Annotated in this window: 46 protein-coding genes, 1 tRNA gene and 1 pseudogene; 25 read left to right on the forward strand and 23 right to left on the reverse strand. The window is 63.0% G+C overall.

The genetic code is table 11. From position 1 onward, the window contains the following. Positions 1-68 precede the first annotated feature (68 nt). Complete coding sequence (locus tag NKH37_RS32045) at positions 69-452, reverse strand: four helix bundle protein (RefSeq protein WP_353006856.1); 384 nt, start codon at positions 450-452, stop codon at positions 69-71. Between the two features lie 59 nt (positions 453-511). Next, the gene (locus NKH37_RS32050) at positions 512-1,945 is read right to left on the reverse strand and encodes a glutamine synthetase family protein (protein WP_023719406.1); all 1,434 of its coding nucleotides are present in this window, start codon (positions 1,943-1,945) and stop codon (positions 512-514) included. 168 nt (positions 1,946-2,113) lie between these two features. Between NKH37_RS32050 and NKH37_RS32055 the strand changes: the two genes are divergently transcribed. Continuing rightward, a complete protein-coding gene (locus tag NKH37_RS32055; RefSeq protein ID WP_352493833.1) occupies positions 2,114-2,830 on the forward strand; it encodes an HAD family hydrolase in 717 nt (238 codons plus the stop codon). A 32-nt stretch (positions 2,831-2,862) separates the two neighbouring features. Here the strand turns inward: NKH37_RS32055 and NKH37_RS32060 are convergent, their stop codons facing one another. Then, positions 2,863-3,252: an ANTAR domain-containing protein gene (locus NKH37_RS32060; protein ID WP_156948085.1), complete on the reverse strand. Its 390-nt coding sequence runs from the start codon at positions 3,250-3,252 to the stop codon at positions 2,863-2,865. Positions 3,253-3,683: 431 nt separating this feature from the next. On the opposite strand from NKH37_RS32060, the gene NKH37_RS32065 reads away from it, so the two are divergent. After that, complete coding sequence (locus NKH37_RS32065; RefSeq protein ID WP_023719403.1) at positions 3,684-4,145, forward strand: RidA family protein; 462 nt, start codon at positions 3,684-3,686, stop codon at positions 4,143-4,145. Between the two features lie 64 nt (positions 4,146-4,209). Here the strand turns inward: NKH37_RS32065 and NKH37_RS32070 are convergent, their stop codons facing one another. Next, the gene (locus NKH37_RS32070) at positions 4,210-4,452 is read right to left on the reverse strand and encodes an SMc00767 family acetate metabolism repressor (protein WP_023719402.1); all 243 of its coding nucleotides are present in this window, start codon (positions 4,450-4,452) and stop codon (positions 4,210-4,212) included. A gap of 60 nt (positions 4,453-4,512) precedes the next feature. Then, the gene (aceA, locus tag NKH37_RS32075) at positions 4,513-5,802 is read right to left on the reverse strand and encodes an isocitrate lyase (RefSeq protein ID WP_353006858.1); all 1,290 of its coding nucleotides are present in this window, start codon (positions 5,800-5,802) and stop codon (positions 4,513-4,515) included. Between the two features lie 238 nt (positions 5,803-6,040). On the opposite strand from aceA, the gene NKH37_RS32080 reads away from it, so the two are divergent. Continuing rightward, the gene (locus NKH37_RS32080) at positions 6,041-7,492 is read left to right on the forward strand and encodes a helix-turn-helix domain-containing protein (protein ID WP_353006860.1); all 1,452 of its coding nucleotides are present in this window, start codon (positions 6,041-6,043) and stop codon (positions 7,490-7,492) included. 43 nt (positions 7,493-7,535) lie between these two features. Here the strand turns inward: NKH37_RS32080 and NKH37_RS32085 are convergent, their stop codons facing one another. Further along, positions 7,536-8,327, reverse strand: coding sequence for a class I SAM-dependent methyltransferase (locus NKH37_RS32085; protein WP_352547848.1), 792 nt, complete (start codon positions 8,325-8,327; stop codon positions 7,536-7,538). Positions 8,328-8,528: 201 nt separating this feature from the next. Here NKH37_RS32085 and NKH37_RS32090 point away from each other — a divergent pair, with 201 nt between their 5' ends. The 5 genes from NKH37_RS32090 (at position 8,529) to NKH37_RS32110 (ending at position 13,934) form a co-directional block, all read left to right on the forward strand. Further along, a complete protein-coding gene (locus NKH37_RS32090) occupies positions 8,529-9,476 on the forward strand; it encodes a DMT family transporter (protein WP_352885458.1) in 948 nt (315 codons plus the stop codon). Positions 9,477-9,828: 352 nt separating this feature from the next. Beyond that, positions 9,829-10,929: a polyamine ABC transporter substrate-binding protein gene (locus NKH37_RS32095; RefSeq protein WP_353006862.1), complete on the forward strand. Its 1,101-nt coding sequence runs from the start codon at positions 9,829-9,831 to the stop codon at positions 10,927-10,929. Between the two features lie 72 nt (positions 10,930-11,001). Beyond that, the gene (locus NKH37_RS32100; RefSeq protein ID WP_353006864.1) at positions 11,002-12,141 is read left to right on the forward strand and encodes an ABC transporter ATP-binding protein; all 1,140 of its coding nucleotides are present in this window, start codon (positions 11,002-11,004) and stop codon (positions 12,139-12,141) included. 9 nt (positions 12,142-12,150) lie between these two features. Then, positions 12,151-13,119: an ABC transporter permease subunit gene (locus tag NKH37_RS32105; RefSeq protein WP_353006866.1), complete on the forward strand. Its 969-nt coding sequence runs from the start codon at positions 12,151-12,153 to the stop codon at positions 13,117-13,119. Then, positions 13,116-13,934 carry an ABC transporter permease gene (locus tag NKH37_RS32110; RefSeq protein WP_352791192.1) on the forward strand — a complete coding sequence of 273 codons (819 nt, stop codon included), beginning with the start codon at positions 13,116-13,118 and terminating at the stop codon, positions 13,932-13,934. The genes NKH37_RS32105 and NKH37_RS32110 overlap by 4 nt, the downstream gene beginning before the upstream one ends. A gap of 11 nt (positions 13,935-13,945) precedes the next feature. On the opposite strand, the gene NKH37_RS32115 is transcribed toward NKH37_RS32110, so the two are convergent. Further along, positions 13,946-15,796: an AsmA family protein gene (locus tag NKH37_RS32115; protein WP_352856301.1), complete on the reverse strand. Its 1,851-nt coding sequence runs from the start codon at positions 15,794-15,796 to the stop codon at positions 13,946-13,948. A 182-nt stretch (positions 15,797-15,978) separates the two neighbouring features. On the opposite strand from NKH37_RS32115, the gene NKH37_RS32120 reads away from it, so the two are divergent. Then, the gene (locus NKH37_RS32120) at positions 15,979-17,937 is read left to right on the forward strand and encodes an acetoacetate--CoA ligase (protein WP_353006868.1); all 1,959 of its coding nucleotides are present in this window, start codon (positions 15,979-15,981) and stop codon (positions 17,935-17,937) included. A 272-nt stretch (positions 17,938-18,209) separates the two neighbouring features. On the opposite strand, the gene NKH37_RS32125 is transcribed toward NKH37_RS32120, so the two are convergent. Next, positions 18,210-22,010, reverse strand: coding sequence for a PAS domain S-box protein (locus NKH37_RS32125; protein WP_353006870.1), 3,801 nt, complete (start codon positions 22,008-22,010; stop codon positions 18,210-18,212). A 253-nt stretch (positions 22,011-22,263) separates the two neighbouring features. On the opposite strand from NKH37_RS32125, the gene NKH37_RS32130 reads away from it, so the two are divergent. Further along, complete coding sequence (locus tag NKH37_RS32130; protein ID WP_023719389.1) at positions 22,264-22,722, forward strand: phasin; 459 nt, start codon at positions 22,264-22,266, stop codon at positions 22,720-22,722. Positions 22,723-23,067: 345 nt separating this feature from the next. Further along, positions 23,068-23,144, forward strand: a tRNA-His gene (locus tag NKH37_RS32135). 44 nt (positions 23,145-23,188) lie between these two features. Here the strand turns inward: NKH37_RS32135 and NKH37_RS32140 are convergent. Next, positions 23,189-24,112, reverse strand: a complete 924-nt coding sequence (locus tag NKH37_RS32140) for a LysR family transcriptional regulator (RefSeq protein WP_352547841.1) — start codon at positions 24,110-24,112, stop codon at positions 23,189-23,191. Positions 24,113-24,249: 137 nt separating this feature from the next. Between NKH37_RS32140 and NKH37_RS32145 the strand changes: the two genes are divergently transcribed. The 4 genes from NKH37_RS32145 (at position 24,250) to NKH37_RS32160 (ending at position 26,929) form a co-directional block, all read left to right on the forward strand. After that, on the forward strand, positions 24,250-25,002 hold the full coding sequence (locus NKH37_RS32145) for an SDR family NAD(P)-dependent oxidoreductase (RefSeq protein WP_352919773.1): 753 nt from the start codon (positions 24,250-24,252) through the stop codon (positions 25,000-25,002). Between the two features lie 90 nt (positions 25,003-25,092). Further along, positions 25,093-25,821: an SDR family oxidoreductase gene (locus NKH37_RS32150; protein ID WP_352919776.1), complete on the forward strand. Its 729-nt coding sequence runs from the start codon at positions 25,093-25,095 to the stop codon at positions 25,819-25,821. Then, positions 25,821-26,165, forward strand: a complete 345-nt coding sequence (locus tag NKH37_RS32155; RefSeq protein ID WP_502895967.1) for an Atu4866 domain-containing protein — start codon at positions 25,821-25,823, stop codon at positions 26,163-26,165. The genes NKH37_RS32150 and NKH37_RS32155 overlap by 1 nt, the downstream gene beginning before the upstream one ends. Before the next feature lie 509 nt (positions 26,166-26,674). Next, the gene (locus NKH37_RS32160) at positions 26,675-26,929 is read left to right on the forward strand and encodes a DUF768 domain-containing protein (protein ID WP_023719384.1); all 255 of its coding nucleotides are present in this window, start codon (positions 26,675-26,677) and stop codon (positions 26,927-26,929) included. A gap of 61 nt (positions 26,930-26,990) precedes the next feature. Here the strand turns inward: NKH37_RS32160 and NKH37_RS32165 are convergent, their stop codons facing one another. The 3 genes from NKH37_RS32165 to NKH37_RS32175 form a co-directional block, all read right to left on the reverse strand. Continuing rightward, complete coding sequence (locus NKH37_RS32165) at positions 26,991-28,118, reverse strand: DmpA family aminopeptidase (RefSeq protein ID WP_352919779.1); 1,128 nt, start codon at positions 28,116-28,118, stop codon at positions 26,991-26,993. A 7-nt stretch (positions 28,119-28,125) separates the two neighbouring features. Beyond that, positions 28,126-29,691 (reverse strand): exodeoxyribonuclease VII large subunit, encoded by a 1,566-nt coding sequence (xseA, locus tag NKH37_RS32170; protein ID WP_352919782.1) that lies wholly within the window; start codon positions 29,689-29,691, stop codon positions 28,126-28,128. 73 nt (positions 29,692-29,764) lie between these two features. Beyond that, positions 29,765-30,658: a LysR substrate-binding domain-containing protein gene (locus NKH37_RS32175; protein ID WP_353042328.1), complete on the reverse strand. Its 894-nt coding sequence runs from the start codon at positions 30,656-30,658 to the stop codon at positions 29,765-29,767. A 142-nt stretch (positions 30,659-30,800) separates the two neighbouring features. On the opposite strand from NKH37_RS32175, the gene NKH37_RS32180 reads away from it, so the two are divergent. After that, entirely contained in the window at positions 30,801-32,228 is a 1,428-nt protein-coding gene (locus tag NKH37_RS32180; protein ID WP_198030444.1) for an MFS transporter, read from the forward strand. A 59-nt stretch (positions 32,229-32,287) separates the two neighbouring features. Here the strand turns inward: NKH37_RS32180 and NKH37_RS32185 are convergent, their stop codons facing one another. Next, entirely contained in the window at positions 32,288-33,244 is a 957-nt protein-coding gene (locus NKH37_RS32185) for a LysR substrate-binding domain-containing protein (RefSeq protein WP_023716458.1), read from the reverse strand. A 178-nt stretch (positions 33,245-33,422) separates the two neighbouring features. Between NKH37_RS32185 and NKH37_RS32190 the strand changes: the two genes are divergently transcribed. Further along, positions 33,423-33,713 (forward strand): DUF1127 domain-containing protein, encoded by a 291-nt coding sequence (locus NKH37_RS32190; protein WP_023716459.1) that lies wholly within the window; start codon positions 33,423-33,425, stop codon positions 33,711-33,713. A 176-nt stretch (positions 33,714-33,889) separates the two neighbouring features. Here the strand turns inward: NKH37_RS32190 and NKH37_RS32195 are convergent, their stop codons facing one another. The 4 genes from NKH37_RS32195 to NKH37_RS32210 all read right to left on the reverse strand — a co-directional run bounded on the left by NKH37_RS32195 (position 33,890) and on the right by NKH37_RS32210 (position 38,076). Beyond that, entirely contained in the window at positions 33,890-34,966 is a 1,077-nt protein-coding gene (locus tag NKH37_RS32195) for a DUF937 domain-containing protein (RefSeq protein ID WP_352493846.1), read from the reverse strand. Positions 34,967-35,068: 102 nt separating this feature from the next. Beyond that, complete coding sequence (locus NKH37_RS32200; RefSeq protein ID WP_352641499.1) at positions 35,069-36,442, reverse strand: glutamate--cysteine ligase; 1,374 nt, start codon at positions 36,440-36,442, stop codon at positions 35,069-35,071. A gap of 204 nt (positions 36,443-36,646) precedes the next feature. After that, positions 36,647-37,381 (reverse strand): 16S rRNA (uracil(1498)-N(3))-methyltransferase, encoded by a 735-nt coding sequence (locus tag NKH37_RS32205; protein WP_352641552.1) that lies wholly within the window; start codon positions 37,379-37,381, stop codon positions 36,647-36,649. A 32-nt stretch (positions 37,382-37,413) separates the two neighbouring features. Next, positions 37,414-38,076, reverse strand: a complete 663-nt coding sequence (locus NKH37_RS32210; protein WP_352482363.1) for a hypothetical protein — start codon at positions 38,074-38,076, stop codon at positions 37,414-37,416. Between the two features lie 74 nt (positions 38,077-38,150). Between NKH37_RS32210 and NKH37_RS32215 the strand changes: the two genes are divergently transcribed. Together NKH37_RS32215 and NKH37_RS32220 are read left to right on the forward strand one after the other, a co-directional pair. After that, positions 38,151-38,849, forward strand: coding sequence for a type 1 glutamine amidotransferase (locus NKH37_RS32215; protein ID WP_023716464.1), 699 nt, complete (start codon positions 38,151-38,153; stop codon positions 38,847-38,849). Between the two features lie 291 nt (positions 38,850-39,140). Then, complete coding sequence (locus NKH37_RS32220; RefSeq protein WP_023716466.1) at positions 39,141-39,281, forward strand: hypothetical protein; 141 nt, start codon at positions 39,141-39,143, stop codon at positions 39,279-39,281. A 28-nt stretch (positions 39,282-39,309) separates the two neighbouring features. On the opposite strand, the gene NKH37_RS32225 is transcribed toward NKH37_RS32220, so the two are convergent. The 3 genes from NKH37_RS32225 to NKH37_RS32235 are packed head-to-tail and all read right to left on the reverse strand — an operon-like array spanning position 39,310 to position 42,114. After that, a complete protein-coding gene (locus NKH37_RS32225; protein ID WP_023716467.1) occupies positions 39,310-40,080 on the reverse strand; it encodes a metallophosphoesterase family protein in 771 nt (256 codons plus the stop codon). Positions 40,081-40,118: 38 nt separating this feature from the next. Beyond that, entirely contained in the window at positions 40,119-41,255 is a 1,137-nt protein-coding gene (locus tag NKH37_RS32230; protein ID WP_023716468.1) for an alpha-hydroxy acid oxidase, read from the reverse strand. Between the two features lie 55 nt (positions 41,256-41,310). Beyond that, positions 41,311-42,114 carry a FadR/GntR family transcriptional regulator gene (locus NKH37_RS32235; protein ID WP_353006876.1) on the reverse strand — a complete coding sequence of 268 codons (804 nt, stop codon included), beginning with the start codon at positions 42,112-42,114 and terminating at the stop codon, positions 41,311-41,313. Between the two features lie 364 nt (positions 42,115-42,478). On the opposite strand from NKH37_RS32235, the gene NKH37_RS32240 reads away from it, so the two are divergent. The 5 genes from NKH37_RS32240 (at position 42,479) to glcF (ending at position 48,657) form a co-directional block, all read left to right on the forward strand. After that, the gene (locus NKH37_RS32240; RefSeq protein ID WP_023716470.1) at positions 42,479-43,762 is read left to right on the forward strand and encodes a DUF3422 family protein; all 1,284 of its coding nucleotides are present in this window, start codon (positions 42,479-42,481) and stop codon (positions 43,760-43,762) included. A gap of 138 nt (positions 43,763-43,900) precedes the next feature. Next, entirely contained in the window at positions 43,901-45,397 is a 1,497-nt protein-coding gene (locus tag NKH37_RS32245) for an FAD-linked oxidase C-terminal domain-containing protein (protein ID WP_352493848.1), read from the forward strand. 223 nt (positions 45,398-45,620) lie between these two features. Continuing rightward, positions 45,621-46,877: an FAD-binding protein gene (locus NKH37_RS32250; protein ID WP_353006879.1), complete on the forward strand. Its 1,257-nt coding sequence runs from the start codon at positions 45,621-45,623 to the stop codon at positions 46,875-46,877. Beyond that, a complete protein-coding gene (locus NKH37_RS32255) occupies positions 46,874-47,257 on the forward strand; it encodes a DUF4870 family protein (RefSeq protein ID WP_023716473.1) in 384 nt (127 codons plus the stop codon). Before NKH37_RS32250 ends, NKH37_RS32255 begins: the two co-directional genes overlap by 4 nt. Positions 47,258-47,325: 68 nt before the next feature. Next, on the forward strand, positions 47,326-48,657 hold the full coding sequence (gene glcF, locus NKH37_RS32260; RefSeq protein ID WP_353006881.1) for a glycolate oxidase subunit GlcF: 1,332 nt from the start codon (positions 47,326-47,328) through the stop codon (positions 48,655-48,657). Positions 48,658-48,669: 12 nt separating this feature from the next. Here the strand turns inward: glcF and NKH37_RS32265 are convergent. Then, positions 48,670-49,589: pseudogene (locus NKH37_RS32265) on the reverse strand (bifunctional 5,10-methylenetetrahydrofolate dehydrogenase/5,10-methenyltetrahydrofolate cyclohydrolase). A 274-nt stretch (positions 49,590-49,863) separates the two neighbouring features. After that, positions 49,864-50,598: a L,D-transpeptidase gene (locus NKH37_RS32270; protein WP_352885469.1), complete on the reverse strand. Its 735-nt coding sequence runs from the start codon at positions 50,596-50,598 to the stop codon at positions 49,864-49,866. A 222-nt stretch (positions 50,599-50,820) separates the two neighbouring features. Here NKH37_RS32270 and NKH37_RS32275 point away from each other — a divergent pair, with 222 nt between their 5' ends. Beyond that, positions 50,821-51,456, forward strand: a complete 636-nt coding sequence (locus NKH37_RS32275; protein WP_353006883.1) for a DNA-3-methyladenine glycosylase I — start codon at positions 50,821-50,823, stop codon at positions 51,454-51,456. Between the two features lie 4 nt (positions 51,457-51,460). Here the strand turns inward: NKH37_RS32275 and NKH37_RS32280 are convergent, their stop codons facing one another. After that, positions 51,461-51,715 carry a hypothetical protein gene (locus tag NKH37_RS32280; RefSeq protein WP_352482352.1) on the reverse strand — a complete coding sequence of 85 codons (255 nt, stop codon included), beginning with the start codon at positions 51,713-51,715 and terminating at the stop codon, positions 51,461-51,463. Positions 51,716-51,919 lie beyond the last annotated feature (204 nt).

The following is a 51,919-nucleotide window of genomic DNA, read 5'->3' on the forward strand; positions in this document are numbered from 1 at the left end:
CGGCCGGCAAGCAGTTGGTCCAGAAGTTCCTTCTCAATAGCCATGCGATGATTCTCTCCTTTCCATCATCATGGCCTCGCGCACAGAATTCCCGACAGTCCCCGGATGAGAAGCCGCAAGAGCTTTCCTACGCTCTCGCTGTGAGGCATTAATGATTCGACTGCCTCGCGAGAGGTAATTCCAACCCGTTGCGCGATTAGAAGGTGTGTCTCCAGTTCCTTGAGTGATCCCTGGGCGATCCTGAGAAACTGCTGGTAGGAAGCTCGGCTTTCTCGGCCGTAACCCTCGGCGATGTTGGCTGGCACAGACGTTGCTGCCCGACGCACCTGACCCGTCAGCCCGTAGAGCTCGTCCTTCGGCCAGGTCCTTGTGACTTGGGAGATTGCAACCGTTAGGTCCATGGCTTGCTGCCAGACGATCAGATCCCTGTACGATGCGATCTTGTCCGTCATCCTTGCCCTACTGCCCTACTGCCCTAACTGCCCTACTGCCATATTGCCCTACTCTCCTACTACACATTCAGCAGCAAATACTCCCGCTCCCATGGGCTGATCACTTCCATGAAGGTCTCGAATTCCGCCCGCTTGATCGCCGCATAAGTCGCTGCGAAGGATTTGCCGAGTAGGGCGCAGAGTTCCTCGTCGGCCTCGAACAGGTCGACGGCTTCGAGCAGGCCGCGCGGCAGGTCGATCTCATCCTCATTGGCGGTCGTCAGTACCGGCGGATCGGCCTTGATCTTATTGGTCATGCCGATCAGCCCGCAGGCGAGCGATGCGGCCAGCGCCAGATAGGGATTGGCGTCGGAGGAAGGAATGCGGTTTTCGACGCGCCGCGCTGCCGGGTCGGAGCGTGGCACGCGAAAGGCCGTGGTGCGGTTGTCGTAGCCCCATTTGTTGTTGACCGGCGCCGAGGCCGCCTGCGTCAGCCGCCGGTAGGAATTGACGTAGGGCGCAAACATCACCAGCGCGTTCGGCACATGTTTCTGCATGCCGCCGATGAAGTGGAAGAAGGCCTCGGTCTCCGAGCCGTCCTCCGCGGAAAAGACGTTCTTGCCGGTCTTCTTGTCGATGATCGACTGATGGATATGCATGGCCGAACCGGGCTGCCCCTGGATCGGCTTGGCCATGAACGTGGCATAGATCTCGTGCTTCAGCGCCGCCTCGCGGATGGTTCGCTTGAACATGAACACCTGGTCGGCGAGCTCGATCGGATCGCCGTGACGCAGATTGATTTCGAGTTGGCCGGCGCCCTCTTCGTGGATCAGCGTGTCGATCTCCAGGCCCTGGCTTTCGGAGAAATGATAGATGTCGTCGATCAGTTCGTCGAATTCGTTGACCCCGGCGATCGAATAGCCGGCGCCGCCGCCGATCGGCCGTCCGGAGCGCCCGACTGGCGGGGTCAGCGGGTAGTCCGGATCGGGGTTCTTGCGCACCAGGTAGAACTCGATCTCGGGCGCCACCACAGGTCTCAGCCCGCGTCTGTCATAGGCGGCAAGCACGCGCTTCAGAACGTTGCGCGGTGTGAACTCGACCGAGCGGCCGTCCTGGTGGACGAGGTCGCAGATGACCGCCGCCGTCGGGTCCTCCTCCCACGGCACCACCGTCAGCGTCGAGAGGTCAGGCATCAGCTTGAGGTCGCCATCGTCCTCCGGATAGTGGAAGCCGTTGCCGTCCTCCGGATAACCACCCGAGATCGTCGTCATGAACACCGCCGAAGGCAGGGCAAGCGAGGTGTTGGAGGTGAACTTCTTCGACGGCATCATTTTGCCGCGCGCAACCCCGGCCTGGTCGGGCGTGATGCATTCGATGTCTTCGATGCCGCGCCATTCCAGCCAGGCGCTGACTTCCTTCCAGTTCTTGACGCCACGTTGGTTTTTCACGAAGGCAGGCGTGCGGGCGCGTCCTCCGCGGCTCGACGGACGGACTTCCTTTTTTGCAGGCGGCATCAATCACCAGATTTGTTGCAGATTGTGGAGTATAGCCGTTGCCGGCGACCAAAGGGAAGGGGAGCCGGCTAGCGTGCGCCTCGATTACCGGGGGAACACAACGACTTCCGGATAAAAACATCCTGGTCTAGGGTCGGCGTCCCGCAACGCCGCAATTGAAGACGCCGAATGCAACACAGCCGCAAACTGACGACGATCGGCTTCGACGCCGACGACACGCTGTGGCAGAACGAACAGTTCTTCCGCATGACCGAGAAGCGCTTTGCCGCGCTGCTCGCCGACCACGCCGAGGAGGACTGGATTTCGGCAAGATTGCTGGAGGTCGAGAAGCGCAACCTCGCGGTCTACGGCTTCGGCATCAAGGGATTTACGCTGTCAATGATCGAGACGGCGATCGAGGTCACCGAAGGCCACGTGCCTGCCTCAACCATTGCCGAAATTCTCGCCGCGGGCCGCGAGATGCTCAGCCATCCGATCGAGCCGCTTCCCTATGCGCGCGAGACCGTGGAAAAGCTGGCCGGCGCCTACCGCCTGGTGCTGATCACCAAGGGCGACCTCTTCGACCAGGAACGCAAGCTCGCGCAATCCGGACTGGGCGAGCTGTTCCATGCGGTCGAAATCGTCAGCGACAAGAGCGCTGCCACCTATAGCCGGATCTTCAGCCGCTACGGCGATGGCCCGGAAAAGGGCATGATGGTCGGCAACTCGCTCAAATCGGACGTCGTGCCGGCAATCGAAGCCGGCAGTTGGGGCATCCACGTGCCGCATGAACTGACCTGGGTGCTGGAGCATGTCGAGCCGCCGGTCTCAGCACCGCGCTTTCGCCAGATAGCCAATCTCGGTGAACTGCCGGGCCTGATCGAGCGTATCGGCGAGATTGATTGATCAGGTCTGCAGTCGACGCGTCGCGATAGAGGTCAGTTGCGGCCGAGCCCGACCAGCCGGTCGATCACCGGCTGCAGCCGTTCGGTGGTGATCGGCTTGACGACCACCGCATCGATGACGCTCGACAGGCCCAGGGTCTCCGGAGTGCCGGTCTTGACTGAGAGCAGGATCACCAACGGAAGCGATTTGCCTGACGCCCTTCGCAGCGCATCGATGCCCGACAGCAAGGCGTCGCAGTCACCGTTCTCCGCTCCGCCGTCGAGAACGACAGTGCCGGGAATCAGCGCGTGCAAGGCCTTTGCCGCGGTTTCGGGAGTTTCCGAGATCGGTTTGAGGCCGGACCGCTCAACGATCTTTGAAACCACGACCCGGTTGATCGGTGATTTTCCGACCACCAGCACCCGCGAGAAATCTGGGAGCATCCGCGTCTCCACGCCCCGGCTAACGAACGCCGCCTGCTTTGCAGTCTCGATTTCGCGATTCGCTGGGCACATGGCGGGGCAGGCCGTTGTTCAGTGTTTCAATGCAGGGTTGAAACTTGAGAGGTAATTGGCGTGAGATCGCTGCTCATGTCAAGCTGAAATGGCATATCAGGAGAATATCGCAAGAAACATTAAAATTAAAATTAAGTGCTTTTCTTTGCCGCCGCTCGAAAGGAGAAGTCGTCATTACAACTGGGCAGGCTTCAGCGAAGTTTGGCTGTGCAGCGCGAACGCATCAACTCGCAGCCGTAGCCGGATTGAAGCAGGTTGGATGAAGGCGAGGCAAGTCTGTCGCGAGCTTGTCGCATCGCCTCGCTGGACTATCCTTCCTCGTTGGCTAAGCACGTCTCTTTGAGCGACGGGAGATGACAATGGAACTCGTGACTCATAAGAAATTTAAAAACGGCCGGTTGATGCCATGGGGAAAGGGTACGGTCGTTACCGGCGCAAAGGGGTTTGTCTACCTTTCCGGAAATACCGCGACGGCCGAGGACTACGATCCGATCGGCAAAAGCGGCGGCGGCGCCATTGGCGACGCGGCAGCACAGTGGCGCGCAGTTCTCACCAACATCAAATCAGATCTGGAGGAGCTTGGCAGCGCGCTCGAGCATCTCATCCGGCTGACCTTCTTTGTTAAGGGGCCATTTCCCGATGGCGGCGTTCTGAGCTCCCCCAATTTCCGCTTGGACGTCTTGGACGAATTCTTTGCGGTGCACTGCCCGAAGCACTGCAGCTACAACAACCCGCCGCCCTCGGAAGTTATTGGAGTTGCAGCGCTTGCTCAGTCTGATCTTGTCATTGAAATCGTTGCATTAGCAGCTCTGCCGGACTAGGCAGAGCCGCAGCCTGCGAGGTGCGATAGCATGCGTTCAAAAAGGCGCGGTGCGGTAGAATTCATTAGTCGTGGCTCCGCTGTGTGACGATGACCGGGATCAGCAGATCGCCCCAGTTGCCATCGCCGCCATGGTGACGTGCCGAGCGCACCAGTTCGACCGAGACGCCGGCCTCGACCGCCTTCATCACCGACTGATTGAGCCTGTGCAGATCGTTCGCCAACATGCGAATGGTCGCCTGCTGGTCGACATTCATGCTGGTGGCTTGCTCTTCGGCCCGTTCCTTGACGCGGCTTATCGATGCCATTGGTCTTCTCCTTGTGTTGTCATGCCCGTTTGGGCGTTCCCTCTGTTTGTCTGCTATTCGCTATTCCGCTGCCGGCCTGAATTGGGCGTGCTCGGTCGATCCATGCATGGCCGTGGTCGAAGACTGGCCACCGGTGATCGCCATCGAGACAGCGTCGAAATAGCCGGTGCCGACCTCGCGTTGGTGCTTGGTGGCGGTGTAGCCATTGGCTTCCGCGGCGAATTCCGCCTGCTGCAGTTCCGAATAGGCCGCCATCTGCCGCTCCTTGTAGCCGCGGGCGAGCTCGAACATGCCGAAGTTGAGCTGGTGGAAACCGGCCAGCGTAATGAACTGGAACTTGTAACCCATGGCGCCGAGTTCCTTCTGGAACTTCGCAATCGTCGCGTCGTCGAGATTCTTCTTCCAGTTGAAAGACGGCGAGCAATTATAGGCAAGCAGCTTGCCGGGATGGTGCTTGCGCACACCCTCGGCAAACGTCCTGGCCTGCGCCAGATCGGGCTTGGAAGTCTCGCACCAGATCAGGTCCGCATAGGGCGCGTAGGCGACGGCGCGGGCGATGCAGGGCTCGATGCCATTGCTGACACGATAGAAGCCCTCCGCGGTGCGGCCGGCGCCATAATCGACGAAGGGCTGGTCGCGTTCGTCGATGTCGGAGGTCAAGAGCTTTGCCGCTTCCGCATCGGTGCGGGCCACGACCAGCGTCGGCGTGCCCATGACGTCGGCGGCAAGCCGCGCCGCGTTGAGGTTGCGGATGTGTGCAGCGGTCGGGATCAGCACCTTGCCGCCGAGATGGCCGCATTTCTTCTCCGAGGCCAGCTGGTCCTCGTAATGGACGCCGGCCGCACCCGCCTCGATGAACGCCTTCATGATCTCGAAGGCGTTGAGCGGCCCGCCGAAGCCGGCTTCGGCATCGGCGACGATCGGCGCGAACCAGGTGTCGACCGACAGCCCCTTGCCTTCGGAAGTCTCGATCTGGTCGGCGCGCTGCAAGGTGCGGTTTATGCGCTTGACCAGTTCGGGCGCCGCATTTGCGGGATAAAGCGACTGGTCCGGGTACATGGCGGAAGCGGTGTTGGCATCGGCGGCGACCTGCCATCCCGACAGATAGATCGCTTTCAGCCCGGCCCGCACCTGCTGCATTGCCTGGTTGCCCGACATGGCACCGAGCGCGTTGACGAAATCCTCTTCATGGATGAGCTGCCACAGCCGGTTTGCCCCCATTTCGGCGAGGCTCTGCCGAATCTGCACCGAGCCGCGCAGCCGTCTCACGTCCTCTGGCGAATACGGCCGTTCGATGCCATCGAAGCGCCCTTGCGGCGCCGACGGGACAAGGTTGTAAAAATCGGTCATTGGTCACTCCAGGCTGGCTTTAATGCCGGTTTCGGAAACGCCGTACAGAAGGAATATGTGCGCCGTGTGCGTGACATCATTTACATGTCGGCACTAGGCAAGCGAGACAAACTCCGAAATTGGCCATGAAATAAGAGAAAACCTGTGTTGTGTTTGACTGATGAGAGCTGTAAATTTGTCATGATTGTAAACGCCGCCATGCCATCAGCGGATGTAAATTTTTGTCAAGGACAGTCGATTGGCCGACCATAAAATCTTTGCCGGGCCGCGCATTCGTCGCATCCGCAACGCCAAGGGCCTGACCCAGACGGCGATGGCCGAAGGGCTCGGCATCTCGCCGTCCTATCTCAATCTCATCGAGCGCAACCAACGGCCGTTGACGGTGCAACTGATCCTGAGACTGGCGTCCGTCTACAAGGTCGACCCACATGAATTGCAGGGCGAGGCGAGGGGTTCGGTCGCCGATTTGAAGGAAGTGTTTTCAGATCCGTTGCTGGCCGGCGAACTGCCAGGCGACCAGGAACTCATCGAGCTTGCCGAGGCGGCGCCCAACGCTTCCGCCGCTGTGATAAAGCTGTTTCGCGCCTATCGCGAGCAGGCCGCGCGGCTATCCGATCTCAACGAGCTGCTCGCGCGTGAGGGCAAAGCCACCGCACTCTCCGGCGCCCGGCTGCCGATCGACGAGGTGCATGAGATTTTCGAACGCCGGCCGAACCATTTTACCGCGCTCGAAGAGGAAGCCGAGGCATTCACGTCGGTGCTCGATCCCGGCGACGATCTGTTCAGTGCGTTGAAGGCTTGGCTGCGGCGTGAATTCGGCGTCGTCGTCAAGGTACTGCCGGTCGCCACCATGCCCAACTGGCGCCGTCGCTATGACCGTCACTCGCAGCGCCTGTTCCTGTCCGAGCGCCTGTCGCCATTCGATCAGTTGCGCGAGGTGGCGATGGAGGCCTGCCTGATCCGCATGAGCGTTGCTGTCGCTGCCGAAATCCAGGCGCTGAAGCTGACCACGGACGAAGCCCGCCGGCTCGCCCGTTTCGAACTCGGCCGCTATGCCGCGCACGCGCTGATGATGCCCTATCAGCCTTTTCACGCCGCTGCGGTCCGCGCCCGCTATGACATCGACATGTTGCGGTCGCGCTTCGGCGTTTCCTTCGAGCAAGCGGCGAACCGGCTGACCACGCTGCAGCGGCCGGGTGCGTCGGGCGTGCCATTCTTCATGCTCGAGGTCGACAGTGCCGGCAATCGCTTCCGCAAGGCGGGCAGCCACGGCTTTCCGCAAAGCCGCTTCGGCGGCGGCTGTCCGAAGCTGCCGGTCCATACCACCTTCGGCCAACCCGGCCAGATCCTGGTCGAGGCCGTGGAAATGCCAGATGGTGCGGCGTTCCTCTGCATCGCCCGCACGCTCGAAGGCCCGCAGGGCTCGTTTGCCGAGCGACCGCGCCGCACCGCGCTGCTGCTCGGCTGCGACATCGGTTTTCGCGATGAGATCGTCTATGGAGCAGCGTTGCCGGGGCCGGCCGCCATCGGCAAGGCCGGACAGAACGCCACTGTGTCCGCGACGCCGGTCGGCCCTGCCTGCCGGCTGTGTGAACGCATCGGCTGCCTCGCCCGCGCCGAGCCACCGCTGACACGCCCGCTCGGCCTCGACGAGATGGTGACGGGACTGTCGGCGTTCGATTTTCAGTGACGGCAAACAGAGTTGCCGGGGATCGTGCCGCGGGCGCATTCTTCTATCGGCTACCGCTGCCTATCAGAACGTCCATTTCAATCGTCAGCGGCTCTCCAGGGCTCGGCGAAGCTAGCCCGCGCCAGACCTCCTCGCGCACGATGTGCTTCATATCCGGAGGAAGCTGGACATACTCCTGACCGCTCAATGTTGCGCCCTTGGCGATGCCGCTGAAATAGTCGTCGAAGGACGAGAACTTGATGGGCCGCGTTTCGAGCTGGACGTCAATCTTTCGAAACCCGGCGCGATAGAGCAAATCATGCAAGCATGTGGCGTCGGGGACGGAGAAGAAGCGATTTAGCTTTTCAGCTTTCTCAGGGGCATGGCGGGCGATTACCGCACCTATTCTGGCGAACAACGAACGCTCTGGCGTCGTTGTCACGCTAACTGCAGTCCAGCCGTTGGGGCGCAGAACCCGGCGAAATTCCGAAAGCGCTCCAAGCTGGTCCGAGAAGAACATGAGCCCAAGCTGACAGGTCACTGTGTCGAACCGACGGTCCTCATAAGGAAGCGCGTGAGCGTCGAACGTAGCGAGGGTGATTGGCTGGTCTTTCAAATTGCGTTTGGCGGATTCGAGCATGGCCGGCGAGATGTCGCCGCCAATCACGGCGCCGGAAGGGCCTACAATGATGGCAGCGGCTTGCGCTGCCGCTCCGGTGCCCGTTGCGACGTCGAGCACGCGATGGCCAGGCGCAATCCGTGCTGCCTTCAGCAAGGACGGGATAAACGAGTTCGTCGCACGGGCGAACAACTCGTCATAGCCAATCGCCGCCGTTTTGTAGAATGGCTCATCCATGGGGGCGCCCTATACATTTGCACCGTACGTCGAGCATGGGGCGTCTGTCGATGATCGGGCATCTCTGTGCACCTGTCGGTGCGCCAAATGGAACACGATGCTGGATCACTCCCCATCCCCGTCTTTGCGTTACGCGATTAAGGCACGTTTCTGTCGTCCGCTGTGCATCGTGCCGCCTCGAAATCGCCGACAGTCCGACTCATGACCGACATATCATCACCGCAGATCGCTGTTTCGCCTCCGCGAAATGAGGAGCGTATCGGTTTCCTGCTGGTGTTCCTGTCGGCCCTGATGTGGAGCCTCGGCGGTACCATTGCCCGTTTCATCGATGCCGGCGACAGCTGGACGGTGGTGTTCTGGCGCTCGGTCTGGGCCGCCGCCTTCCTGCTCTGCTTCATGGTCTGGCGCGACGGCTGGCGTGGCACGCTGAAGCTGTTTCGCGGCATGGGCCTGGCCGGCCTTGCGGTGGCGTTTTGTTTCGCCACGGCGTCGACCTCTTTCGTCGTGGCGCTTGCATATACCACCGTCGCCAACATCCTGTTGATGCAGGCCGGTGTGCCGCTTCTGGCGGCGTTGTTTGCCTGGGCGCTGTTTCGCGAGCGGGTGGCCGTGGCGACCTGGCTGGCGATCGCCGCCGTCATTGCTGGCGTCGCCATCATGGTCTCGGAATCGCTCGATGGCGCCGTATCGCCGATCGGCGACGGGCTGGCGCTGCTCATTGCCGTCATGTTCTCGATCGCCACCGTCATCACGCGCCGCTTTGCCCATGTGCGTATGACCCCGGCGACCTGCCTCGGCACGATGCTGGCGGCCGCCTTTGCGGCCTCCCAGGCGTCGGCACTCGGCGTTTCCAGCCACGATATGGGCTTCCTCTTTGCCTTCGGCGTGGTCAATCTGGGGCTCGGCCTCGCCTTCTTCGCCACCGGCGCCCGGCTTGTTCCGGCGGCCGTCGCGGCGCTGCTCGGCACGTTCGAGCCGATCCTAGGCCCGATCTGGGTCTGGCTCATTCATTCCGAGGTGCCGTCGGCGCGTACCATCGTCGGCGGTGCGGTTGTCGTCACGGCACTCCTCGTCCATATCGGGCTCGAATTCAAGCGCCAGACGCGGCCGCAACGGGCGGGCGTCACCGGTGTGCCTTCGCCTAATTGATGCAGCGCGCGCGCCAAAGCGAGATGGACCATTGACAATGTCGCAGCCGCGCGGGCAGGCTGCGATCACGGCAACAACAAGACAGGCGTATCTTGCCAAGTCTCCATGCCGGCTGCATCGAGGCCGGACAACATCGTCGTCTCCCTGCGCGCGCCGTAGCGAAAGCTTCTGACGGCGCCGCAACACCACCAACGCCACGCCAAGTCTTCACTGTCGCCTCGTCGCCGAACCATAATGGCGCCGGCAATTCGCGCTTGTCGCCTGCCTGCAAGCTCAATACCCTGAAGCAAATGCCCAGCCGGGCGCACGCCGCGACGAGCTGGCGACGGAACACTCATCAAAGGAGAATAGCATGACCCGCAAAGCGCTCTGGCTTTCGGCGACTTCGGCGTTTCTGGCAGTTTTCACCTTGGGCGCGCATGCCGAGGACCGTGTCGTCAACGTCTTCAACTGGTCGGACTATATCGACAGTTCGATCATCGACGACTTCACCAAGGAAACCGGCATCAAGGTCGTCTACGACACCTATGATTCCAACGAAATTCTCGAAACCAAGCTGCTTGCCGGTGGTAGCGGCTACGATGTCGTGGTGCCGACGGCAAGCCCGTTCCTGGCCCGTCAAATCCAGGCCGGGGTATATCAGAAGCTGGACAAGTCGAAGCTGCCCAACCTTTCCAATATGTGGAACGTGGTGATGGAGCGAGTTGCGAAGTTCGACCCCGGCAACGAATACTCGGTTAACTACATGTGGGGGACCACAGGCATTGGCTACAACACCGAGAAAGTGAAGGAAGCCCTCGGCGTCGACAAGATCGACAGCTGGGATGCGGTCCTGAAGCCGGAGAATATCGCCAAGCTCGCCAATTGTGGCGTGTACTTCCTGGATTCGCCTACAGACATTTTTCCGACTGTGCTGAACTATCTTGGCCTCAAGCCTGACTCGACCTCTCCTGACGACCTTGCCAAGGCCACAGACCTCATGCTGAGCATCCGGCCTTCTATCCGCAAATTCCATTCGTCGGAATACATCAACGCGCTCGCCAATGGCGACATCTGCGTGGCTGTCGGATTTTCGGGGGATCTCTTCCAGGCCCGCGACCGTGCGGCGGAAGCGAAAAAGGGGGTCGACATCGCCTACACGATTCCAAAGGAAGGTGCGGAAATGTGGTTCGACGAAATGGCGATCCCGGCCGATGCACCGCATGTCGCCGAGGCACACGAATTTCTGAACTACATGATGAGACCAGAAGTTATTGCCAAATCCACCAACTTTGTCTTCTACGCCAATGGCAACAAGGCCTCTCAGCCGCTCGTCAGCAAGGAGATCCTTGATGACCCGGGCATTTATCCGGATGACTCGACGCTGGCCAAGCTGTTCACTGTCGGTCCATATGACCCCAAGACGCAACGTCTCGTCACCAGATCGTGGACCAAGGTCATCACGGGACAATAGTGATCTGACGCGACCCCGGTGGCTGACTGCCGGGGTCGTTTTTCAGGGGCAGAATCAGGCACGGAGTGGGACATGAAATCGCTTGGCAGCATCCGCAGGGATTTCGCGCCATGGAACGATCCGAATGCCAAGCCATACATCCAGTTCGACAACGTCACCAAGAAGTTCGGCGACTTCACTGCCGTCAACAATCTGTCGCTGACCATCTTCGAACGCGAATTCTTTGCCCTGCTCGGGGCCTCGGGCTGCGGGAAATCGACGCTGCTCAGGATGCTTGCCGGCTTCGAGGAACCGACCGCCGGCCGTATCCTGCTCGATGGCCAGGATCTGCGCGGCATCCCGCCATATCGGCGGCCGGTCAATATGATGTTCCAGTCCTACGCCTTGTTTCCGCACATGACGGTCGAGAACAACATCGCGTTCGGCCTCAAGCAGGAAGGCATGGCCAAGGCCGATATCGACAAGCGCGTCGCCGAGATGCTGAAGCTGGTCAAACTCGAGCAGTTCGCCAAACGCAAGCCGCACCAATTGTCGGGCGGCCAGCGCCAGCGTGTCGCACTGGCCCGCTCTGTGGCCAAGCGGCCGAAAGTCCTGCTGCTCGATGAGCCGCTTGGCGCGCTGGACAAGAAGCTGCGCGAGGAAACCCAGTTCGAGCTGATGGATCTGCAGCAGAGCCTTGGCCTCACCTTCGTCGTCGTCACCCATGACCAGGAAGAGGCGATGACGATGGCCGACCGCATCGCCATCATCGACAAGGGCGAGGTGATGCAGGTGGCGACGCCGGCCGAGGTCTACGAGGCGCCGGGTTCCCGCTTCGTCGCCGGCTTCGTCGGCAATGTGAATATGTTCGACGGCAAGATCGCGGCTGGCGAGGCCGGCAGCGCAAGCGTCGACGCCGGCAACGGCATCACCATCCGCACCGAAAATGCCGGCCGTGCCGCCGCCGGAACGTCCGTTACCTTTGCTATCAGGCCGGAGAAGATCAAGGTTTCCTCCACGAAACCGGCTGGTGCCGTCAATGCCATCGAGGGCGAGGTCTACGACATCGCCTATCTCGGTGACATGACCATCTATCACGTCAGGCTGGATGACGGTCAGGTGGTGCGGGCAAGTACCATGAACGCGGCACGCATCACCGAGGATCCGCTGACCTGGAACGACCGCGCCTGGGTTTCCTTCCGACCCGACGCCGGCGTCGTGCTGACACGGTAGGGACTGATCATGTCCGCTGTCACCGCCGCAACAAGCTCCTCGGCAAGCGCTGCCGGCAAATCCGCCTTGGCCAGGCTGGGAGCGGCTTTGGTTAGCCGTCTCGTCATCATCATCCCCTACCTCTGGCTGCTGTTCTTCTTTCTCGTCCCCTTCATCATCGTCTTTAAGATTTCGCTGTCGCAGACCGCGATAGCCATGCCGCCCTACACGCCGGTGCTCGATTTCCGCGACGGCGTTTCCGGGGTTGTCGCGTGGTTTGGCGCGCTCAATTTTGACAACTACATCTGGCTGACGCAGGACGCGCTCTACTTCAACGCCTATGTGACGAGCGTCATCGTCGCCGCCATCTCGACGGTCCTGACGTTGGTGATCGGTTATCCCATCGCCTATGGCATGGCACGCGCTCCGGCGACGATCCGCCCGACCTTGCTGATGCTGGTGATCCTGCCGTTCTGGACCTCGTTCCTGATCCGTGTCTACGCCTGGATCGGCATTCTCAAGCCCGAGGGCCTGCTCAACGAGCTGCTGCTCGCCACCGGCATCATCAGCCATCGGCTGATCATCCTCAACACCTACACGGCGATCTTCATTGGCATCGTCTACTCCTATCTGCCGTTCATGGTCCTGCCGCTCTATTCGGCATTGGAGAAGATGGACAATTCGCTGATCGAGGCCGCCAAGGATCTCGGCTGCCCGCCGACCAGCGCCTTCTGGAAGATCACGTTCCCGCTGTCGCTGCCCGGCGTCATCGCCGGCTGCCTGTTGGTGTTCATTCCCGCCGTCGGCGAGTTCGTCATCCCCGATCTGCTCGGCGGCTCACAGACACTGATGATCGGCAGGACGCTGTGGAGCGAATTCTTCGGCAACCGCGACTGGCCGGTGTCGTCTGCCGTTGCCGTCATCTTGCTGCTGCTGCTGATCGTGCCGATCATGCTCTTCCAGCGAGCCCAGGCGCGTGCCCGGGAGCAGGACCTATGAACGCTACCTGGAGCCGCTTCAACATCGTTTCGATCGTGCTCGGCTTTGCCTTTCTCTACCTGCCGATCGTCCTGCTCGTCGTGTTCTCTTTCAACGAGTCGAAGCTGGTCACCGTCTGGGGCGGCTTCTCGACGAAATGGTACGTGTCGCTGTTCCACAATCAGGGTCTGATGGACGCCACCTGGGTGACGGCGCGCGTCGGCGTCATCTCGGCCACCGTGGCGACCGTGCTCGGCACTCTGGCCGCGCTCACCCTGACGCGCTACACGCGCTTTCGCGGCCGGCTGCTGTTTTCCGGCATGGTATTTGCGCCGCTGGTCATGCCGGAAGTCATCACCGGCCTGTCGCTATTGCTGCTCTTCGTCGCTGTCGGCTTCGACCGCGGCTTTCTCACGGTGACGCTTGCCCACACCACGCTGACCATGTGCTTCGTCGCTGTGGTGGTCCAATCGCGCCTGATCACGTTCGATCGTTCGCTGGAAGAAGCCGCGATGGATCTCGGTGCGCCGCCGGTAAGGACCTTCTTCCAGATCACGCTGCCGGTCATCATGCCGGCGATCGTCTCTGGCTGGATGCTGGCCTTCACGCTCTCGCTCGACGACCTGGTTATTGCCAGCTTCACCTCGGGGCCCGGCGCCACGACGCTGCCGATGAAGATCTACAGCCAGGTCCGCCTTGGCGTGACGCCGGAAATCAACGCGGCGTGCACCATTCTGATCGCGGTCGTCGCAGTTGGCGTGATCATCGCTTCGCTCGCAAACAAACGCCGCGAGGTGCAGCGCCAGCGCGACGAGCAGGCGGCGCAGCGAGGTTGAGTTCCTGCTGCCTACTCGCCTGAAACACCGCGACTTATCGGCGAGATGAACGGCGTGCTCCAGGTGCCGCCGACGAAGAACGACGACTGCTTGGGCGCTTGGCCGTTCGTCTGCGTGGCAGCCTGGCTCGGCTGGACGATGCCGCCGGACAGCGCCAGCCCGCGTCCGGCATAGGATGCGATGCCGGAAAGCCAGATCTTGTATTGCGCGGAATTCACCTCGGCCTTGTCGATGCGCGCCACGCCGTTCGAAACGCTCGCCTTGAGCTCGGCCCCGTCGATCGGCAGCGTTCCGTCCGAGACGTCGTCAAGCGCGAAGAATCCACCCTGTTCGGTGTGCTTGAGGAACGCCGGCAGGTTAAGCCGGCTCAGCGCACCTGCGCCGAAGGTCGCGGACAGCGAGCCATTGGCGTTTTCGAAAATGGAGTCCCAGGTTCTGCCCGGCCCCTTGAGGATGACCGAAACGGTTCCGGTGCCGATCGGCACCAGCCGCGTCATCCCGGCCGCGGTGCCGAAAGCGCCGCCGTCGATGTCGGAAGCAAGCAGCCGGATCTCGACTTCCGTGCCGGCGGGCTTGCGGTCGAAACGGACGCTGCTTTGGACGTTGCCGCCAAAGGCGGATGCATCGGAGATGTCGAAGACGGCGAGGCCGTTCTTGACCTGGGCGGTGGCGGCGACGTCGGCAAGCTGGATTGCACCTGCCGTGGCATGCGCGGCGGACAGCCTGAGATCGAGATTGATCCGGTCGGCGAAGCTTGTGTCGATCTCGCCCGGACCGGCGGCGCCGGCGGATGGTACGGGGGTAAAGGCGGAGAGAAACGATCTGAGGTCGAGCGTATCGAAGGCAAGTGTCCCGGAGATCACCGGCAGTGCCTCGCCGTAGGTGAAGTCCAGCGCGCCCATTCCAGGGTTGTTGTCGAGGGTCAGGGCCGTATTTTCGAATTTGATGCGCCCGGCCGTCGCGGTGATCTTGCTTGAAACCGAGATCGAGCCGATTGCCGCACCGGGCGCGATGCCGGCCTGCGACCATTCGAGCACGCGTCGCAGCGAAGGTGCGGCAAATTTTGCCTGGCCGTCGAAATAGCCGTTCTCCGACATGCTGGCCAGCCCGTCGAAGGAAAAGCTGGCCGGCGCCGCCTTGAAGGAAAGCGTGACCGGTGCTGCGCCGCCGCCAAACAGCACAAGCGGGTTCGGCGATGCGGCGTCGACGGAAACGCTTTCGCCGCGCCATATCCCGGTTGCCGACAGCGTCGCATTGCTGTTCATCGCGGCCCAATTCGCCTGGCCGCTCAGGCTGCTCAATATCTCCTGGTCCTTGCCGCCGATGGCGGCGACCACGCGGCCGTCCCTGAACTCGACTGTGCCGAACGGATCTGCCGGCAGCTTGCCGAGATCCGGCTTGGCGGGATTTGTGTTGATCACCGCGCGGGCAGCATCGATCGAACGCGTAATGCGCCCGCCGCTCGGAATCGCAGGCAGGAAAAACCCGCTCGCGGTACGCTGAACCCTGATCGTCGGTCGCACCAGCCGCGCAGTCGAAAACACCACGTCGCCACGCAGCGCCGCCATAGCCGAGAGGTCGACCTCGACCCGCTCGGCCTCGATCACAGGCGGTGCATCCGTCTCTGTCCATTGCGACAGCGTCACGTCGCTCAGGATCGCCCGGAAATTCGGCCAGACCTCGATGCGCGGCGCGCCATCGATGGTGACCCTGAAACCGCTCCAGGCGCTCATTTCCCACGCGATGCGGTCACGCACGATACGGGTCGAGGCGATCAACGGCAAGGCTGCGACAACCAGCGCGATGACGATGACGGCTGCGCCGATCGCCCATATTCCGCGTCGGATCAAAGGTGATGGCATATCGCCCCGTATGCTTCCATTCCGACAAAATCGCCCGACGGGTGTAACCGACGGCTGACGCATTTCAAGTCTTTATGGCCCGGCGATGGCATTTGCGCACACCCTGACCGGCGCGGTCCAACAAAATCTTGCTCTGCTGCATCGCGATATGCATAAGCGATGCAGCCTGCGGAGGAACAATGATGGCTGACGACGCACCGCTCTGGATGCCGACGCAAGAGCAGATCGACGCAGCGCCGATGACCGCCTTTATGAACGCTGCGGCGAGCAGGGCCGGCAAGGCTTTCTCCTCCTATGCCGACCTGCATCGCTGGTCGATCGATGACCGCGAGATCTTCTGGAGCCTGGTCTGGGACTTTTGCGGCATCGTCGGCGACAAGGGCGAACGCGTGCTGGTCGATGGCGACAAGATGCCCGGCGCGACCTTCTTCCCTGACGCGAAGCTGAACTTCGCCGAGAATCTTCTGAAGAAAACCGGGCTTGGCGACGCAGTCGTCTTTCGCGGCGAGGACAAGGTCGAGCGGCGGCTGTCCTGGAACGAGCTGCATGCGCTGACCTCGCGCCTGCAACAGCTCTTCCTGTCGCTCAAGGTGAAGAAGGGCGACCGCATCGCCGCGATGATGCCGAACATGCCGGAGACCGTTGCGGCGATGCTGGCTGCCGCCTCGATCGGCGCCGTCTGGTCGTCCTGCTCCCCCGATTTCGGCGAGCAGGGTGTTCTCGACCGGTTCGGCCAGATCGAGCCTGTCGTCTTCATCGCGCCGGACGGCTACTGGTACAATGGCAAGGCGATCGAAGTCGCCGACAAGATCGCGGCTGTGGTGGCGAAGCTCGCCACCGTGCGCAAAGTCCTGATCGTCGATTATCTCGGCACGTCGACCGACGTCGCGGCAACCATCGGCAAGGCGGCTGCGCTGGAGGAGGCGCTGTCACCCTTTGCCGCCAGGCCTGTCAGTTACGAAAGGCTGCCGTTTTCGCATCCGCTCTACATCCTGTTTTCGTCAGGCACGACCGGCATCCCCAAATGCATCGTCCATTCAGCCGGCGGAACGCTGATCCAGCACGTCAAGGAAGAGCGGCTGCATGCCGGCCTGCTCGACGGCGATCGCTTCTTCTATTTCACCACCTGCGGCTGGATGATGTGGAACTGGCTGGTGTCGGGCCTGGCGTCGGGCGCCACCTTGCTGCTCTATGACGGCTCGCCTTTCTACCCGGACGGCAATGCGCTGTTCGACTTCGCCGATGCCGAGAAGATGACCTACTTCGGCACCTCGGCCAAATTCATCGATTCCGTGCGCAAGGCCGGCCTGAAGCCGATCCACACGCATGATCTTTCCAGTGTGCGCACCATCTCCTCGACCGGCTCGCCGCTGTCGCCGGAAGACTTCCGTTTCGTCTATGAAGGCATCAAGAAGGACGTGCATCTCGCCTCGATCTCCGGCGGCACCGATATCGTCTCCTGCTTCGTGCTCGGCGTGCCGATCGAACCGGTATGGCCCGGCGAGATCCAGGGACCCGGCCTCGGCCTTGCCGTCGACGTCTGGGACGATGATGGCCGTCCGCTTCGCCAGGAGAAGGGGGAGCTCGTCTGCACCAAGCCGTTTCCGGCAATGCCGATCGGCTTCTGGAACGACCCTGACGGCAAGAAATACGAGGCCGCCTATTTCGAGCGCTTCGACAATGTCTGGTGCCACGGCGATTTCGCCGAATGGACCGCCCATGGCGGGCTGATCATCCATGGCCGTTCCGACGCCACGCTCAATCCGGGCGGTGTCAGGATCGGCACGGCGGAAATCTACAATCAGGTCGAGCAGATGCCGGAAATCCTCGAAGCGCTATGCATCGGCCAGGATTTCGACAATGACGTGCGTGTCGTGCTGTTCGTGCGGCTGGCTGCCGGCGTCGAGCTCGATGCCGAGCTGGAAAAACGCATCCGTGCGAAAATCCGCACCGGGGCGAGCCCGCGCCATGTGCCGGCCAAGATCGTCGCCGTCAGCGATATTCCGCGCACCAAATCGGGCAAGATCACCGAGCTCGCGGTCCGCGACATGGTGCATGGCCGCGCCATCAAGAACAAGGAAGCGCTCGCCAATCCCGAAGCGCTCGAGCTGTTCCGCAATCTGCCGCAGCTTGCCGACTAAGCATGAAGCCCGGGCTGGAACCGGGTCATGGTTAACGAAATGTCTCCGCGGAATTTACCTAGATTTCATGAGTGGTACACATTGGTAAATTTTCCGGCGTGCCGGTAAGGATTTGTTAAGGCCCGGCATCGATAGTCGTGCGTAACTTGAGGGAGAAATCCCGTTCCTCTTAGCCCCCAGAGGATCTGATTCGCTCAAGCCCCCGTTGTGACAGCAATTCTATCATTCAAGGCGTCCCATTGGACGCCTTTTTTCTTTGCGCAGCCATAGACCTAACCGGCCAGCACGCGGGTCGAGGGGAAGGCGACTTCGACCAGGGTTCCCTCGCCGGGCGTCGAGTTGATGGTGAACCGGGCACGGTTCGCTTCGACCATCGCCTTCGTCAGCGGCAGCCCGAGACCGGTGCCGTCGCCGCGGCCGCGCTTCAGCGCGTTGATCTGCTTGAACGGCTTCAGCGCCTGCTCGATCTCGGACTGGCTCATGCCGATGCCGGTATCGCGCACGCGCATGACGACGTCGCCGGAGAGCTCATAGGCGGTCGACACGATCACCTGGCCGCCGGCCTGCGTGTAGCGGACGGCGTTCGACAAGATGTTGAGCGCGATCTGCCGCACGCTGCGCAGATCGGCCACCACTTCCGGCAGTCGCGAGGCGAAGCTGGAGCGGATGATGACGCGTTCCCGGTTGGCTTGCGGCTGCATCATCGCCACGGTCTCGGCCAGCGTGTCGTTGAGCGACACCGCCTCATAAGCCATCTCCTGCTGACCGGCCTCGATTTTCGAAATGTCGAGCAGGTCGTTGACCAGATCGAGCACGTGGTTGCCCGAACGGTTGATGTCGCGCAGATAGTCGCGATAGCGGTCATTGGCCACCGGCCCGAATTTCTCGTCCACCATCAGCTCGGAAAAGCCGATGATGGCGTTGAGCGGCGTGCGGATCTCGTGGCTGATGCGGGCCAGGAAATCCGTCTTCTGCGACGAGGCGCGTTCGGCGACCGCGCGCGCCTGGGTCAGGTCCTCTTCGGCGCGCTTCCACTGGGTAATGTCGCGCACCACCGCGCAGAAGCCGCTGTCGTTGGGCAGTCTGCCGATGGTCATGAACAGTGGGATGAAGCGCCCCTGCGCCTCGCGTCCGATCACCTCGCGGCCATCGTTCATCACGCTTGCAACGCCGGGCTCCGACAGCCCCTCGAGATAGTCACGCGCCGCGCGCTGGCTTTCGATCGCAAACAGCGAGATGAACGGTTTGCCGGTCACCTCGTCGCTGTCGAAGCCGAACAGCGCTTCCGCCGGACGGCTAATTGAACGGATCGTTCCGTTACGGCCGATCAGCACGACGCCGTCGGTGGCGGTATCGATGATGGTGCGCATTTCGGCGATGCGCGCCTTGAGCTCGGAAACATCCGGCCGCGTTTGATCGTCGGCGGCGCCATGTGGAATGGCTGCTGCTTCGTCGTCGCCGGAACGGCGTACGACCAGCATCAGCGCCTTGCCGCTCCCCCAGGGGACGGAGCGTAAAATCGCGTCGATCGGAAATTCCTGACCGTCGCGCGTCTTCAGCCGTAGAGCGCGGTCGCTACCGTCCGAACTGCCGTCGTCGGCATAAGGATCGGCAAACAGCGCGCCGAGCCCGCCGGCCTCGTCCAAGGCATTGAGCGTCGCATAGCCGGTCAGGCCGAGGAATTCGTCGTTCGCGTAGTGCAGCTGGTCGCCGGAATGGATAAGCACCGGCACTGGCAGCTTGCCGAGGATCGAGGTATCCGGCCCCTTGTTGTCCTCTCCGGCAAACGCCGACGGCACGAAGCCGTCGCGTTTGAGCGGTGGTGCCAGCGGCCGCCCGATGGGCGGCACCTGGCCGGCAACGTCGGCTGCGGCTGTGCTGTCCTCGGACCAATCCTCGCTGTCCTCGGCGTCACGGAAATCTTCGGCCGTCATGCTGTCGTCGTCGCCATCCTGCGGCGCTTCGGCGACGATCGTTCGACGGTTCGTGCTGGGCTCAACGCCTTCCTGCGCTTCATCGCTGGGTTCGCGGTCGGCATAGTCGAGCAGCGATCCGGAAACAGGGCGTGTGACGGGTTCGCCGGCTTGCGCCTCTGCTGCCGTCTCGTCGGGTTGCTCGCCGTCGAGCCGGGCAAGATCGTTCTGGTCCTCGGCATCGGCCTCGGGCGGTTCGGCCGCCTCGCTTTCCGGACTTGGCGCCGGCATTTCACCCTTGTCCGTCGGACCGGCTTTTTTCAGCTTTGGTTCGTCGGCCTTGCCGGCTGCCTCAACTTTGGTCGCGGTCTCCGCAGCCGGCTTTGGCTTCTCGGCGCTGGGCTGTTCGTCTACCGGCTTTTCGGCCGGGGTGCTGTCCTTCTTGAGACGCTCGCCAATCTCGCGAAACGCGCTGCGTTCCAGCGTCGACAGGCCCTTGTCGTTGGCCGGCTGCCGGTGCTCGGCCAGCCGGATCACCTTGTCGGCAAAGCGCCGCTCGGGCTTTGGCACGATGGTCAACGCCGGCACTTCGCCCCGGAACGGATCGGCGGCTTTCGGTGTCTCGGGGGCAGGTTCAACGGCTTCGGGCCCGACCGCGGCAGGCTTCTCCTCGGCGACAAGGGCCATGCCGGCCGCGTCGGGATCGATCACCGCATCGCTGCTGCGGGCGACGCCGAAACCGCGAAAACCTTCGAAAACGCGGCTGCGGCTGTAAACCGGGAGCGCCGCCAGATCGACGGGTATCTTCAGATCGGTGCCGGCGACCGGCCACAGCACGGAGCGGCCGGACCAGGTGTCGCGCCGTTCGAGCAGGCCGGCGATCTCGCCTGAAGGATCGAGGCCGTAGGCGGCTGAAACGTCCTCGAAGCGGCGGCCGATCACGTCGGCTGCGGGCTTGCCGACGAGTTCGGCAAATTCCGGCGACAGGGCACTGAACCGGCCCTCTGCGTCGGTACGCCAGACGAAACGCATGGGCGCGGCCGTACGATCAATCGCGGGGCCGCGGCCTTGGGCCCGGGAAGCGGCTTTGATCGCTTGTGTGGCGCTTTCCTGCGGGGCGTCCAGACCGGCCGGCGAAGCGGCGGGGCTGGCTGGTGTCTCGGCTTCGCCGAACACACCTGCCCCGGGCGGGACCTGCGTGTCGTCGCCCGCATTGAAGTACCAATGGTCATGCTGCGTCGGCGTTTCGCCAGCCGTGTGCTGATTGTCGGCCCCCGAAACCTGCTTGGCTGTGTCGGCAGGCTCGTGCTCCGCCGATGCGGAGCTGCCTTCGATCGCCGCAAGGTCGATCTCCGCCGCGCCGGTGGTGGTGATTGGCGGCTCGGCGATTGGCTGCTCGTTGTCCTGGTCCGTTGGTTGGGGAAGACCGCTCGGCGCCGCTGCTGCCTCGCTGCCGGGTTCCGCGCCGGCGCGCTCGCCAACAGGGGCCTCGCCGTCAAGCCGGTCCTCGTCGATCACCACCAGCAGGTGCCGCTCGTCCGTCAGACGGGCAAGGCCCGCCGGATAGGAGCTGGATCCGCCCGGAACCAGGCGCTTGACGATGCGGTCGCTCTCATTCGCCACGTCGGCGACCAGCGCGGCCAGCGTCTCAGGCTGGATGCCGAGCGACGAAAAGCCGTCCGACGCGGCGTCGATATTGCCCTTGGCGTCGACAAAGGCGATGTAGTGGCCGTCTTCGGTAAAGCCACTGATGGCGCGATCGGCGATCTCGGCCGCACTGCGCGAGCCGGTCTGCGCCGCCGGCAGCGCCAGCATGACTGCTTCCTCGCCATCGGGCATGGTCACCGCGCTAGCCAGGAAACCGACCGCGCGGCTGGTCAGCCCGGTCGCCAGCCGGACCGTGATGGCACGGTCGCGGCCGATCTGCGGAAAACCGCTGGTTGCCATGATCTGGCGCCTGGCGATCAGCGGCAATCCTGCCGAAGCGCCGATGATGGCTCCGATGTCCGGATAGCCGAATACCGCTGCGCCGGGACCGTTGGCCCATATCACCTGCTCGAGATCCGCCGACAGAATGGCGATCGCGTCGCCGGCGGCGAAGCGCAGGCGGACCGCGTCGAGCACGGCAACATCGAGGAAGGAGTAGTTTTCAGCCGGCATGCGCTTGGCGACCCTCACAGAGCGGGCAATTTGCGGTTAACGCTTTGTTAATAAAAGCCGACGGCGCGAAGGTCCACAAGTCATAGCGTGCAACCAGCGGAATCTCTAGGCGCGTGGTTAACGTCGCGAAACAAATAATCAATGGTGCGATGCAACAAACATGTTGCAATGCACAAAATTTGCCTTTATATTGCCACGATAGATGAACGAGACGGCTTTCTGTCAAAGCCGCTGCCGCTGAAAAGGATGGAAAATGTCCAGGACCAAGACCGCCGACACGATCGAAAACGTTGAATTCCCAAGCTTCGACGCTTCCAAGGCCACCGATCAGATCCGCGCCTTCGCCGAAAAGGGCGTCGAGCAGTCGAAAGAGGCCTATGCCAAGCTGAAGACCGGCGCCGAGGAGACCCAGAAGGCTCTGGAGTCGACCTACGAGACCGCCAAGACCGTTTCCAGCGACCTGTCGCTCAAGACCATCGCCGCCCTGCGCGCCAATGCCGAGGCCGGCTTCTCGCATTTCGAAGCCCTGATTGGCGCCAAGTCGCTGTCGGAAGTCGTCGAGCTGCAGACTGCGTTCCTGCGCAAGCGCGTCGAAATGACCGTTGAGCAGGCCAAGGACTTCCAGGCGGTTGCTGCCAAGGCGGCTGAGGACGTATCCAAGCCGATCAAGAGCGCCTTCGAGAAGGCCGTGAAAGAAATTAAGATCGCCTAATATTTGCACACAGTTTGACGATGCATCAAAAGGTCGCATTTCGTCAGACAAATAGATGTGCGATATAGTGGTTTAAGCGAATACCCGGCGGGTGGAACCTCCTCCCTCTGCTCACCGGGATAACCAGCCAGCACCTCCTCCCGCTGGCTCGTAACAGGAAAAGGCCGGCACCTCCTCCCGCCGGCCTTTTCTTTGTCCGGCGAAAAATGACGCGATGCCGGAGCGATCTTTTGCTTTGCCAAAAGCCTTGAATTAAACTCCGATAGCCCGTATGGACGCATCGCCGAACGACAGAGCGGGTCCCGGAGAATGAACGTTCCGTCTGGATCTCGCTCGGGCAAGCGTGCCGTTGTAGCTCAGATGGTTAGAGCGCCGGATTGTGGATCCGGAGGTCGCTGGTTCGATCCCAGCCAACGGTACCATTCAGCTTTCAGCCAGGTTTCTGACCAATAGCGCCAAGCGATCTCTACGACCCTGGCGCGGTCACCTGCGATCCCGCCTGACGCGCACCGCGCAGGTGATCCACAAGGGCTCTCAGCTTCGGCGCGATATTCCGTCGGCTGGGAAAATAAAGATAGAAGCCCGCAAACGGCGGAAAATAGTCGTCGAGGATTGGCACAAGCTCGCCGCGGTCGATCCAGGGGCGGAATGTGTCCGCCATGCCGAACGTGATTCCGGCGCCTGCGACGGCCAGCCGGATCATCAGCCACATGTCGTTAGTGGTGATCTCGGGCGCAACCGCCACGTCGAACTCGCGCCCGTCCTCGCCAAACTCCCACCGATAGGGCGAAACTCCCGGCGCCGGCCGCCAGCCGATACAACGATGAGCCACAAGCTCGCGCGGATGGGCGGGTGCTCCGAACTTTTCGAGATAGCGCGGGGCGCAGACGGCCATCTGTCGCTGATCGCCCGATACCGGCACGGCAATCATGTCCTGCTCGATCACTTCGCCGAGCCTCACGCCCGCATCATAACCTTCGGCAACGATGTCGAATTCCTCGTCGGTGACCACGATATCCAGATGCACCTCGGGAAATCTTTCTGCAAAGGACGCCAGCAACGGCCCTGACAGAAACGTCTCCGCGATCGACGAAACCGCGATCCGCAGCCGGCCGCGTGGGCGGTCCAGAAACTCCGTGGTGGCTTCGATTGCCGCGTTCACGTCGGCGATCGCCGGTGCGACGCTCGCCAGCAGGCGCTCGCCCGCCTCGGTCAGATTTACGCTACGTGTCGTGCGCTGCAGCAATGCGATGCCAAGGCGCTGTTCAAGCCTGAGGACGCTCTGGCTGACCGCCGAGCGCGTCACGCCCAGCCGGTCTGCCGCAGCGCGGAAATTGCGTTCCTCGGCCACTGTGACGAAGACGGCAATTGCATTGAGATCGATGTCCATTGGTTAGCTAAACTTACCATCGAGGTTACCAGCGGGCGGGTTATCGCGACAATGCCATGGCTCTATCTCTGTCGCAATGGCAAGAAAGGCTTGATCCTCCCGATCAAGCCGATGCCGGATGACCAAGGAGATAACCCATGACATCACTGCCTTCCTCCTGGAACCTGGATGGAAAAGTCGCCCTCGTGACGGGCGCGGCACGCGGCATCGGCCGCTGCACGGCGGAGCTGCTGCGTGCCAGGGGTGCCGGGATCGTGGCAAGCGATCTCAGCGACACCGTACGTGAATTGGAAGCCGAGGATGTGGCAACCCTGGTCGGTGATGTCGCTGACGAGGCTCTGGCCAGACGCTCGGTCGAACTCGCGGCGAAGCGCTTCGGACGACTGGACATCGTCGTGAACAATGCCGGTCGCACGCTCAACAAACGTCTGACGGAGACCTCGGTCGACGACTATGACCGCATCCTGCAGATCAATGCGCGCGGCAGCTTCGTCACCGCCCGTGCCGCAGTGGAGTTGATGGCCGCCGGCGGTGGTGGCGCGATCGTCAACGTCTCATCGATCTCGGCGGTTGCGGCCTTCGAGACGCAGGCGGCCTATGCATCCTCCAAAGCCGCTGTCGCACAGCTGACCAAGGTGATCGCGATCGAATACGGGCGCATGGGCATTCGCTGCAACGCCGTTGCCCCTGGCGTGATCGAAACCGACATCATGGAAGGTGTGGTGGAGAATGGCCGGGAGATGCTGCGCAGCTTTGGCAACGCGCATCCGATCGGCCGGATCGGCCAGCCGCAAGAAGTTGCCGAGGCCATCGCCTTTCTTGCCTCGCCGGCGTCCAGCTTCATCACCGGGTCCCTGCTTCTGGTCGATGGCGGCTACACCGCCCAGTGACCCCAAATAAGGCTGGCGCACTGCGGGAGCTCACCCGCACGCCATCCTTCACATCGTGAAAATAACCGCTGAACCAAAAGGATTATCTCGATGACCATGAACAAAGTTGTTCTGATCACCGGTGCCTCCAGCGGCATCGGTGCTGGCATCGCCCGCGAACTTGGCGCGGCAGGTGCAAAGCTGATGCTTGGCGCACGGCGCACCGACCGCCTTGAAGTCCTCGCAGCCGAAATCGAGGCAGCTGGTGGAATCGTTCGCGTACGAGCGCTCGACGTCACCAAAAGGACGGATGTCGCAGCATTCGCCGATGCTGCGCGGGCCGAATGGGGCCAGGTCGACGTCATCGTCAACAATGCGGGCGTCATGCCGCTCTCGGCCATGGCAGCCATGAAGGTCGACGAGTGGGAGCTGATGGTGGACGTCAACATCAAAGGTGTTCTGTACGGCGTCGCGGCGGTGCTGCCGGAGATGACGGCACGCGGCTCCGGGCATATCATCAATATCGGTTCCATCGGCGCACTGGCCGTCTCGCCCACGGCTGCCGTTTATTGCGCAACGAAATACGCCGTCCGCGCGATTTCCGATGGGCTCCGCCAGGAGAGTGACGATATCCGCGTAACCTGCATTCATCCTGGCGTGGTGGAAAGCGAGCTGGCCAACACGATCTCCGACGAAGCCGCTGCCGCCGCCATGAAAACCTGGCGTGCTATTGCCCTGCAACCCGATGCCATCGCCAGGGCAGTGCGCTACGCCATCGAACAGCCCGACGATGTCGACGTCAACGAGATCGTCGTGCGTCCGACGAAGGCGGCGCATTGATGCGATCCACTTTGGCCGCAATGCTTACGGGTATTGCCGTTGCTGTAGCCCCAACCGGCCTGACCCTTCCTTCAACTCCAATCCTTGCGGAGGAATCAATGACGCGCCAAGATCACCCCTATGTCGGAATGTGGGTCACCGAGGATCGCCATATCAGGCACGAACTCCTGCCGAACGGCCGTTATGACGAAGCGCGCGGTGACCGCGAGAGCGCCTATCGGGGACGCTATGAAGTGCAGGGCAACCACATAGAATACTGGGACGATACGGGCTTCACCGCGGACGGTGAGTTCGTCGAAGGCGTTCTCTATCATGCCGGCATGATCCTTTATCGCCAGCGGTAGAGAGCCACCCTGAGACAAGCAATTCAGGGTTCCACAAGACGCTATTGCATGCCTTGCATGAGGCGCTCGGCAGTTTGCACCACAAGGCCCGCCACACCACATATCTCCCGGCAAGCGCGGCGGAAAGAAGCAGGATCGCGGGCAGAGTCGACATTGCAAATGGTTGTCACTATATAGCGGCGGCTTTGACGGCTCGCCTTTACGTGGTGCCGGCGAGTGCGCGGTAAATGTGCTAGCTATTGTGTTATCTATTGTGATCTAAAACGGCTTGAAAACCGAAAAAAAGCAAATAGAAACAATAGCGCGGGTCAAACGAGTTTCGTCGAGAGAATCAGTCCTCAAGAACCAGAACGTGCTCCTTGAACCCACCATTCCCTTCAGCTCTGTGGACCTCGGACAAGTTCGGCTTGCCGGGCGAAGCCGACTCGGCTCGAATGGCAGCACGCATCTTTTCGAAGATGCCGACGTTTATGATTACCAATCGGCATAGCCGCTAGGGAAACAGCAGTATGAGTGAACACGCGATCGAGTTCTTGCGCGGGTGGATTGGCGAAAAAGTCCATTGCCAGCCCTCGCCAGCCAGAATCGAGAAGCAGGCCGAGACCCTCGCCAGGGAATGTGCGGCCAAAGCTGCCGAAGCCGGCATACCCCTGGAGGATATCCAGGAAGAGGTCGGCGACATTCAGGAGCTCATTGCTTCGAGGCTCGAAGAGGCGGCCGAGGCCGATCAGGACGAGCAGAATTCCAACAAGCCTGCCGGCTGACGGATCGCCCCCGGCAAAACCTGCCGGGCGATTATTGCCTGTCTGATGCAGTTGCGCGGTCTTATCGCCGCGCAGCCTTGCCAAATCTCTCCTCGAGCCATGCTTTCGGCAACGCCGGCACGAAATTGCCGTCGCGCCCGGTCATGTCATCATTGGCGACCAGCGCGTTGAGGATGGCTTCCTCCACGCTCTGAACGACGGCGTCGAAGAACGGGTTGATGTCGGCATCCGGCATGTAGCCGGCGCTGACCAGCTTGCCGGCGGCGCCGCGCGCCGCATCGGCATTGGCCGTGCTGACGGCGAGAAAAATATCGCCGGATGAATTGTATCCATAGCCGCCGGTCAGCGCGACGCCGAGCGGCACGCGTTTCGCCAGTCTTTTCAACTGATGCGGCATGAATGGCGCATCGGTGGCGACGATCGCGATGATCGAGCTCTTTTCCGCTCGCGGCGTGTTGTCCCGGATCGCGGGTTCGGCGAGTTCCGCTCCGGCCCTGACGCCACGCACGACAAGGTTCCGCCGCGCACCGAAATTCGACTGGACGAAGCAGCCGATCGTGAAACGCTCTCCGTTCCAGTCGACGCTGCGCGAGGATGTGCCCGATCCCCCCTTGAAGCCAAAGGTGATCATGCCGGTGCCGCCGCCGACGCTGCCCTCTTCGATCGGCCCGCTTTCAGCCGTCTCGAGCGCCGAAAATACATGCTCGAAGCTCACATGGTGGCCGTTGATGTCGTTTAGAAAGCCGTCATAAGTCTCGCCCGCTACCGGCAGTGCCCAGGCGCTGTCGAGCGATTGCGGCAGCACTTTCTGCATCCAGCGCAGCGTTGCGTCGCGGCTGACGCCGCAGGAATGCGTGTTGGTGATGGTGATGGGAAGATTGAACGCTCCGAGTTCCTCTATCAGATGCGAGCCGGTCAGTTCGCCATTGCCATTGGCGCTGAACACGCCGGCGAACGCCGGTACGGCCAGTTCGCCCCTGGGCCGTGGCAGGATCGCGGTCACGCCGGTGCGTACTGGACCCTTGCCGACAACGAGCGGCCCGTCCCCTGAGATCAGCGTGGTATAGCCGACCGTCACGCCAGGCACATCGGTGATGGCGTTGAAGCGGCCCGGCGTGCCATCGAATGGGATCGCGAAGGCGCGGGCGCGCGGTTTGCCCGAGGGCGTCGCAAGATGAGGGTCGGTCATTTCTTCCTCAGAAAAGCGAACCTTGGCCGCCCGGCGCCTTGAGCTTGGCCGCGGGCTTGGCAACCGTCTTCGGCCGCGCCGTGCCACTGATGGCGACTGCATCCGCGGTGCCGTCGGCGAACTCCAGCGAAAGCGCCATTCCCGACACCACGTCCGCCGCATGCTTGACCACCGCGCCGTCCACATCCTTGACCAGTGCGAAGCCCCGCGCCAGCACGGCCTTGTGCGAGAGCGTCGCCAGCAACCGATCAGCCTGCGTCAGTTTTCCACGCAGACGGTCCAGTCGTCTCGAAATCGCGTGGTCCTGCCGTCGCGTCAGGGCCAGCAGGGCATCGCCTTGCAGTTTCTGCCGCCTCGCGATCGGCGCCGGTGACAGTCTGGCCGCCGTGCGCGAAAACCGCGCCCGACGCTCGCGCACGATGGCAAGGAACGCCGCTTGCGCACGGGCGAGGTCGCGGCGGATCAGCGTGCGGGCTTCGTTCATGCGCCGCGACAAGGTGGCCGGCGTCAGCCGCTGCCCCAGAAGCCTGGCCCGCTTGCGCTCGACGCTGACCGACAGCGCCCGGCCAAGCCGGCTCGTCGCCTCGTCGAAGCGCCGCCGCGGCAGCGCCAGCAACTGGTCGGGCGAGGGCAGCGCACGGGCGGCCGCGCGCGCCGCTTGCCGCTTGCGTTCGAAATTGCGCGACACCGCGGTCTTCAACCGTGCGCTGAGACCGGCAAGCGTCGCTTCGAGGTCGACCTTGACCGGCACGGCGATTTCGGCGGCGCCCGTCGGCGTCGGCGCCCGCACATCCGCCGCCAGATCGACCAGCGTCCAGTCGGTCTCGTGGCCGACCGCGGAAATCAACGGAATGGCCGAAGCGGCGACGGCCCGGGCGAGCGCTTCGTCGTTGAAGCCCCACAGATCCTCCAGGCTGCCGCCGCCGCGTGCCACGATCAGCAGGTCGGGCCGCGGGATGGCGCCGTCCCATGGCAGTGCGTTGAAGCCGTTGACGGCAGCGGTCACCTCCGCTCCCGCCATTTCGCCCTGCACCCGCACCGGCCAGACGAGCACATGCAGCGGAAAGCGGTCCTTGATGCGGTGGATGATGTCGCGGATGACGGCGCCTGTCGGCGAGGTGACGACGCCGATGACGCCCGGCATGAAGGGCAGCAGGCGCTTGCGGCCGGCGTCGAACAGGCCTTCGGCCTGCAGCCGGCGCTTGCGCTCTTCCAGCAGCGCCATCAGCGCGCCGGCACCGGCCGGCTCAAGATTGTCGATGACGATCTGGTAGTTGGACTTTCCGGGATAGGTGGTCAGCCTGCCGGTGGCGATCACCTCCATGCCTTCCTCTGGACGGAATTTCAGCCGGCTCATCGTGGTCTTCCACACCACGGCGTCGAGCCGCGCGCGATCGTCCTTCAGGCAGAAATAGGCATGGCCGGAGGAATGCGGCCCGCGATAGCCGGAAATCTCGCCGCGCACCCGTACATTGCCGAAGACGTCCTCGACCGTGCGCTTCAGCGCGCCGGAAATCTCGCTCACCGTATACTCGGTGGCGTTGGTGCGTGATTCGGATGCTGTGTCGCTCATCGGCCGATTGGGGGACGGTTGTTGGCCGCCGTCAAGGCGCCTGTATCCGGCCGCGTGTCATAACGCGATCCCATCATCTCGCTACGGCCAAAAATTCGGCAGCCAGATAATCGCTGAACGCTCGAACTGCCGGCAACAGGCTGCGCCCCGAAGCCGACAGCAAAGTGATCCCAGCTTCTCCCGCCGTCCATTGCGGCAGGATGCGTTGCAATATGCCATTGCCTGTTTCGGCCTGGCAGAAATAGGCCGGCAGCGCCACGATCCCCAGGCCCGCAATGGCAGCCTGTTTCAGTGTTCCCAGATCGTCGCTGCGCAAGCGCGCCGTGAGCGGCATCAGGACAGTCTCGCCGCCGATATTGCGCAGATTCCAGACCGCCCCGCCGGTCAGCCCGTTCAGTGCGAGGCCGCCATGGTCGGCAAGGTCCTGTGGGCTTGTCGGTGTGCCTGCGCCGGCAAGATAGATGGGTGCGGCGAAAAGATGCCAGGGCGTCGGCGCGAACCGACGCTGGATCAGGCTGGAATCGGGCAGCGGCTCGACATGGCCGCGAAGCGCAAGGTCAAACCCCTCGTCGACAAGATCCACATACCTGTTGGTCGCGTGCTGGATGATGTTTACCTTGGGAAACGTTAAAAGGAACCGGGGTAGCAATTCCGCCAGGAACGACTGCGCCATGCCGATCGAGCAGGTGAAGCGGACCGTACCGCTGGGCTCGGCCAGTCGTCGCGCCGCGGCGCCTTCGGCCGATTCCGCCTCGACCAGCATTCCCACAGCAAACTGATAGACCTCCTGGCCGATATCAGTGACGGCGAAGCTGCGGGAGGTTCGCTGGATAAGACAGACGCCCAGCTGTTTCTCGAGCTCGATGATGCGCCGGCTGATGTTGGACTTTGATCGTCCAAGCGCGTGGCTTGCGGCAGTGAAGCTCTGTTTCTCGACCACCTTCGCAAAATAATAAAGATCGTTCAAATCCAGCACAGTCGCACATCGTTGCCAATAGAGGACGATGCTTCCAGTTCTATGCCATTTTGGCTGTTTCGTCCAGATACTACCTTGCCAATTGCCGCGCTGATCAGCGGGTGCTGGGCTCCATTTGGAAAAAGGAATCGGCATGACCGACCAGTTGAATATGAGCCACCACTCGAGCGTGGCTGACGTATCGGCCCGACCACGGTTTGGTCTGGTTTTGACATTGCTGGCTTTTGCCCAGCTTATTATTTCGATCGACTACAATATCGTTTTTGTCGCTTTGCCCGAGATCGGCCTGGGCCTCGGCTTCTCGGCGCAGACCCTGCAATGGGTCGTGAGTGCGTATGCGGTTGCGTTTGGCGGCTTCCTCTTGCTTGGAGGCAGGGCATCCGACCTGCTTGGGCGTCGGCGAATGTTCGTTTTCGGGCTTGTCCTCTACGCAGTGTCTTCGCTGGTCGGCGGTTTCGCCACGACGCCTCAGATCCTGATTGCCGCGCGCGCCGTGCAGGGCTTGGGCGGCGCTTTTCTTTTCCCGGCCACCCTGTCGCTGGTCAACACCACCTTCAGCGAAGGTCGCGAACGCAATATCGCTTTGTCCGTATGGGCCGGCTCTGGTGCCGGGGGCATGGTTCTGGGCTCGTTGCTTGGCGGCGTGCTGACCCAGGCATTCGGCTGGGAGGCGGTGTTCTTCGTCAACGTGCCTTTGGCCGGCATCGCGATCGTGGCGGCCTTTCCGGTGATTCTAGGAGACAGCGGGTACCAGTCAGGCGGCAAGTTCGATCTGCCGGGCGCATTGACGGCGACGGTCGGTACCACCCTGCTCGTTTTCACGCTCGTCCAGGGTCCAGAGTACGGCTGGGCCTCACAGGGTATTCTGGTCAGCGCTGCCGTTGGGATCCTGTTGCTGGCGCTCTTCGTGGCCATAGAGGCGCATAGCCGCGACCCGTTGCTGCCGCTGCGGCTGCTGGCCAACCGCAACCTCAGCACCGGCGTCGTCACCACATTCCTGTTCACCGCCACGTTCGGTTCTTTGCTCTATTTCCTGTCTTTCTACTTCCAGACAGTGCAGGGCTTCGGCGTTCTGCAGACTGGTTTCGCCTTCATGGTCCCGATGTTGGCCGTCTTGTCGGGCAATGCGCTGAGCGGTCGGATGGCGACCCGTCTGGGTACACGAAACACACTCGTCGTCAGCCTTGCGATCGGCGCGATTGGTACGGCGGGCCTGGGCATGGCCATGTCGGCGGACAGCACTTATGCCGACCTGGTCCCCGGACTGATTGTCTTCAGCCTCGGCGGCGGCATCACCTTTCCAACAATGTTCGCAGCCGCAGCCAAGGGCGTTGCCGCGCATGAGCAAGGCATCGCCTCAGGCATTGCATCCACGGGTCAGCAGGTCGGTAGCGCGGTGGGGCTGGCTGTCCTGGTAGCCGTTGCAAACGCCGGCACCGGCGGTTTGACAGGAGAAGCGCTGCGCGTCGCTACCGCTGAGGGTGTGCGGATGGCCGTCTATCTCGCCGCTGCCGGTACCGCGGCGATGATCCTCGTCGCACTGAATTTCCGTCGTCATTGAGCCCTAACTTGCATCGGCTCCACGGTGGCAGGCCCCATGGCGCTATGAGACACGAAGCCCTACCAGCCCGGCAGGATCTGGTTCGGCTTGGTCCGCTTCATCTTCGCGAAGGCGAGGGCGGCGAAATCGAACGTGCCGGTCTCCTCGCCGAGCGGCACGGAAATATTGTCGAGGCTTTCCGAAATATGGCGGGCGAGCGCGTCGACGATCTCCGGCCGCGAGGTCTGGCCGCGCATGATGCCGATGCGGCAATCGGGCAGGGCGCCGAAACCGTCGGCCTCGCCCAGCACCCGCATGCCGGGCCGCAGCGCGCATTCCGGCAGCACCGAGATCGCCAGGCCGGAAAGCACCGCCGCGGCGATAACGGTGGCCGAGAAGCTGGTGAACAGGATGCGGTAGTCGCGGTTCTGCTGGTCGAGCACGTCGGCGGCGGCCCGCCGCCAGATGCAGTTCGGCCGGCCGAAGGCCATCGGCAGGATCGGCTGCTCATGCGTCGCATGATTGGCCGAGGTAACCCACAGCAGCGGTTCGCGCCGCACCACTTCCGATTGGCCGCGCGCGTCATTGTGCGTCACCAGCGCCAGGTCGAGATTGCCGCGCTTGATGTGTTCGACCAGTCCCGGCGTCGGTTCGCAGATAACGGTCAGTTCGACATGCGGGTTGGAACGGGCAAACCGCGCCATGATCTCGGGCAGGAAGCGATCGGCATAGTCGTCCGGCGTGCCGATGCGGATGGTGCCTTCGAGCCGGCGGTCGTCGAAGGCGGCCAGTGTTTCCTTGTTGAGATAGAGCAGCCGCCTTGCGTAGGAGAGCAGTCTGTCGCCTTCCTCGGTCAGCCGGTTGGTGCGGCCGTCTTTTTCGAACAGCGGCTTGCCGATCCGCTCTTCGAGCCGCCGCATCTGCATCGACACCGCAGACTGGGTGCGATGCACGGCTTCCGCCGCGCGGGTAAAGCTGCCGGTGTCGACAATCGAGATGAAGGTCTGCAACTGATCGAGATCGAGCGGCGCTTTCATCGGTCTAATCCATCATTGATGTTGATGCTAAAGATTAGAAACATTCGTTGGATTAATCAATCGCGCCGTGGCAAATTCCGACTGTCCACATGAAGGCATGTGAATCGAAGCCGGAACGGCCGCTGTCGCCAGCGCCCGATCGACTGGTTTCGCTCGTTCGAATGTGAAGGAGACCGACATGGCTACGTTTGATTTCGCTACCGAGACCTCGCGCATCACCTCGCGTCCGGCCGTTGCGACGCGCGTGGCCAATGCCGCTGCCAATGTTTACCGCGCCTGGAAAAACCGTCGCGCCTTTTATCGCCTCGGCGAGATGTCGGATGCCGAGCTCGCCGACATCGGCCTGACCCGCGCCGACCTGCACGTCGCTGTCGGTGTGCCCTTTGGCCGCGATCCGACCGAAAGGCTTCGCGTCATCGCGGTCGAGCGCGCCGAAACGATCGAGGATATTGCCCGCAAGGTGGCCTGATCGCACAAATTCGCGATTTTGGTCGCATTGAACCTTTTTGAGGCACGAAGCCACTAAGTTACGCAGGCTCCCCACTCCCTGCCGGATCCCCCCGGCCAGCCTGCGCGCTGCCCGGTCCTCCCAGGACCGGGCTTTCTTTTTTGGGCGGCACTGATGATTGGATGCCGGTGTCTAGTCTACCGCCGGCCCATACCCTGCTTGAACTGGTCGAAGATCGACTCCATGCCTTTCTGGTAGTCGTCGCGCTGCTGGGCACCCGTCTCGAACATCTTGCCGAACAGGTCGTCGAACGGATTTCTCGGCCTGCCGCTCGGATTGGCCTGCGGCTGCGGCGCCTGGGGCTGCTGGGGCGCCTGACGCGCCTGCGGCTGCGGTTGTTGCGCACCACCGCCGAACATGTCCTGCAGTACTTTCCCGAGCGGATTGTCACCATAAGGGTTCTGTGTCTGCTGGGGCTGGTTCTGCGGCTGCTGCGGCTGTTGCGCGCCGCCGCCGAACATGTCCTGCAGCACCTTGCCGAGTGGATTGTCGCCATAAGGGTTCTGTGTCTGCTGCGGCTGGGTTTGCGGCTGCTGCCCGCCGCCGAACATGTCCTGCAACAGCTTGCCGAGCGGGTTGTCGCCGTAAGGGCTCTGCGTCTGTTGCGGCTGCTGTGCGCCGCCGAACATATCCTGCAGGACCTTGCCGAGCGGATTGTCCGCCGGGCCTGCAGGCTGAGGGGCCGGCGCCTGGCTGCCGCCGCCCGCCTGCCGCATCATCTGCTCGATGAGCTCGCCGAGCGGATTGCCGCCGCCGGGCCCACCCCCTGCCGCATGCATCTGCCCGCCTAGCTGGTTGGTGGTCTGCTTGAACAGCCCGCCCATCATCATCGAGGCAATTGCCGGCAGCATCTGCTGCAACACCTGCTGGCTGACACCGCTCGCCTGCGCGGCCTGGCTGGCGACGGCGCGTGACAGATCCTTCGAGCCGAACAAATGCCCCAGAATTCCGTTGCCTTCATCGAGGCCCTGCGGCGAGAAGGCCCGGCTTGCATCCTCGAAATATTTGGCGTGCTGGCCGCTGGCCATCGCCGTCATGAAGGAGCCGAGTCCATAAGGGTCCGCTGTGTTGCGCTTCAGCCCCTGCGAAAAGGCCGGCAGCAGCGCCGCGACCGCCGCCTGCGTCTGCTGCTGCGAAAGCCCGAACTGCTGGGCCAGCGCCTGCATGCCATTGCCGTTCTGGGCCTGTGCCAGAATATCGAACAAGGAAGGCATTGTTTTCTCCTCCGGCAAATCCTCGTTTGGAGAAGCCTAGTTCGTTTCCATCACTGATTGAAGCGAATTTGCCGGACCGTGGCTCATGCGGATAGCGAAGCGTTAATACGCGTATTCCATGAACACCGGCTCGATCGAGCCGCCCCAGCGTGTGTGGTAGGCCGACAGCATCTCTTCGGCGCTGGTCGTGCCGCGCGCGACGACTTCGTCGAGCGTGTTGAGGAACGAGGTCTCGTCATAGCCGTCGCGGTTCTTGCGGCCGCGGTTCTTCAGTCCCATGCGCGAGATGACGAGCACGTCGCGGGCGATCTCGCGCAACGTCGTGTTGCGGAAGGGCGCTGAAATGCCCTGTTCCGGCACTGCGTTGCGCATTGCCAGCACTTCGTCATAACTCCAGCTCGAAGTCAGCGCCTCGGCCGCGTCGAGCGCAGCCGCATCGTAGAGCAGCCCGACCCAGAAGGCCGGCAGCGCGCAGATGCGCCGCCACGGCCCGCCATCGGCGCCGCGCATTTCGAGAAAGCGCTTCAGCCGCACGTCCGGGAACAGCGTCGACAGATGGTTCGCCCAGTCGCCCATCGTCGGCAGCCCGTCCGGCAGTTCGTTATGGGCAGCACCTGCCATGAACTGGCGGAAGGTGATGTGCGTCATGTCATGGTACTGGCCGTCGCGGATGACGAAATACATCGGCACGTCGAGCGCCCATTCGACATAATCGGCAAAGCCGAAATCGGGCGAGAAGCAGAATTCGAGCAGGCCGGAGCGCTGGTTGTCGGTGTCGCGCCAGATCTCGCCGCGCCAGCTCTGCAGGCCGTTCGGCCGACTTTCGGTGAAGGGCGAGTTGGCAAACAGCGCCGTCGACAGTGGCTGCAATTTCAGCGACACCTGCATCTTGCGGCGCATGTCGGCTTCGCTCTCGAAGTCGAGGTTCACCTGGATGGTGCAGGTCCGGTACATCATGTCGAGGCCCTTGGTACCGACCTTGGGCATGTAGCGGGTCATGATCTCGTAGCGCGATTTCGGCATTTTCGGCGTCTCGGCCAGCGACCATTTCGGGCTGCCGCCAAGGCCGAGAAAACGAATGCCCATCGGTTCGGCGATCTCGCGTACCTGCGCCAGATGCGCATTGCCTTCGCGGCAGGTCTGGTGGATCGTCTCCAGCGGCGCGCCGGACAGCTCGAACTGGCCGCCGGGTTCCAGCGAGATCGCGCCCTGGCCGGTCGGCTCGACCAGGCCGATGATGCGGCCGGCATCCATGATCGGGTCCCAGCCGAGTTTGTCCTGCATGCCTTCGAGGATGGCGCGGATGCCGCGCTCGCCGCCATAGGGCACCGGCGCATTGCCGTCGATATAGAACGGGAATTTCTCGTGCTCGGTGCCGATCCGCCATTTGTCACGCGGCTTGTTGCCTTCGGCCAGGTGCTCGACGAGTTCGTCGACGCTTTCTATCGGCCGGAAATCGGTAGTATCGCGCGCCATAATAGCCCTCCGCACATGACCCCGAAAATCGGCTTCGATTTTCGGAAAGGATCATGTGCCCAATCAATATGCTACAGCGTCCTTTGCGCGCCCGAAAGGACGCGCTGCGCTGCAGAGCGGCCGGACGACCGCCGGCGCTAGATGGACGAAATGTCAGTAGCCGATCAAGCGAAAAATCCTGAGCCAGAGGGTAACGGGAATTGATCACCAATCGCCGATTGTCGCCTGGATCAGCGCCAGTGCCGCCACCGCCGCCGTATCCGCTCGCAGGATGCGCGGCCCGAGCGGAATGGCGGTAACGAACGGCAGCGCTCTCAGCATCCTGCGTTCCTCGTCGGAAAAGCCGCCCTCCGGCCCGACTAGCAGCGCGAGCTTGTTCTCCCGCACCGCCTGCAATGCCGGCAGGGGATTGTTGGTGGCGGCATCCTCGTCGCAGAAGATCAACCGCCGCTGACGATCCCAGTTGTCGAGCAGGCGCTCGAATTTTTCCGCTTCGCGCACATCCGGTACCGCCAATATGCCGCATTGTTCGGCCGCCTCGACGACATTGGCGCGCAGGCGCTCGATGCCGGGTTTTGCCACTTGCGTATGCTGGGTGATGACCGGCTGCAGGCTGCCGGCGCCCATCTCCACCGCCTTTTGCACGAGGTAGTCGAGCCGTCCTTGCTTCAACGGCGCGAAGCAATAGACGAGATCGGGCAGTGGCGGCTGCGGCCGCTGCAGCGCCATCACCTTCAGGCGCAACGCCTTCTTCGATTTCGCGGCGATCGCCGCCGACCATTCGCCGTCGCGGCCGTTGAACACCAGAACCTCGGCGCCTTCGCCGAGCCGCAGCACATGCGAGAGATAATGGCTCTGCTGCGGGCCGACCTCGAACTCGGTATCCGGTCCAAGCTCGTCCGGCACGAACAGCCGCTGCATCTTGTAATTGGCGCGCATCGCCGAGGAATGCGGCAACGTCACCCTCGGCGTCAAGCCTCGGCGGAAGGATGCCAGACAGGCTCGTAGCCTTGCTGCAGCACCGAAACAGTTGTCGCCGGCGTGAGCATGTGGATTGGACCGTCGGTAAAACCGCCGAACCCCACCGGTTCGCGATAGCCGCCGAAACTCCAGGACAGCGCGGCGCCGTCAAACAGGGCGTACGCCCTGTTTCCTGACGAGATCATCGTGCCGTCCGGCAAGTCCGCAAGCGCCTCCGGTTCCAGTCTCGGCGCCGGTCCGCCCGATGCCAGGCGCTCCTTGTGCAGGCGCTTGTCGAGTTGCGGCGCGCGCGGCTCGGCAATGCCGAAGGCGTCGCCGAAGCGCTGGACAAAATCCCTGGCTCGCTCGCGCCGGCAGAAAAAGCACGGCCGGTGCCCGGCCGCCAGCGCCGTCACCTCGTCGAGGAAAAACAGTTCGGTCCAGCCGGCCTTGCCGCCCAATTGGTCGTCGCTTTGCCGGTTGCGCCCCATCGGCTCGCGCCGCACATTGCGGAATTCGCAGACGCAGATGATCCAGGCTTGCAGCGCCCAGCGCTTCTTCAACAGCGTTCTCGTCTCGGCGTCGTGAATGATGCCGCGATTGCCCATGAACAGGCCGCGCTCCGGCACGGCATGGATGGCGCCGAACGGATCGACCCGGTTTTGCAGTGGCATAGGCGTTCCTTGTTGGCTGCGATGCTGGCGCCATGATATCGCTCGCTGCATCTATTTCATGTCAGCAGGTTTCGATGCGGGTCTTGGTCGTCCAGAACTTCGACAATGAGGGCCTTGGCCAGATCGGCGCGGCGCTTGTCGAGGCCGGCGCCGATATCGACCTGCGCCGGCCCTATCGCGGCGACGCGCTGCCGCAAGATAGCGGCGGGCATGACGCCATGGTGGTGCTCGGCGGCGCCCAGAATGCACTGGACGACGAGCTCTGTCCTTATTTTCCGGGCCTGCTCGACCTGACGCGCGATTTTGCCGAGAGGGATCGCGCGGTGCTCGGCATCTGCCTTGGCGGCCAGTTGGTCGCGCGCGCCTTTGGCGGCGAGAACCAGATCGGCGGTGCCTCGGAGTTCGGCTGGCACGAGGTCGCGCTCACCGCGGCCGCGAACGCCGATCCGGTGCTCGCCGCCTTGCCCGAAAAATTCCCGATCTTCGAATGGCACGACGACACCTTTGTCTTGCCTGAGAGGGCCGTGCGGCTGGCCGGCAACGCCGTCGCCGAGAACCAGGCGTTCCGCATCGGCCGCGCCGTCTATGGCTTCCAGTTCCATTTCGAGGCCGACCGGCCGATGGTTCGCGACTGGAGCACCTCCTTCGCACCGCTGATTGCCGAGCGGCATCCTGAATGGGCAGGTCGGCTCGACGATGAAATGGCCCGCAACGGACCGCAAGCCGATGCCGCCGGCCTGGCCATCGCCCGCGCCTGGGTGGCGACGATCTGACGGCTCGTACAGCCAACGTTGCCTATTTGGCGACGTTGCATATTTGGCACGCGGCGCCAAATCCGCCGGGGATAACGCGTTTCATCCTTGGCCTGTGTCAATCCGCTAGCCTAAAAGGCGCCGCTCTGCATCTTCCGTGCAACCGCGATGAACCTATCCTGTGACCCGCGCGACACACCGCCGATACAGAACATGCCTAGAAGCGCGAAACCGTCAGACATTTGCGACGAATTTTGCGTTTCAACGCATTGGTAACCCGCTCGTGCATAGATGCAGGAAGCTCAACAAGAGATGACGTCCGTGAAAGCAGCCTTTTTGTCCTTTGCCATGTTGTCGGCCATTGTCTTGTGCGGCCTCGGCATTTATTCCGCCGACGCAGCCAACAACCACAATGCCGTCGACGGCTACGGCGTCACCGCCGCGCTTCGCTAGACCCTCTGCTCATAACCCCACGCCTTCCCTAAGCCCGCTCACCCGTGACTGTCAGGATATGCTTGTCCGCGCCGTCCACGACGAGCGCGGTGAGGTTTCCCGACTGCCAGGCGAGGGTGTCGACATTGACGCGGTTGCCTGTGATCTCGGGCTTGGGCACCGGCGTATGGCCGTGCACCACGATCTTGGGATGAAGACCGGTGTGATCGTGGAAGACCTCGCGAATCCAGATCAGGTCCTGCGGGCTCTGGCTTTCCAGCGCAATGCCGGGCCGGATGCCGGCATGGCAGAAGAAGAAATCGCCGAACGTCACTGAAAAGGGCAGCGAGCGCAGGAATTCGACATGGTTCTGCGGCACCGCCTCGACCAGTGCGGCGTGGCCTTGCCGCAATGCCGCATCGGCGCGGCCAAACCAGGCGCTGCTCCCACCGAGTGACACACCATACGACAGCGCCGTCTGGATGCCGCCATAGCGCATGAACAGCCCGTCCTGATCGGGGACATCGAGAAAATCGAGAAAGCCGAGATCATGATTCCCGGCCAGCATCAGGTGACGCGGATCGCGTTTTTGCGCGTCGATCAGGAAATCGATGACGCCTTTGGAGTCCGGGCCGCGGTCGACATAGTCGCCGAGATGGATCACGCGCCAATCGGCCGACGGCCTTTGACCGAGCTCCGCCTCGATCCGCCGGTGCATGGCGGCCAGCAGGTCGAGCCGGCCGTGCACATCGCCGATCGCATAAAGGCGCATGCCTTGCGGTCCGCGCGCCTCGTAAAAATTGATGCCGGGCTCCGTCAATGCCTGCGTCGCCTCCGTGATCATGCCGTCACGGGACTTTAGCGCCGAAGCTGATCCTTGCCCATGTCGGTGACCAGACGCTTTCCGCACAGTGCCAGCGTTATGTCCATCTCCTTGCGGATGATTTCCAGCGCCTTGGTAACCCCTTCCTTGCCGAGTGCGCCGAGGCCGTACAGGAAAGGCCGGCCGATATAGGTGCCCTTGGCGCCGAGGCACAGTGCTTTGAGCACGTCCTGGCCGGAACGGATGCCGCCGTCCATATGCACCTCGATCGTGTCGCCGACGGCATCGGCGATCTCTTCGAGCGCCATGATCGATGACGAGGCGCCGTCGAGCTGGCGGCCGCCATGGTTGGAAACGATGATCGCATCGGCACCCGACCTGGCCGCCATCATCGCATCTTCCTTGTCGAGAATGCCTTTCAGGATCAGCTTGCCGCCCCAGCGCTCCTTGATCCAGGCGACGTCCTTCCACGACAGATGCGGATCGAACTGCTCCTTCGTCCACGACGAAAGCGAGGCGAGGTCGCCGACGCCCTTGGCATGGCCGACGATGTTGCGGAAGCTCCGGCGCTTGGTCCCGGCCATGCCGACGCACCAGCGCGGCCTTGTCGCCATCTGCCAGAGGTGCTTCGGCGTCATCCGCGGCGGCGCCGAAAGCCCGTTGCGGATATCCTTGTGGCGCTGGCCCAGGATCTGCAGGTCGAGCGTCAGCACCAGCGCCGAACATTTCGCCGCCTTTGCCCGGTCGATCAAATCGAAGACGAAATCCTTGTCGCGCAGCACATAGAGCTGGAACCAGAACGGCTTCCTGGTCACCGACGCGACATCCTCGATCGAGCAGATGCTCATCGTAGACAGCGTGAACGGCACGCCGAATTCTTCCGCCGCCTGCGCCGCCAGCATCTCGCCGTCCGGATGCTGCATGCCGGTCATGCCGGTCGGCGCCAGCGCCACCGGCATCGCCACCTTCTCGCCGATCATGGTCGATTCCAGCGAGCGGTTGTCCATGTCGACCAGCACGCGCTGGCGGAACTTGATCTTTTGGAAATCCTCTTCGTTGGCTCGGTAGGTGCTTTCGGTCCAGGCGCCGGAATCGGCGTAGTCGAAGAACATCTTCGGCACACGGCGGCGCGCCAGGTCCTTGAGGTCGGCGATGGTGAGGATGCTGCTCATGGATCTTTTTCCGCTGGTTCTTCGCTGGTTCGTCGTTGAATTTTCTGGCCGCGGCCTACGGCTGTTTTCTTGCCGGCTCGCCATCACCGGGCTCGGAGCGCTGCCTGAGCCTCAGCCGCGACACGCGCTGCCAGTCGCCGCTGCGCTCGGCCTCGGCCATCGACCGTTCGACATAGGAGATGTGGTCCATCGCCGCCTGCCGCGCCGCGGCCGGATCGCCGACCTTGACCGCGGTGTAGATTGCCCGGTGCTGCGAAAGCAGCGCCTCGCGCGCACCCGGCACGCTGAACACCAGCCGCCGGTTCTGGAACACGCCTTCCGACAGCAGCCGGTAACAGGCGCGCAGCGTGTGCAGCAGGATGATGTTGTGCGCGCATTCGCAGATCGCGTGATGGAACTCAACGTCGATTTCCGCCTCGTCGTCGAAATTGCCGGTCCGGTGCGCCTCGTCCATCCGTGCCATGATGCGGTCGAGCAGCGCCAGATCGTCCGATGTGGCGCGCCGCGCCGCATATTCCGCCGCCACCGCCTCGATCTCGCGGCGGTACTCCAGATAGTCGGTCACCGCCTTGCGATGCATCGAGATCAGGTCGGCCACCGGCTTCGTGAACAGCTGGCCGATGACGTCGGCGACATGGGTGCCGCCGCCTGGCCGTGTCGTCAATAGCCCGCGCCCTTCCAAGGCTTTCAAGGCATCGCGCAGGATCGGCCGCGACACCTCGAACTGGCGCGCCAGCTCGCGCTCGCCCGGCAGCCGGTCGCCGGTGCGCAGCACGCCTTCGAGGATCAGGCTCTCGATCTGCTGCACCACCTCGTCGGCGGTGCGCGAATGCTCGATCCGGGAGAAAATGTCGCTCAAACGGGGTGCCTGGGGGTTGAACCGATGTCGCGCAAGATAAAGCCAGCGTCGCCAACTGGTCAAATTATTTATCCAATTCGCCCGGCCGGGTCGGTTTCACAGCCGCGGCTTCATATCACCTTCTGCTAAACTGGCTGTTTGCGTGCCCTGGCGATTGCCTCTAGAGCAATTCCAGGAAAAGTGTGAAACGGTTTTCCGTCCGGAATTGCGCAGAATCAAAGGGATAGAGCGGTTCGGCGTTTCCGTGAAACGATAAAACCGCTCTAGAGGGACATCATTGCCAAAGGGCTCAGAGAAGCCCGGGGGACCAGCCGTGCCAGACGCCGACCCGTCCAATTTCGAATTCCAGCTGCGCGCCAAAGCCATGGGCGGCAGCGTCATGGGCTTTCCGGCGCATGAAGGTCGGCCCGGCGCGCTCGGCGAGGTCCACGCCCGACCGCATCCGCTGGTCGAAAAGCCGCGCGTGCTGGTGCAGCTTTCCTTCATGACCGAAGGCGGATCGAGCGTCGATCTGGCAGTGCTTTCGGAACTGTCGCAGCGCCTTGGTATTGCCGCGCCCGACCGCCATGCCCGCCATCACGCGATGAAGTGGGGCAAGGGCTCGCTGCGCTGGGAACGGCACACGGAGTTCTCGACCTATCTCTGGGAAGGGCCGCTCGCCGAAAACGGCAGGGGGCAAGAAGATACCCCCTTCGGCAACGGGTTTTCGCCGCCGGGCACGGTGATTTCCGGCATCAGGCTCGAAATCCGCAAATGGACACCGGCGAACGAGCGGCTGATCGCCGGCTTCGACCCGACCAGCCTGTGCTATTCGCTGGTCGAGCGCGGCAACGCGGCCATCGTCACCGATTTCCGCCAGGATGGCGACGGCTTGACCCGCATGCTGGTGCTCGATCGCGGGCTGACACCGGCGCGCACCGGGGCGCTGTCGCAGCGGCTGATCGATATCGAGACCTACCGCACGCTGGCCATGCTTGGGCTGCCGCTGGCGCTGATGCTTTCGGGGCGTGCCCGCCGCATCGAGGACAGGCTGGCCCAGACCACGCTGGAAATGAAGGTCGCCGAAACCCGCGACAGCCAGACCTTGCTGGCCGACCTGACCGAACTTGCCGCCGAACTGGAGGCGGATGCCGCCTCCAGCCTCTACCGGTTCGGCGCCAGCCGTGCCTATGACGGCATCGTCGGCGAGCGGCTGGAGGCGCTCGAGGAAGAAGCCGTGCCCGGCTACGACACCTGGGGCGGGTTCCTGCAGCGGCGCGTCGCGCCGGCCATGCGCACCTGCCGTTCGGTCGAGGAGCGCCAGGCCAATCTGTCGCGCAAGCTGACCCGTGCCACCACGCTGCTGCGCACCTGGGTCGACGTCGAGGTCGAGAAGCAGAACCGCGATCTCTTGGCATCGATGAACAATCGCGCCCGCCTGCAATTGCGCCTGCAGCAGACGGTGGAGGGGCTGTCTGTCGCCGCCGTTTCCTACTATGTCGTCGGCCTCATCGGCTACGTCGCCAAGGGCGCCTCGATCTTCGGCCATGCCTTTGCGCCGGAAATGGTCACCGCCGCCTCGGTGCCGCTCGCCGTCCTGCTCGTCTGGTGGGGCGTGCGCCGTGTCCGCCGCATGCACTCCGAACCGGGCAAGCAGCCGGGCGAGTAGTGTGGGGCGCGCAGCGGCAGATTGCCGCTGCGAAAGGCTGTCCCGGCCATAGGCCCGCGATCCCGGCCAAAGCGGCATTTGCAACCGATAGCCGTCGCTGGTAAAAGATTTTTACCAGTCGGTCGAAGGAGGCTGTCGATGTCCGGTCTTGCGATGCCGAAACCAGACGACGCCACGCTGCGCCGGCGCGATGAGATCGTCGCCGATATGCGCATCATCGTGCCGGGCGAGGGCGTCGTCGACGCAGCCAATGCGATGCGCGCCTTCGAGAGCGATGGGCTCACCGCCTACCGGCAATTGCCGCTGGTCGTGGTGCTGCCGCAAACCGTGGCGCAGGTCTCGCGCGTGCTGAAATATTGCAGTGACCGCAATATCCGCGTCGTGCCGCGCGGCTCCGGCACCTCGCTCTCCGGCGGCGCGCTGCCGCTGGAAGACGCGGTGCTGCTGGTGATGAGCCGCTTCAACCGCATCCTCGAGATCGATTTCCAGAACCGCATCGTCGTCGCTCAGCCCGGCGTCACCAATCTCGGCATCACCACCGCCGTCGAGCAGGAGGGCTTCTATTACGCCCCCGATCCATCCTCCCAGATCGCCTGCTCGATCGGCGGCAATGTCGCGGAAAATTCCGGCGGCGTGCACTGCCTAAAATACGGTCTCACCGCCAATAATGTGCTTGGTATCGAGATGGTGCTGATGAATGGCGAGGTGGTGCGCCTCGGCGGCAGCCATCTCGACGCGGAAGGCTACGATCTGCTCGGCGTGATGACCGGCTCCGAAGGATTGCTCGGTGTCGTCACCGAGGTCACCGTCCGCATTTTGAAGAAGCCCGAGACGGCGCGTGCCCTGCTGATCGGCTTCCCGACCAGCGAGCAAGCCGGCCAATGTGTCGCCGACATCATCGGCGCCGGCATCATCCCGGGCGGCATGGAGATGATGGACCGCCCGGCCATCCACGCCGCCGAGGATTTCGTCCAGGCCGGCTATCCCCTGGATGTCGAGGCGCTGCTGATCGTCGAGCTGGACGGGCCGGGTGTCGAGGTCGACCATCTGATCGGCCTGGTCGAAGCCATTGCCTATAGGAACGGCTCGACCACATGCCGCATTTCGCAATCGGAGCAGGAGCGGCTGAGTTTCTGGGCCGGCCGCAAGGCAGCCTTCCCGGCGGTCGGCCGCATCTCGCCCGACTATTACTGCATGGACGGCACCATCCCGCGCAAGGAATTGCCGCGCGTCCTCGCCGGCATGCGCGAACTGTCGGAGAAATACGGGCTCGGCGTCGCAAATGTCTTCCACGCCGGCGACGGCAATCTGCATCCGCTGATCCTCTACGACGCCAACGTGCCGGGCGAGCTCGACAAGGCGGAGAGTTTCGGCGCCGACATATTGCGGCTCTGCGTCAAGGTCGGCGGCGTGCTGACCGGTGAGCACGGGGTCGGCGTCGAGAAGCGCGACCTGATGCCGGAAATGTTCAACCAGATCGATCTCGACCAGCAGATGCGCGTCAAATGCGCCTTCGACCCCAATCACCTGCTCAACCCGGGCAAGGTATTTCCGCAGCTGAGGCGATGCGCGGAGCTCGGGCGGATGCACGTGCATCGCGGGCAGCTGGCATTTCCGGACATTCCGAGGTTTTGAGGGGTATGTTGGCGCTTGGACACCCCCCTCTGTCCTGCCGGACATCTCCCCCGCAAGGGGGGAGATTGGCTGCTTCAACGTCCTGCTCGCCTTCAAGCGTTGATGGTTGGCGAAAGCCTAAGCGACATCCGATCTCCCCCCTTGCGGGGGAGATGTCCGGCAGGACAGAGGGGGGTGGGAAGGATCGCGGCTTCTCGTCATTTACGACTGGTGGTTCTGCCGCATGACCACCTTCACCCCGACCACATCAGCGGAAACCCTCTCCACCATCGCCTGGGCCGCAGCGGAAGACTCGCCGCTCGAGATCCTCGGCCATGGTTCCAAGCGCGGCATCGGCCGGCCGCAGCAGAGCGAGCATACGCTCGACCTCTCCAAACTCTCCGGCGTCACACTCTACGAGCCGGCCGAGCTGGTGCTGTCGGCGAAGGCCGGCACGGCGCTGGCCGAGATCGAAAGCCTGCTTGCCGAAAACGGCCAGCAACTGGCCTTCGAACCGATGGACTATGGCCCACTGCTTGGCGGCGAGCCGGGGAACGGCACCATCGGCGGCGTGCTGGCGGCGAACCTTTCCGGCCCGCGCCGGCTGAAGGCCGGCGCTGCGCGCGATCACATCCTTGGCATCGCGGCCGTTTCCGGGCGCGGCGAGGCCTTCAAGTCGGGCGGCCGCGTGGTCAAGAATGTCACCGGCTATGATCTCTCCAAGCTGATGGCCAACAGCTGGGGCACGCTGGCGGTGTTCACCGACGTCACCTTCAAGGTGCTGCCTGCTGCCGAGACCGAAGTCACGCTCGCCATCCGTGGCCTGCTCGACGATCATGCCACCGCCGCCATGGCGCTGGCACTGGGTTCCAGCGCGGAGGTGTCGAGTGCGGCCCATCTTCCTGAACGGGTCGCCGCGCGGGTCGCCGGCGGCAGTCTCGGCAGCGATGCGGCGACGCTGCTGCGCATTGAGGGTTTCGGCCCGTCGGTCGCCTACCGCATCGCGGCGCTGAAAGACCTGCTGAAAAACGCCGGTCCGCTGCAGGAGATTTCCGGTTCGGTCTCGTATTCTGTCTGGCGTGACATCCGCGATTGCGCGCCGTTCGCCGATGGCAGCGAAAGGCCGGTGTGGCGCGTCTCGATGGCGCCGTCGCAGGGCCACCTTATGGTGCTGGCGCTGCGCATGCAGGCCGCGGTCGATGCCTTCTACGATTGGCAGGGCGGGCTGATCTGGCTGCGCATGCAGCAGGACGATCCAGAGGCCGGCCTGTTGCGCGGGCTGATCAGAAAGCATGGCGGCGGCCATGCCACGCTGGCTCGCGCAACCCCTGCGCATCGCGCGGCGATACCCGTGTTCGAACCGCAAGCGCCGCCTCTTGCAGCACTGTCGGCGCGGCTGAAGGCCGAATTCGACCCGAAGAATATCCTCAATCCCGGGCGTATGGCGCCGGGCGCAGGCTCTGCTACTCTCGCCCCAGCAACCGAGGGAGGAGCGCAATGAGCGATGCAGGCCAAAACGGTACGTCACGCCAGACCGACCGCTGGCTGGAGCCCGGTCCGACCAACGCGCTGGTCATCTATATCCTCTATCTCGCCGGCCTCGTTATCGGCGTCAGCGGCATTGTCGGCATCGTCCTGGCCTATATCAACCGCGGCAAGGCCGGCGGCTTCGTTGAAAGCCATTACGCATTCCTGATCCGCACCTTCTGGATCGGCCTGCTCTATGCACTGATCTCGGCGCTGCTGATGGTCGTGGTCGTCGGCGTCGTGCTGATGGTCGCCGTCGCGGTCTGGTTCATCGCCCGCTGCATTCTCGGCCTGCAGGCGCTGCAGCGCGGCGAGGCGGTCAAGAACCCGGAAAGCTGGTTCCTGGGATTATGAGCATGATCCCCAAAAGTGGGTACCGGTTTTGGGAAAAGATCATGTTCAAACGGTAAGGATTCTTTTGCGTGCAGACTTCCTTCTCGCTTGCCCAGCTTGCCGATCCGCATGTCGCGGAATCGGAGAAGATCCTGCGCAAATGCGTGCATTGCGGCTTCTGCACGGCCACCTGCCCGACCTATGTGACGCTCGGCAACGAGCTGGATTCGCCGCGCGGCCGGATCTACCTGATCAAGGACATGCTGGAGAACGGACGGCCGGCCGACAAGGAGATCGTCACCCATATCGACCGCTGCCTGTCCTGCCTCGCCTGCATGACCACCTGCCCGTCGGGCGTCAACTACATGCATCTGGTCGACCACGCCCGCGCCCATATCGAGGAGACCTACAGGCGGCCGCTGGCCGATCGCCTGACGCGCGCCATGCTGGCGTTCGTGCTGCCTTATCCCTCGCGCTTTCGCGCGGCGCTCAAGCTGGCGAAGCTCGGCCAGCCATTCGCCGGCCTGTTCGAGAAAATCTCGGCATTGAAGCCGCTGGCGGCGATGCTGAAGCTCGCTCCAACGCACATCCCCGCTGCATCGCCGATGGCTTCGCCGGGCATCCATGCGGGGCAGGGCGCAAAGAAAAATGGCCGCGTCGCCATCCTCGCCGGCTGCGCGCAATCGGTGCTCGATCCCGGCATCAACGACTCGGCGATTTCGCTGCTGACCCGGCTTGGTGTCGAGGTCGTCGTCCCGCAGGGCGAGGGCTGCTGCGGCGCATTGGTGCATCATATGGGACGCGAGGACGCTGCCCTGGCGTCGGCCCAACGGAATGTCGACGCCTGGACGCGCGCCATCGAGCAAGGCGGACTCGACGCCATCATCATCACCGCATCCGGCTGCGGCACCACCATCAAGGATTATGGCTTCATGCTGCGCCTCGATCCTGCCTACGCCGACAAGGCCGCGCGCGTCTCGGCGCTGGCCAGGGACATCACCGAATATCTGGCAAGCCTCGACCTGCCTCAGCCGGTGCGTAGACCGGGCATCATCGTCGCCTATCACTCGGCCTGCTCGATGCAGCACGGCCAGAAGATCACCCGCCAGCCGAAGGAGCTTCTGGTCCGGGCCGGGTTCGTCGTGCGCGAGCCGCGCGAAGGGCATCTCTGCTGCGGTTCTGCCGGCACCTACAACATCCTGCAGCCCGGGATTTCGGCGACGCTGCGCGACCGCAAGGTCAGGAATATCGAGGCGACCGGCGCTGAAATCGTCGCCACCGGCAACATCGGCTGCATCACCCAGATCGCCTCCGCCGCCAAGCTGCCGGTGGTGCATACGATAAAGCTGCTCGACTGGGCCTATGGTGGGCCGAAGCCCGAAGGCGTTCGCGAAGACAGGGTGGTTGTCGCGGCCGAGTGATCCGCCAGTCGCCTACTCCGCCGCCAGTCTGTCCGCGTGCCGTAGGTTGCCTGGTAGCGGGCGCGCTGGCGGCTGAGCGCCACCATCGTGTTGCGCAGCAGGATCGCCACGGTGATCGGGCCGACGCCACCAGGCACCGGCGTGATCCACGACGCGACATGCCTGACGCTCTCGGCATCGACGTCGCCGACGATGCGGCTCTCGCCATCCGGCCCGATTTCCGAATTGATGCCGATGTCGATGACGGCGGCGCCCGGCTTGACCATGTCGGCCTTGATCAGCCGCGGCTTGCCGACGGCGACGAACAGGGCGTCGGCGCGGCGTGCGTGTGCCGCCACCGAGCGTGTCATGTGATGGCAGACGGTTACCGTCGCGCCTTCGCTCATCAAAAGGAAGGCGATCGGCTTGCCGACGATCTCGGAGTGGCCGACGACCACCACTTCGAGCCCCTTGAGGTCGAGGCCGGTTTCCCTGAGCAGTTCGACCGAGGCAGCGGCAGTGCAGGGCGCCAGGTCGAGCTGGTTGTAGACGATGTTGCCGATCGACGCCGGATGCATGCCCTCGACGTCCTTGAGTGGATGCACCGCCGCCTGCAGCGTCTTGATCGGGATATGCACCGGCACCGGTCGCTGGATGATGATGCCGGTGACGCGCGGGTCGGCGTTGAGGCCGTGGATCGCAGCTTCGAGTTCGCCGGCAGTGATGTCGGCGCGAAAGCGCCTCTCCTCGAAGCCGATTCCGGCCAGCCCCGCCTTGGCGCGCTGGTTGCGGACATAGATGTCGACCGCCGCTGTGTCGCCGACGGTGATCGACACCAGCTTGGGCGGAAAGCCTTCGGCGGTGGCGATCGCCGCGTCCTCGCGCACGCTGGCGATGATGCGTTGGGCAACCGGGCCGCCCTTGAGATAGCGGCTGTCATCGGAGAGGGACATCGAGATAGGGCCTTTGTCTGGAATTTTGGCTGCCACATAGCAAAGGGACGGCGAAAAGGCAGCGCGAAAAGCGAACCGCTATGCCTGTCGCGCGACGTGCCGGCGAAATCTTCGTCAATTCTCGCTGGCGGAAACAAAAAGGGCAGCACGGCTTGCCGCGCTGCCCTTTCGTGACTGGCCGCATCCCCACACGGCCCGTCCCCCGTTGTTTATTCATCTGGCCTCAGAAAGCCAAAGCTAATGTCTTTCTAGACCAGATGATTCGTCGCGGCAATTATATCACCACCACCATTGTTCCGATATTCACGCGCTCGTAAAGATCGACCACATCCTCGTTGCGCATGCGGATGCAGCCCGACGACACCGCGCCGCCGATGGTCCAGGGCTGGTTGGTGCCGTGGATGCGGTATTCGGTCGAGCCGAGATAGAGCGCGCGTGCGCCGAGCGGGTTTTCCATGCCGCCGGCGAGATAGGTTGGCAGATAACGGCCCTTTGCGGCTTCGCGGGCGATCATCACCGCCGGCGGCCGCCAGTCCGGCCAGACCCGCTTGTTGGTGATCTTGTGGGTGCCGGACCATTCGAAGCCCGGCTTGCCGGTGCCGACGCCATAGCGCCGCGCCTTGCCGTTCTTCTCGACCAGATAGAGGAAATTCTCTCTCGTATCGATGACGATCGTGCCCGGCTTCTGCGGGCCGTCATAGGCGACTTCCTGCGGCAAATAGGCGGGATCGATCTGCGGCCGCATCACCATGCGCTTGGCCGGCGCCTGCACCGCTGCGGTGCGCAATTGATCCGGTTCGGCCTGGCGCCGGTAGCGCCGTAGCGGCTGCGCTTCTTGCCGGCTCTGCCGCACGATGCCCGGCGCATGGCCGAGCTGCAGCACCCAGGGCGCCGAAAGGTCGGGGCTGACCACCACCGGCGGCCTCTCGGCATAGCGGTCGTTGGCATTGGCGGCACCAGCGGCAAGCACGGCCGCGGCGCCGAACAGTGGGAACAAGAATATCTTCATCGGATCGCACCTTGATCGTCGAACATGCCGGGGCGCAAAGCCTCCCCGATTTCCGCGACATTGGGCGCGAAGCGGCAACCGAAACATGAATCGGAATGCGTAAAATGCCTGTCTGTCAGTAAAGCTTTTGGTGTGGTTACCGCCCGGTTCAGGAATCTGGTAAAGCCGCGGTAAAGGCCGCTTCAAAACGCGTTAACGCCAAGACACGAACGGAATTCCGCCATGGACGAAAAGACAGGTCTGCTTGCTGGTCCCGACGGCATCGCCCGCTGCTTCTGGCACGGCAACCTGCCGGATTATCTGCACTACCACGACCACGAATGGGGCCGGCCGGTCGCCGACGATCGCCGGCTGTTCGAAAAGATCTGCCTCGAAGGCTTTCAGTCGGGCCTGTCCTGGCTGACCATATTGCGCAAGCGCGACAATTTCCGCGAGGCCTTCGCCGGCTTCGATGTCGACAAGATCGCTGCCTTCACCGACGCCGATGTCGAGCGCCTGCTCGGCAATGCCGGCATCATCCGTCACCGCGGCAAGATCGTTTCGACCATCAACAACGCCAAACGCGCCCGCGAACTCATCGACGAGGCCGGCTCGCTGGCCGCCTGGTTCTGGAAGTTCGAGCCCGGCCCGGACGAGCGGCCCGAGATGGTCGACCTCGCCCATCTGCGCGCCAATCCGACGACGGCCGTTTCGGTCCGCATTTCGAAGGAGCTGAAGAAGCGCGGCTGGAGCTTTGTCGGCCCGACCACCGTCTACGCTTTCATGCAGGCGATGGGGCTGGTCAACGACCATCTCGAGGGCTGCGTCTGCCGGGAACCGGTCGAGGCGGAGCGGAAAGCGTTCAGGCGGCCGAAATAGCGGCTCAGGCGCCGCCGGCGCCGGCCAGGAAAAACCCGGCCAGGATGGCCGCCAGCGCGGCGAACACCGGATAGATCACCAGCAGGCCGGTCATCAGCACGTCGCGCATGGTCGGCCCGCTGCGCTGTTGCGCCGCGATCTCGAACAGTCCGGCGATTTGCTTCGTCGTTTTTGGCCCATAACCATCGGCCGGCCGCAGCCGGACCGGGGCGTCGCGTGCGCCGCTATCGATGATGTCAAACTTCTGTAGCGTGGCCATGGCCCCGAACCCCTTGTTTCGGCGCGCTTATCGGCCCGGATTGTGTCGGCACGATGCCGCGCGCATGGCGCAATTGTTTCAGCTTCTTTTTCTTGCCTTCTCCCCTTGTGGACCTGTTGCGCAGTCATGAGCAAAAGCTTGCGGCGGCGGGGTTGCGGCGGTTGTTCGCTTGTTTGCGGGGGATTTGACGTCTTGTTTGGGGTT

It is taken from the genome of Mesorhizobium sp. M1217 (assembly GCF_040318275.1).
Lineage (GTDB): Bacteria > Pseudomonadota > Alphaproteobacteria > Rhizobiales > Rhizobiaceae > Mesorhizobium.

Coding starts and splice junctions, on each gene's coding strand:
- NKH37_RS32045 (WP_353006856.1), bottom strand. CDS start 452: ATGACGGACAAGATCGCATCGTACAGGGATCTGATCGTCTGGCAGCAA.
- NKH37_RS32050 (WP_023719406.1), bottom strand. CDS start 1,945: ATGCCGCCTGCAAAAAAGGAAGTCCGTCCGTCGAGCCGCGGAGGACGC.
- NKH37_RS32055 (WP_352493833.1), top strand. CDS start 2,114: ATGCAACACAGCCGCAAACTGACGACGATCGGCTTCGACGCCGACGAC.
- NKH37_RS32060 (WP_156948085.1), bottom strand. CDS start 3,252: ATGCTCCCAGATTTCTCGCGGGTGCTGGTGGTCGGAAAATCACCGATC.
- NKH37_RS32065 (WP_023719403.1), top strand. CDS start 3,684: ATGGAACTCGTGACTCATAAGAAATTTAAAAACGGCCGGTTGATGCCA.
- NKH37_RS32070 (WP_023719402.1), bottom strand. CDS start 4,452: ATGGCATCGATAAGCCGCGTCAAGGAACGGGCCGAAGAGCAAGCCACC.
- aceA (WP_353006858.1), bottom strand. CDS start 5,802: ATGACCGATTTTTACAACCTTGTCCCGTCGGCGCCGCAAGGGCGCTTC.
- NKH37_RS32085 (WP_352547848.1), bottom strand. CDS start 8,327: ATGGATGAGCCATTCTACAAAACGGCGGCGATTGGCTATGACGAGTTG.
- NKH37_RS32090 (WP_352885458.1), top strand. CDS start 8,529: ATGACCGACATATCATCACCGCAGATCGCTGTTTCGCCTCCGCGAAAT.
- NKH37_RS32095 (WP_353006862.1), top strand. CDS start 9,829: ATGACCCGCAAAGCGCTCTGGCTTTCGGCGACTTCGGCGTTTCTGGCA.
- NKH37_RS32100 (WP_353006864.1), top strand. CDS start 11,002: ATGAAATCGCTTGGCAGCATCCGCAGGGATTTCGCGCCATGGAACGAT.
- NKH37_RS32105 (WP_353006866.1), top strand. CDS start 12,151: ATGTCCGCTGTCACCGCCGCAACAAGCTCCTCGGCAAGCGCTGCCGGC.
- NKH37_RS32110 (WP_352791192.1), top strand. CDS start 13,116: ATGAACGCTACCTGGAGCCGCTTCAACATCGTTTCGATCGTGCTCGGC.
- NKH37_RS32115 (WP_352856301.1), bottom strand. CDS start 15,796: ATGCCATCACCTTTGATCCGACGCGGAATATGGGCGATCGGCGCAGCC.
- NKH37_RS32120 (WP_353006868.1), top strand. CDS start 15,979: ATGGCTGACGACGCACCGCTCTGGATGCCGACGCAAGAGCAGATCGAC.
- NKH37_RS32125 (WP_353006870.1), bottom strand. CDS start 22,010: ATGCCGGCTGAAAACTACTCCTTCCTCGATGTTGCCGTGCTCGACGCG.
- NKH37_RS32130 (WP_023719389.1), top strand. CDS start 22,264: ATGTCCAGGACCAAGACCGCCGACACGATCGAAAACGTTGAATTCCCA.
- NKH37_RS32140 (WP_352547841.1), bottom strand. CDS start 24,112: ATGGACATCGATCTCAATGCAATTGCCGTCTTCGTCACAGTGGCCGAG.
- NKH37_RS32145 (WP_352919773.1), top strand. CDS start 24,250: ATGACATCACTGCCTTCCTCCTGGAACCTGGATGGAAAAGTCGCCCTC.
- NKH37_RS32150 (WP_352919776.1), top strand. CDS start 25,093: ATGACCATGAACAAAGTTGTTCTGATCACCGGTGCCTCCAGCGGCATC.
- NKH37_RS32155 (WP_502895967.1), top strand. CDS start 25,821: ATGCGATCCACTTTGGCCGCAATGCTTACGGGTATTGCCGTTGCTGTA.
- NKH37_RS32160 (WP_023719384.1), top strand. CDS start 26,675: ATGAGTGAACACGCGATCGAGTTCTTGCGCGGGTGGATTGGCGAAAAA.
- NKH37_RS32165 (WP_352919779.1), bottom strand. CDS start 28,118: ATGACCGACCCTCATCTTGCGACGCCCTCGGGCAAACCGCGCGCCCGC.
- xseA (WP_352919782.1), bottom strand. CDS start 29,691: ATGAGCGACACAGCATCCGAATCACGCACCAACGCCACCGAGTATACG.
- NKH37_RS32180 (WP_198030444.1), top strand. CDS start 30,801: ATGACCGACCAGTTGAATATGAGCCACCACTCGAGCGTGGCTGACGTA.
- NKH37_RS32185 (WP_023716458.1), bottom strand. CDS start 33,244: ATGAAAGCGCCGCTCGATCTCGATCAGTTGCAGACCTTCATCTCGATT.
- NKH37_RS32190 (WP_023716459.1), top strand. CDS start 33,423: ATGGCTACGTTTGATTTCGCTACCGAGACCTCGCGCATCACCTCGCGT.
- NKH37_RS32195 (WP_352493846.1), bottom strand. CDS start 34,966: ATGCCTTCCTTGTTCGATATTCTGGCACAGGCCCAGAACGGCAATGGC.
- NKH37_RS32200 (WP_352641499.1), bottom strand. CDS start 36,442: ATGGCGCGCGATACTACCGATTTCCGGCCGATAGAAAGCGTCGACGAA.
- NKH37_RS32205 (WP_352641552.1), bottom strand. CDS start 37,381: ATGCGCGCCAATTACAAGATGCAGCGGCTGTTCGTGCCGGACGAGCTT.
- NKH37_RS32210 (WP_352482363.1), bottom strand. CDS start 38,076: ATGCCACTGCAAAACCGGGTCGATCCGTTCGGCGCCATCCATGCCGTG.
- NKH37_RS32215 (WP_023716464.1), top strand. CDS start 38,151: ATGCGGGTCTTGGTCGTCCAGAACTTCGACAATGAGGGCCTTGGCCAG.
- NKH37_RS32220 (WP_023716466.1), top strand. CDS start 39,141: ATGACGTCCGTGAAAGCAGCCTTTTTGTCCTTTGCCATGTTGTCGGCC.
- NKH37_RS32230 (WP_023716468.1), bottom strand. CDS start 41,255: ATGAGCAGCATCCTCACCATCGCCGACCTCAAGGACCTGGCGCGCCGC.
- NKH37_RS32240 (WP_023716470.1), top strand. CDS start 42,479: ATGGGCGGCAGCGTCATGGGCTTTCCGGCGCATGAAGGTCGGCCCGGC.
- NKH37_RS32245 (WP_352493848.1), top strand. CDS start 43,901: ATGTCCGGTCTTGCGATGCCGAAACCAGACGACGCCACGCTGCGCCGG.
- NKH37_RS32250 (WP_353006879.1), top strand. CDS start 45,621: ATGACCACCTTCACCCCGACCACATCAGCGGAAACCCTCTCCACCATC.
- NKH37_RS32255 (WP_023716473.1), top strand. CDS start 46,874: ATGAGCGATGCAGGCCAAAACGGTACGTCACGCCAGACCGACCGCTGG.
- NKH37_RS32270 (WP_352885469.1), bottom strand. CDS start 50,598: ATGAAGATATTCTTGTTCCCACTGTTCGGCGCCGCGGCCGTGCTTGCC.
- NKH37_RS32275 (WP_353006883.1), top strand. CDS start 50,821: ATGGACGAAAAGACAGGTCTGCTTGCTGGTCCCGACGGCATCGCCCGC.
- NKH37_RS32280 (WP_352482352.1), bottom strand. CDS start 51,715: ATGGCCACGCTACAGAAGTTTGACATCATCGATAGCGGCGCACGCGAC.